Source organism: Seonamhaeicola sp. (assembly GCF_028281565.1).
Lineage (GTDB): Bacteria > Bacteroidota > Bacteroidia > Flavobacteriales > Flavobacteriaceae > Seonamhaeicola.
The window spans coordinates 230,687-288,357 of record NZ_JANQJQ010000043.1 but is presented as its reverse complement, the minus strand read 5'-3'; the positions used below and the strand labels follow the sequence as shown (position 1 = coordinate 288,357).

32 protein-coding genes (2 of these 32 running past the window's edge) are annotated in these 57,671 nt (G+C 36.3%); 4 read left to right on the top strand and 28 right to left on the bottom strand.

All coding sequences use genetic code 11. The features are described 5' to 3' along the window. Positions 1 to 1,129: the start of a TolC family protein gene (locus Q0983_RS18495; RefSeq protein WP_299556400.1), read on the bottom strand. It extends 1,205 nt beyond the left edge of the window; only the first 1,129 of its 2,334 coding nucleotides appear in the window; the start codon lies at positions 1,127 to 1,129; the stop codon falls past the left edge of the window. A 761-nt stretch (positions 1,130 to 1,890) separates the two neighbouring features. After that, entirely contained in the window at positions 1,891 to 3,558 is a 1,668-nt protein-coding gene (locus Q0983_RS18490) for a hypothetical protein (protein ID WP_299556398.1), read from the bottom strand. A gap of 343 nt (positions 3,559 to 3,901) precedes the next feature. Here Q0983_RS18490 and Q0983_RS18485 point away from each other — a divergent pair, with 343 nt between their 5' ends. After that, a complete protein-coding gene (locus Q0983_RS18485) occupies positions 3,902 to 4,096 on the top strand; it encodes a LacI family DNA-binding transcriptional regulator (protein WP_299556396.1) in 195 nt (64 codons plus the stop codon). A 144-nt stretch (positions 4,097 to 4,240) separates the two neighbouring features. Here the strand turns inward: Q0983_RS18485 and Q0983_RS18480 are convergent, their stop codons facing one another. Further along, positions 4,241 to 5,038, bottom strand: a complete 798-nt coding sequence (locus Q0983_RS18480; protein ID WP_299556394.1) for an AraC family transcriptional regulator — start codon at positions 5,036 to 5,038, stop codon at positions 4,241 to 4,243. Between the two features lie 200 nt (positions 5,039 to 5,238). Between Q0983_RS18480 and Q0983_RS18475 the strand changes: the two genes are divergently transcribed. Next, entirely contained in the window at positions 5,239 to 7,152 is a 1,914-nt protein-coding gene (locus Q0983_RS18475; RefSeq protein WP_299556392.1) for a family 20 glycosylhydrolase, read from the top strand. A gap of 632 nt (positions 7,153 to 7,784) precedes the next feature. Here Q0983_RS18475 and Q0983_RS18470 read toward each other — a convergent pair. The 14 genes from Q0983_RS18470 to Q0983_RS18405 form a co-directional block, all read right to left on the bottom strand. Further along, a complete protein-coding gene (locus Q0983_RS18470) occupies positions 7,785 to 8,957 on the bottom strand; it encodes an aldose epimerase family protein (protein WP_299556390.1) in 1,173 nt (390 codons plus the stop codon). 122 nt (positions 8,958 to 9,079) lie between these two features. Beyond that, positions 9,080 to 10,603, bottom strand: a complete 1,524-nt coding sequence (locus Q0983_RS18465) for a sulfatase (RefSeq protein WP_299556388.1) — start codon at positions 10,601 to 10,603, stop codon at positions 9,080 to 9,082. A gap of 9 nt (positions 10,604 to 10,612) precedes the next feature. After that, positions 10,613 to 11,998, bottom strand: coding sequence for a sulfatase (locus tag Q0983_RS18460; RefSeq protein ID WP_299556386.1), 1,386 nt, complete (start codon positions 11,996 to 11,998; stop codon positions 10,613 to 10,615). Positions 11,999 to 12,026: 28 nt separating this feature from the next. Then, the gene (locus Q0983_RS18455; protein ID WP_299556384.1) at positions 12,027 to 13,085 is read right to left on the bottom strand and encodes a family 43 glycosylhydrolase; all 1,059 of its coding nucleotides are present in this window, start codon (positions 13,083 to 13,085) and stop codon (positions 12,027 to 12,029) included. Positions 13,086 to 13,164: 79 nt separating this feature from the next. Next, positions 13,165 to 15,429 carry a family 43 glycosylhydrolase gene (locus tag Q0983_RS18450; RefSeq protein ID WP_299556382.1) on the bottom strand — a complete coding sequence of 755 codons (2,265 nt, stop codon included), beginning with the start codon at positions 15,427 to 15,429 and terminating at the stop codon, positions 13,165 to 13,167. 1 nt (position 15,430) lies between these two features. Beyond that, positions 15,431 to 16,792 carry a sulfatase-like hydrolase/transferase gene (locus tag Q0983_RS18445; RefSeq protein WP_299556380.1) on the bottom strand — a complete coding sequence of 454 codons (1,362 nt, stop codon included), beginning with the start codon at positions 16,790 to 16,792 and terminating at the stop codon, positions 15,431 to 15,433. Between the two features lie 59 nt (positions 16,793 to 16,851). After that, entirely contained in the window at positions 16,852 to 18,003 is a 1,152-nt protein-coding gene (locus Q0983_RS18440) for an enolase C-terminal domain-like protein (protein ID WP_299556378.1), read from the bottom strand. Between the two features lie 156 nt (positions 18,004 to 18,159). Next, positions 18,160 to 20,046, bottom strand: coding sequence for a sugar-binding domain-containing protein (locus Q0983_RS18435; protein ID WP_299556376.1), 1,887 nt, complete (start codon positions 20,044 to 20,046; stop codon positions 18,160 to 18,162). Positions 20,047 to 20,617: 571 nt separating this feature from the next. Further along, on the bottom strand, positions 20,618 to 22,246 hold the full coding sequence (locus Q0983_RS18430; protein WP_299556374.1) for an arylsulfatase: 1,629 nt from the start codon (positions 22,244 to 22,246) through the stop codon (positions 20,618 to 20,620). Between the two features lie 8 nt (positions 22,247 to 22,254). After that, positions 22,255 to 24,279, bottom strand: coding sequence for a beta-L-arabinofuranosidase domain-containing protein (locus Q0983_RS18425; RefSeq protein ID WP_299556372.1), 2,025 nt, complete (start codon positions 24,277 to 24,279; stop codon positions 22,255 to 22,257). 20 nt (positions 24,280 to 24,299) lie between these two features. Beyond that, on the bottom strand, positions 24,300 to 26,717 hold the full coding sequence (locus tag Q0983_RS18420) for a glycoside hydrolase family 127 protein (RefSeq protein WP_299556370.1): 2,418 nt from the start codon (positions 26,715 to 26,717) through the stop codon (positions 24,300 to 24,302). A 263-nt stretch (positions 26,718 to 26,980) separates the two neighbouring features. After that, positions 26,981 to 28,153 (bottom strand): hypothetical protein, encoded by a 1,173-nt coding sequence (locus Q0983_RS18415; RefSeq protein WP_299556368.1) that lies wholly within the window; start codon positions 28,151 to 28,153, stop codon positions 26,981 to 26,983. Between the two features lie 88 nt (positions 28,154 to 28,241). Beyond that, positions 28,242 to 29,714: a RagB/SusD family nutrient uptake outer membrane protein gene (locus tag Q0983_RS18410; RefSeq protein WP_299556366.1), complete on the bottom strand. Its 1,473-nt coding sequence runs from the start codon at positions 29,712 to 29,714 to the stop codon at positions 28,242 to 28,244. A 32-nt stretch (positions 29,715 to 29,746) separates the two neighbouring features. Further along, positions 29,747 to 32,830, bottom strand: a complete 3,084-nt coding sequence (locus tag Q0983_RS18405; RefSeq protein ID WP_299556364.1) for a TonB-dependent receptor — start codon at positions 32,828 to 32,830, stop codon at positions 29,747 to 29,749. A gap of 369 nt (positions 32,831 to 33,199) precedes the next feature. Here Q0983_RS18405 and Q0983_RS18400 point away from each other — a divergent pair, with 369 nt between their 5' ends. After that, entirely contained in the window at positions 33,200 to 37,201 is a 4,002-nt protein-coding gene (locus tag Q0983_RS18400; protein ID WP_299556362.1) for a hybrid sensor histidine kinase/response regulator transcription factor, read from the top strand. A gap of 82 nt (positions 37,202 to 37,283) precedes the next feature. Here Q0983_RS18400 and Q0983_RS18395 read toward each other — a convergent pair whose 3' ends face one another. From Q0983_RS18395 to Q0983_RS18345, 11 genes are all read right to left on the bottom strand, one after another. Next, positions 37,284 to 38,942 carry an arylsulfatase gene (locus Q0983_RS18395; RefSeq protein WP_299556360.1) on the bottom strand — a complete coding sequence of 553 codons (1,659 nt, stop codon included), beginning with the start codon at positions 38,940 to 38,942 and terminating at the stop codon, positions 37,284 to 37,286. A 17-nt stretch (positions 38,943 to 38,959) separates the two neighbouring features. Continuing rightward, positions 38,960 to 40,351, bottom strand: coding sequence for a sulfatase (locus Q0983_RS18390; RefSeq protein ID WP_299556358.1), 1,392 nt, complete (start codon positions 40,349 to 40,351; stop codon positions 38,960 to 38,962). A 141-nt stretch (positions 40,352 to 40,492) separates the two neighbouring features. Beyond that, positions 40,493 to 41,935 carry a sulfatase-like hydrolase/transferase gene (locus Q0983_RS18385; RefSeq protein WP_299556356.1) on the bottom strand — a complete coding sequence of 481 codons (1,443 nt, stop codon included), beginning with the start codon at positions 41,933 to 41,935 and terminating at the stop codon, positions 40,493 to 40,495. A 44-nt stretch (positions 41,936 to 41,979) separates the two neighbouring features. Continuing rightward, positions 41,980 to 43,281 (bottom strand): arylsulfatase, encoded by a 1,302-nt coding sequence (locus Q0983_RS18380; protein WP_299556354.1) that lies wholly within the window; start codon positions 43,279 to 43,281, stop codon positions 41,980 to 41,982. 123 nt (positions 43,282 to 43,404) lie between these two features. Beyond that, entirely contained in the window at positions 43,405 to 45,111 is a 1,707-nt protein-coding gene (locus Q0983_RS18375) for a sulfatase-like hydrolase/transferase (protein WP_299556353.1), read from the bottom strand. Between the two features lie 18 nt (positions 45,112 to 45,129). Continuing rightward, positions 45,130 to 46,788 (bottom strand): arylsulfatase, encoded by a 1,659-nt coding sequence (locus Q0983_RS18370; protein WP_299556351.1) that lies wholly within the window; start codon positions 46,786 to 46,788, stop codon positions 45,130 to 45,132. Between the two features lie 223 nt (positions 46,789 to 47,011). Beyond that, positions 47,012 to 48,466: a RagB/SusD family nutrient uptake outer membrane protein gene (locus tag Q0983_RS18365; RefSeq protein ID WP_299556349.1), complete on the bottom strand. Its 1,455-nt coding sequence runs from the start codon at positions 48,464 to 48,466 to the stop codon at positions 47,012 to 47,014. 12 nt (positions 48,467 to 48,478) lie between these two features. Continuing rightward, on the bottom strand, positions 48,479 to 51,976 hold the full coding sequence (locus Q0983_RS18360) for a TonB-dependent receptor (RefSeq protein WP_299556347.1): 3,498 nt from the start codon (positions 51,974 to 51,976) through the stop codon (positions 48,479 to 48,481). 100 nt (positions 51,977 to 52,076) lie between these two features. Next, complete coding sequence (locus tag Q0983_RS18355) at positions 52,077 to 53,111, bottom strand: FecR family protein (RefSeq protein WP_299556345.1); 1,035 nt, start codon at positions 53,109 to 53,111, stop codon at positions 52,077 to 52,079. A gap of 98 nt (positions 53,112 to 53,209) precedes the next feature. Continuing rightward, positions 53,210 to 53,845: a sigma-70 family RNA polymerase sigma factor gene (locus Q0983_RS18350; RefSeq protein ID WP_299556343.1), complete on the bottom strand. Its 636-nt coding sequence runs from the start codon at positions 53,843 to 53,845 to the stop codon at positions 53,210 to 53,212. 422 nt (positions 53,846 to 54,267) lie between these two features. Further along, positions 54,268 to 55,113 (bottom strand): AraC family transcriptional regulator, encoded by an 846-nt coding sequence (locus Q0983_RS18345; protein WP_299556341.1) that lies wholly within the window; start codon positions 55,111 to 55,113, stop codon positions 54,268 to 54,270. Between the two features lie 292 nt (positions 55,114 to 55,405). Between Q0983_RS18345 and Q0983_RS18340 the strand changes: the two genes are divergently transcribed. After that, positions 55,406 to 57,671: the 5' portion of a hybrid sensor histidine kinase/response regulator transcription factor gene (locus Q0983_RS18340; RefSeq protein WP_299556339.1), read on the top strand. The gene runs 1,793 nt beyond the window's last position; only the first 2,266 of its 4,059 coding nucleotides appear in the window; the start codon lies at positions 55,406 to 55,408; its stop codon lies beyond the right edge, outside the window.

The following is a 57,671-nucleotide window of genomic DNA, read 5'->3' as shown; positions in this document are numbered from 1 at the left end:
TTCCGGTGGTATTGGCACTTAAGTTTGGCAGGTAATTGCTTTTGGCCGATTTTACATCCTGTTCGCTTAATGTCACAGTCATTTGATTTGATTTTAACGTCAGGTTCCTATTAATAACCTCATCAATAACCTGCAAAAGATCATACTTCTGTTTTGCGATAGTGTTTTCCATATTCCCAACAAAATCCGTGTCATTTATAAGACTGTATTTTATTGGAACATTGACTTGTTCCGCAACATTGAAATTTATTGTCAACCTCTGATTGTAATCAATAAAAACCGGCATATCCGCTAAAGGTGTACCATTGATATAGCCTTCAATTGAGAGTGCTATTCGGCGCATAAATTGATCAAAATTCTCATCGGAATGATGTGTTGCCATAATCCCATTTTTAACCTGATCTACACTGAGGCTTGTGAATGAAGGCAACTTTTTCTCTATAAAGGTTGAAGCGAGCTGTTTAACCTCATTCTCTGTGAGAAAAAAACCTCCGGCCATATAAACGGCATCTACGCCATCAAGATTGGAAGTGATATCGGTAACTGTATCAAAAGGAATGAGTTTATAATTTGCCTGCAAGGTTTTAAACGCTTCATCAAACACGTTCTTAAGCGGAAGAAAGTCAGTTAAAGGCTGCTCAATGATAATACCAAGTGTAGAAAAATCAGTTAGCTCATTAAACGTCTTAAAATCGTCTGAAAAAGATTCTGATTCAATAAGATAGGTGAAGTTCTTGATTCCAGAGGTTTCTTTAGAAAGGTCAATGGCATTAAAGTCTTTATTTACTGCCCCAAACAGGATGGTTGGCTTAACATGCTCTTTTTGACTACTTATAATCTCGCTATTTACTACACCAAATGCCAAAATAATATCCACCTCATTATTGAGCAATACATTATAATTTTGCTCTGCTTTTTGCAGGTTGAAATCATTTGTTAATATATTTTTATCCGGGAAGTTAATGTCCGCATCTTCACCAACAACAGCTTTGATCTGGTCTTGTAATTGGAGCAATAAAGGCGTTAACCCTTCTGTTCTCCTATCTAAAAGGATCCCAATATCATATTGTTTTTGAGAATAAACAGAAATTACAGTGAGTAATAATAATATAGTTAGTAGTTTCCTCATTTTTAAATATCTATTCATTGAATGGTGGGCTAACCCGCTTTACTTTAGCGATATTATCAAGTATTTAATCTAAATATATTAATAATTCACTATTTTCAAGGCTTCTGTTCCTGTTTTTGTTAGAACATTGATAAAGTAGAGTCCGGTATCAAACCCATCAGTAATATCAAAAAGAAGGTGTTTGGGACATTAATGGCTGATCCATCAAAATCAGCAATAAAATTAGGGCAATATTTCTGATTTTCATTTTGTTTTTAAGTTCAGGAGCTTATCAAGGCTGATACTCTTTAGTTGCTAAGGCACAGTATTTAATCTTAAAATTATCGGTTATCCAAATGGCACAGCCTTATTTATCAGTCATATCTTGCTATTAATCCCTCATATTAAACTTCGCCGTGCCCATTTGGCATAACCTGTCTAGATATCTACTACTAAGTTTTAGTTTGTCATTTAAGTTGTTATCTCGTTCTTAGTTTATAATCTTTCCATTTTTTATGTCTTATACGGAAGTTTGTCATAAATTAAAGTAGGATTTGTTTTTTCGATTAAGTTTCCTTTGATCTTCTTATTTTGATTATTACTAAAAAGAACACATACTGACATTTACTACATTTAGCTTTGACAGAGCAAAACTACTTATAAGATATAGCGGAATTAAAAAAAAGACATGTACAAAATATGTATAAATCATGTACAGATCATGTACAAATCCCAAAATGATTTCTTTACAATATTGATTTTCAATTAAATAAATTAAAAAGCTATAATCGGATTAAAAATGTATTTAAATCGTCTTTGGGAGAAAGGTTAAGCTTTTTTCTAAGTCGAGATCTACTTTTATATACCGATTCTATTGCTACATTCTGTAACATTGCGATCTCATTATTATCTATATTTAGACGAATTAGAGAACAAAGCTTTGCTTCTGTTTTGGTTAGTGTCGGAAATCTATTGTGCAGTTTTTCATAAAAAGTAGTATTAATGACATCTGCCTTATCTTGAAGATTCACCATATTAGTATCCATAAGTTCTTTTTCTAAAGCCACTCTTTCTAAAGCTTTAAAATCTGCATCCTCTTTTATAATTTCAGATTTTTTCAACTTTTCAATATAAAGTAATAGCTCTTCTCTCCACTTATGAATCCTGGAAAGATTTAATGCAAAATCTGAAATATCCTTTTGTTTATAATTTATTTCTTTTTGCAGTATTTCATTTTCAAGCTTACTTATTTTAATTTGTTCCTTTCTTCTTCGTAAAAGAAAGATGGTCAATGCCAACATTATACCAAAAACGCCGGTAATAATTGATACAATTTTCCAAAACTTAATTGATGCTTCCTGCAAAAGATGCGATTCTTTCACCCTTTGTTTCTCCATCAACTGAACACTGTCAATTGCTTTTTGCCTTTGATAATTATATTTGGCTTCCAATTGAGCAAATTCTTTGATACTCTTTACATTCATATCTTTTATTTGCTGTCGTTTGTAACCCCTATAATAAGAAAAAGCCAGCTTATAATCTCCAAGATCATTATAAGCATTACTTAAAGACAAACAACGATTGGCTATATAGCCTTCAAGCCCTAATTCAATTACCAAATCAAGAGATTTCTTATAATATAAAATGGCTTTTTTAGGTAGTTTCATCTTTCTGTAAATGTAACCTAGATCTTTAAAGCTCATTTCAAGACCAATTTTATCATTATTCTTTTCACATAATTCTATGTTCTTTTCAGAATAAGAAACAGCAGAGGAGTAGCTTTTTTTTCTTAATTCACATGTGACTAATTGAAGTAATGAACGAGATTTACCCATATCGAAATCTATAGAGTCTGCAAAATTCAACGCCTTTTTTGCATATTGTTCACTTTTTTCAAAGTCGTCATAGACACGATAAAATGAACTAAAAGAATTTAAAGCATAAACTTGCTCTTCAGCATTATTATATTGCTTAGACAGTTCTAACCCATCACTATAATACTGAAGTGCCTTAATGCTATCCCTATTATGGAGGTAGAGCCTTCCAAAAGCACGATAAGTAATGGGTAATGTGTAAGTCTCACCTATATCCTCTTTTATTTTTAAGCTTCTTTGAATAGCTTTCAGACTTTCCACATATTCTGTATCCTTTCTATAATAGTCGCTCAGTTTATCTAATATCAGCGCTTTTTTTAATAAAAAATACTTGTTATGCTTCTCCTTTGTAAGAATACTATAATCAATTATTTTCATAGCATCCTCAAAGCTGCGAATAGAGGCTTGAGGTTTTATCCTCAGACTATCTAAACCTAATTTATAAAGTTTTTCTACTTCAAGACTATCCTGTTGTGAATTAGCTGTAACAATACAAAATAAAGTAATAAACGTACAAAGCTTAAACCTGCAAAGGCTTCTTAGCCATCTTACACAAAAAAAATGAGTTGAGATCAAATATTGAAGTTGTTTTTAATTCCATCCAAATATAAAAAAACCAAAGTAGTTAAAGTAAATCCCCACAAAAGAAACAAGGACTGCACTCAAAATAAAAAAGCAAGCTCGTTTATTTTGAACTTGCTTCATTTCAACTTTTCGTTGACTTATTCGTGACCCCGAGAGGTAAAAGTTCAAAATTTGCGTGTGATATTCAGTAGATACTTAGACCTTAAAAAAGTATTTAGTTTTGACTAAAATTAATAACTTGTGAAAAATACGAGTGCGCACACTTCACACATTATAAAATTTAAATTTTTCAGAAAAAAGTTGATTCAATTTAGACTTGAATATTTAAGAACAATTGAAAACAATTAAAGATATAGCTGAAGAGGCCAATGTTTATCCAGAAACCGTTGACAGGGTTTTGTATAACAGACCCGGAGTTTCTCCCAAAACCAAGGAGAAAATTCAAAAATTACTGGCCAAATATGGTTTTGAAAGTAATGCTTTGGCAAGGCCCCTTACTTTCAAAAAGATCAATAAAAGTATGTCATAGCCACACTTATTCCCAGCACCAATAACGATATGGAATTTTGGAATGAACCTAATAGGGATGAGTACAATTATTTTAACACTTGAAGAAATATTATACTAAAAGTTTTTTGTTTAATGATTTTTATTCGTTAACCAGCTTTACAATTCATTTTTTCAGAAATTTACTGGGAGGTTTTCCGAAATATCTTGAGAACTCCCTTGAAAACTCATGCATGCGGGGGTAACCAAGATATTCCGCAACTTGTGATACATTAAGGTTTGCAAAACTTAAAAGTCCTTTAGCTTCTTCCATTCTAATTATCTGCATGCGACTCTGAGGTGTTAACCCCGTTACTTTTTTACAGGATCGAATAACTGTGGCCCTGCTATATCCGGCAATCTCAGAAAGATCACTCAACGATGGTCTAAACATCTTTTGCTCCCGAATACGTCTTTCCAATGCCCACCATAATTCTTCATTTTCTTCATCCTTATCCTGTGACATCCTATAAAGTTCATTAATACCGCTTAAAATATCCATTAAGGCAGCAAAAGTCTTATATGGTCTTGGCTTGGCTTCGTATGAAGAATATCCTTCAAATAATCTTTTAAAAGATAGCTGCATACCACTTGTAGATTGAAAAACCCTGTTTTCAATAGATAACGGAGATAGTTTTGAAGCCTGAAACCCTACAGAATAAAAAGTAACCTCCGTTTCATTTCCAATTGATTCAACTTCTTCGGACTCATAATAATAGATAACATCACCCTCATTAACCTCGTACACCCGGCTATTTATTCGGACGGTATAAGAACCTTTTGTGACTAGGTGTAATAAGTGACCTGGCAATGAATAGCACAGATACTTAAAATTAGAGGGTCTGTGAAATTCCCAAACACCGGTAATACTTTCAACAGGTACCGAAATCCTGTATATCTCAAACTCATAATTAACCTTGCTCATATTTGCTAAGTAATTCCAGTAAAAACATTAACATCTGTCATTATTTGAAACTTTTTGCGAAATTACTGATTTTTTTAGCGAATAAGATTTCAACAAACTTTATCAATTTTACACAATGAAAATGAAATGTTTTGATAGACTCTTTAATCAGGTATATGACCTAAACCAACAAATAACCACTTAATTCAAAAAAGAAGACTATGAATAATCAACCAAAACTTAGATTAGAAAAGCGTTTTATTTTCATAATTCTTTTTTCAACTTTTTCCTTTGCCTTTTCCACAAAAGGATATGGTGAATATTTTTTCTTACCAGCACCACAACAAGTCTCTTATTCCAGCGGGATATTTAAACCAAAGGATGCTAAATTTCTATGGATTGATTCAAAATCTTATCCTGAATTGTTAAAGACAGCTAAAATTGCAGTTAGTTCATTGCAATCTGCTAATTATTCAATTGAAATCACTGCAGCAAAGGGAACTCAAATAGCAGGTTCGATTCTTATTGATAAGGAACAGGTTGAAAAGCCGGATGGTTATAAACTTTCCATCAAACCAAATCAAATTGAAATAGTTGCCAATTCTCCTGCCGGTGCATTTTATGCTGTCCAAACTTTGAAGCAAATCTGCCAGCAAGCTGAACCCAGGAAACTAAAATGCCTGACCGTAAATGACTGGCCGGATTTTCCTAACCGTGGGATTATGACAGATGTGGCCCGCGACAAAGTCCCAACTATGGAATCGTTATATGAACTTGTTGATATGATGGCCAGTTGGAAACTTAATCAATTACAGCTTTATACTGAACACACCTTTGCTTATCGAAATCATAAAACAGTATGGCAAGATGCAAGTCCGATGACCGCCCAGCAAATTTTGGAACTGGATGAATACTGCAGAAAGCGATATATTGAGCTGGTTCCCAATCAAAATTCTTTCGGACATATGGAAAGGTGGCTGAAACATCCGGAATACAAACACCTTGCTGAGGTATCCGGAGGAGGAACAATCTGTCCGGTTGAACCCCGTTCGATTAAATTGCTGGAAGAAATGTATGATGAACTCCTTCCCCATTTTAGCAGTAAACAGGTCAATGTTGGATGTGATGAGACTCAAATTGGTAATGGTAAAAGTAAACAGGCTTGCGAACAAAAAGGAAATAGCAGGGTATATCTCGATTTTTTACACGACATACACAATCTGGTAAGAAAACATGATAAGATAATGCAATTCTGGGGTGATATCATCCTTCATAAGCCCGAACTGATTCAGGAATTACCAGACAACATCACGGCCATGGTCTGGGGATATGAGGCGAATCATCCATTTGATGACCAGTGTCAAAAATTTAAGGAATCAGGTGTGCCATTTTATGTTTGCCCAGGAACTTCATCCTGGAATTCCATATCAGGGAGAACAGATAACGCTATGACAAACCTTTTGAATGCTGCTGAAAATGGAATAAAGCATGGAGCAATCGGATATCTAAATACCAACTGGGGAGATGGCGGCCATTGGCAACCTTTTACTTCATGTTTGCCTGCATATGCTTATGGAGCAGCGGTCAACTGGGCTGTTAAAACAAACAAAAACACAAACATCACTAAGGCATTGGACCTATTTGTATTTGATGACAAAACAGGTATAATGGGAAAAGTAATATATGACCTGGGCAATGTATATAAGCTAACTGGCACACCCAATATACACAATAATTCATTTTTAAATTGGCTATTGCACGACCATAACCTTACATCCAAAAGATATAAGTATCATGATACCGGTTATTTCGAAAATACAATTGGTTTTATTGATGACGTTGTTTCACGAATTGAAAAATCTAAAATGGGCTGCCGTGACAAACAACTTTATATTGATGAAGTAAAACAAGCCGCAGCATTGTTGCGTCATTCCTGTAATTTGGCAATTGCACAACTACAAACAGAAAGCAAACTGACAAAAGATATTTCCAAATCTAAACGTGAAGCATTGGCAGTTGAGCTTGAAAACATTATTAAGGAGCATAAACGGATCTGGCTGAAACGAAACCGTATTGGAGGCCTTTCTGATAGTGCAGCCAGGTTGGAAAATCTGCTTAAGGTATACAATCTGTAAGAATCTTACACGAAACATCTATTTTTTATTACACATTAAGTATAGAAAAAAAACAAAACTTAAAATAGAGCTATTCTTTAATCAAAGCCTTTGTATATAAACCAGTGAAAACATTATAGGACCTGTTCTTTTACCTTTTAAACGCTTAGGACTTTCAAAAAATATTAATGAAATCCGAAATATTTCAGTACTTGTTTCAAAAAAAAATACAGTGTTAAACCAACAAAATATAGGACTCAATCTTAATATGACCAATATATCATAATACACCTTTTTGGATATTCAAATAATTTAATTGGCTCGTTAATCATAGCGGCGGGATTTGAATGTAATCAGGAACCTCTTATATATATTAGCCTATTGAGCTATAAAGTAAATTAGGTGAAGCAATAGTGAAATATCAAATTTTCATTACCATTTAAATATAACCAAAGTAAATTTAATTACTCATTCAAATTTTAGTGAAATATGACGATTAGAACAGAAAGAATATGGGGACCAAAAAAATAAGAAAATATTGTTCAGCAAAACACTTTTTCCAATAATATACTTATACCTTTTATATTGTTAATCATAGAATCTGCATGTGTATAGTTAAATAAAATAGCTTAAAAATTTGAAATTGAAAGCCTCTAATTTTTTTCTAACCCAAATTTATAAATACAAATAGAATAGTACTCTTGACCAGGTTCTAATAATGTTGAAGGGAAATTAGGTTGATTTGGCGAATCCGGAAAGTGTTGCGTCTCCAAACAAAAAGCGCCTCTATAGATATAGGGTCTGCCACTCTTCCCCCTGGTCTTGCCATCCAAAAAATTGCCCCCGTAAAATTGCAGCCCGGGTTCATTAGTATATATTTCCATGATACGTCCGGTGGATGGTTCTTCAACCTTTGCTGCGAAAACCAAACCTGCATCGTTTTTAGGCGCTGCATTTAACACAAAATTATGATCATAACCTGCCCCATTTTTTAACTGTTCATCATCCGCTGTGTTAACATCTGCACCAATAGTTTTAGGTTTTGTAAAATCAAATGGTGTTCCTAATACCGTTGCTATTTCTCCGGTTGGAATCAATGTACTGTCTATAGGCGTATAAGCATCGGCATTTACTGTCAAAATATGGTCGTTTATGGTGCCGTTTCCTTCTCCTTTTAAATTAAAAAACGAATGATGAGTTAGATTTACCACTGTTGGTTTATCGGTAGTGGCCTTGTATTCAATTATCAATTCATTTTCATCAGACAATGTGTATATTACGGTTACATTTAAGTTTCCGGGATACCCTTCTTCCATATCCGGGGATAACCTGCTAAACTCAATTTTATTTTCAGATACCTGCTTTCCATCCCATATTTCATCATTAAACCCTTTGGCCCCACCATGTAAATGATTCACACCATTGTTAGTGACGAGTGTATAGTTGTTTTCGCCTATGCTAAATTTACCTTTAGCAATTCTATTACCATAACGCCCCACGGAACTACCAAAATAATTTTCGTTGGCATTTTTGTATTCGTCCAGCGTGTAAAATCCTAGAACAATATCATCGGGGGTTCCGTTTCTATCCGGCACCAACAACTCAATGAGCCGTTGCCCATAATTTGTGAACGTAATTTGGACACCATGGTCATTCTTTAATTGAAAAAGTTTAATACGCTCGTCGCCTCCACTAAATGTCTCTTCATTTAGTTTTGAAATTTGCTCTTTTTGAACAATATGATTTGTTGAACTTTCAGTTTTATTTTTGCATGCTACTACTAACAGTAACAAAATGGTAACACCGGTGAAGACTGTTTTTTTCATTGTGAAAAGTATTTTGTATTCGAACTCTTTAAAAATATTTATTGGTTGGTTCTTTGAGTATTTCAAATGAACAAATAATTAGTACTTTTGTTTAAAACTATTAAAAAGAACCAAAACTTATTTTATTTCTCTGGTTTTATTTTTGCTTTTGGATGGCTTTTAAGCATTTTTTCCAATGTTGCAACTTTATCAGGATTTTCAACAGCCCAGTTTCGGGTTTCGTGTGGGTCGCTAATATAATCATACAATTCATATAAAACCTCTTTATCCGTATCTTTGGTATGTGTCCAACGTACCATTCGATATTGACTTGTTCGTATAGCCTCTCCCAAGTAACCTTGCTTGATATAGGCATGATAGGCATGGTCCCTTACTCGTTCTTCGCCATTCCTGAGTACGGGCACAAGGCTGGCCCCATCGATGGGTTGAGGCCCTTCAGGTCTATCCAACCCCGCTAATTCGGCCAGGGTGGGGTAAATATCAACGGTTTCTGCTAGCTGCTCAGATTTTGCACCTTTTTTAGCTACTCCGGGAGCCACAAATACAATCGGTATTCTTGTGGCCTGTTCAAAATTAGTATGTTTAGTCCATGTCCCATGATCTCCCAAATGCCAACCGTGATCTCCCCAAAGTACAACTATGGTATTTTCATCCAATCCCAAACGTTCCAGCTCATCAATCACCCTTCCCAGTTGGGCATCCATGTAACTCATACTGGCATAGTAACCGTGGATCAGTTTTCGTTTTAAATCTTCATCATAAAGTCCGTTCTCATCCTCAGGCACCGGAAAAAACTGGGTAATTTCCCCTTTACGCTTTAAAGCGCATGACGGTGCATCTTTGGGATGTGCCTCGTTAACGGGCATTGGAAGTGCCTCCGGATTGTATAAATCCCAATATTTTTTAGGGGCACAAAATGGCAGATGCGGACGTGCAAATCCAACGGCCATAAAAAACGGTTGATCGGGTTGTTTCACCAATTGCCTTAAACGATAAATAGCATGCGATGCCACGCGTCCATCAGCATAAGCGTCATCTAACACATCAGGACTTTCCCATGCTGCACCTCTTGGCATTTCCTTATTTTTTGGCAAGCCCTTTATATACTTTCTGGAATTCTGAAAAAAAGCTTCTTCCCGGGTTAGCTGCCCATTGGTACTCTCAGGAAGGAGATATTCAATAACCTTTTCTTTATGGTGGGGTATGCTCCATGAGGCTTCATCATTCATATTTCCGTGTCCGATATGGTAGACTTTACCCATGGACTCCACATGATAGCCCGAATTCTTAAAATACTGTGGAAGCGTAACTGCATCCGGATAAACATCACGGAATTCTTTTCCAAAATGATAAAACCCCGTACTGGTTGATCTCGCTCCCAGCATTAAATTATAACGCGAAGCCATACAAACGGCCTGATTGCAATAGGCATTGGTAAAGGTCATACCCCTATCTGCCAATCGGTCTATATTCGGACTTTTAGCAACGGGATCTCCATAAACGCCAAGGGTTGGTTTTAAGTCATCAACCAAAAGTAATAGCACATTAGGCTTTTGGTTCTGTGAACATAAATTACCCACCAAACAAATTGCAATTATCAATAATGTAAATACTCTGGCCTTCTTTTGATTTAGTTCAATTTTCATTATTGTATTCTATTTTTTATTTTTTAATTCTTCAATTCTTATTCTGTCTGGTTTTGGTTCCGATAAGGGGTATGGCGTCTTAAAAACAGTTTCTCGATCGCCTTGCTTAAGCATCCATTCGGTAAGCATTTTTTTCATATTGTTAATTTCAGTTTGAAAACGCTTATCGTCAATTAGGTTTCGCTGCTCATTTGGATCATTTTTTAAGTCGTAAAATTCTTCAGCCGGCCGCTGATAGTACTTAGAAATGATGCCTACTGCTTGCTTATCCGATTTGGCAGCCTCATCCCAAGAATCCCAATAAGCTCCTGCCCCATCTTTCCGTAATAAATCTGAATGATTGGTATGATAGTAATCTGGCAACAGGTTTTTTATATACTTGTAGCGTTTTGTACGGACACTTCGGATGGGATATACATTAAATACACCATCCCCGCTATGTGTCGTAAAAATCTCATTTCTAAATGCGTCACTTTTACCTATGAGCGCTTTTGAAAAGGATTCTCCGTCTAATAAGCCCGGAATTTCAGAATTGGTTAAATCAAGTAAAGTAGGAAGTATATCGATCCAGCTAACCATAGCTTTGGTTCGTTTTCCCTCCGGGATTTTCCCTTTCCATTTTACCACTAAGGGTGTTCGGATGCCATCATCATACAAGTTCCATTTCCCAAAAGGCCATTGTCCACCGTGGTCACTCGTTATTAAAGTGATGGTGTTTTCTCCCAAAATTTCTTCCAGAAATGTGAGGTTCTTGCCCATAGTTTCGTCAAAACCAGTTATATCGGAATAATAACGGGCGCGATGTTCTCTTGTTTCCTTAGTGTCTATAAAATAATCTGGGAGGTCTACTTTATCAGGATTGTAAATATTTTCATTGGTCCAGGCCACATGAGGCCTGCGATCACCAATCATGACACAAACAGGTCCATCTACATTAGTTTCAGCAAAAAACTCCTTAACATTTTTATCCAGGTTAACGGGTTGTTTATTGTAGAAATCCCAACCGCATTGGTTATTCATTTTTCCATGGGCCACCTTTCCGAAAGCGTATATTTTATAACCATTTTTTTGGAGTGGCCTGGTCAGCACTTCGATGTTTGGTTTCGGATAGGTATGATTTGCTTCGGCCCCGTTTCTGGCGGGCATTAATCCAGTTAACAGGGCTGCACGACTGGGGGCGCATGCAGGTGAAGCTATAAAAGCATTATCGAATACCATACCGTCCCTTGCCAATTGATCAAGGTTAGGCGTTTTTACCACTTTGGTTCCATTAAAACCTACGTCTTTCCATCCTAGATCATCGGCTAGATAGATTATAATGTTAGGGGGATTTTGCTCCTGGGTATAGCCAAATAAAAACAGCAACAACAAAGAAATAGTTATAAACCTTCTCATGTTTTTATCCACTTTAATTGTTTCACCTTCAATTTAAAATTATTGTTTCATTCCTGTTACATACAAGTTTACCATCTACAACTTCAAGTTCAGCCATCTGTAAAACACTTTTACGATTTTCTAAGGGCTGCTCGAAAATGCGTTGTTTAGTCCCCCCTTTTGCCTTTTCCAAATCGTAACGGCGCCATGGCTCAACATGATAAAAAATAAAAGCACGGTCGTCTTTTACTGCCACACTGCAATGACGGGCCATTGAAGAATCGAGGTTTCTCGTACCGCCCTCTTTTAAAATTGTTCCCTGGAATTTCCAGTTTTCAGAGTCCTCAGAGCTATACACAAAAAACCCATCGTGAGGATCGGTTATCAACCAATACTTATTTTTCCATTGAAAAATATATGGTGCTTCCTCGAAATTTGAACCCGTTGCTTCCGCATTAAAAACGTCGCTTTTCGAGAAGCCTAGTTTTTGCCACGTGGTGAAATCGTTCGTTGACAAATGGTATAGCTCATTCTTTTTGGCCGACAATTCTTTTCCTTTAAACCAAACATGAAACCCGTCATTATTTTTGTAAACCGTGGCATCAATGGTATTTAAATTATCGCTGTGTAAGGCTCCTACTTTTTGCCAACCGTTAATTGGGTTGGTTAAAGGTGTTTTATAATGAATAATCCAACCCTGACCGCCCCAGGCTCCTTTTTCAGGGACGGTATCCGGTTTCCAAGTAACAAACATGTGTAGGGTATCATGTGCCGAAATTATCGCTGGTGCCCAGTAGGTTGAGGTAGCGTCCTTTTTACCTCCAGCGCCATTAAATTTACAGTAACCTTTAAATTCCCAGTTGATCATATCTTTTGAAGTTGCCACTCCAATTGGGGTTTGCAACCAAGTATTTTCTAACATGGATCGGCGGGAGGTATAATAGATATACCATAACTCCTCATGCTCGTTCCAGACTATTTCCGGGTCGCAGGAGCCATGGTAATTTGGGTCAATAAAGAGTGGTGCGGGAATAGCATTCTCCATTCTCCCCTCATTTTTACAGGACACAAACAGTAATAATATCGGTATTAAAAATATGTACTTCATGCTGCTTTCTTAGATCTTAACATACCTATTTGCAATTACAAATCCCGGCAATATTTTTTCAATTGAAATCAAGTCTTTTTTACAATTCAAATTTTTGCGCTTCATCCGGCCCCGGTGTTCCATAAGCCGGATCTTTGGCACGTATAATTAATTCTCCGCTATCCGTAGTATAAACGTCCAGCGGTACAATCGTGGTTCCTCGTTGGTTGATGGAGGCTGCCGTGAATATCAAATTTTTGGTTTCAATGCCTTCTGCTTCAAACGGAGGAACGTTGGCATTGTAAAATGCTGTACACCACCATTTTCCATCTTTGTTTTTAAATGGTGTTCCGTGCCCAAGGAAACGGCCGACAAACTTGCGTTCGCCGTATGGTCCTGTAATTTTATCGGCTACGGCATAGTACAAGTTATAAGTCCCTCGTCTACCAATTCCGGTAGACCACCCGGTTCCAAACAATACATATTTTCCATTAATTTTCTTAATAAGACATCCCTCGTGTCCCATTCTTTTCATTTGTCCGCTTGGGCCAATTTTTATAGGCTTACCTTCAAAACCTGAAAAACCTGATTTTAGCCTGGCAATTTGAGTAGCTCCCCAAACCAACCACCAGCTTCCGTCATAGTCTTTAAACAACGAAGGGTCGTGCTTGTGTCCCAGATTTTCTCCCATAGGGTTCTCCCAAGGTCCGACAGGTTCTAAACCATTTGAAAGTGATAGATTTGATGCACGAACGGGAGTGGGGCTTGTATGTGTTATAGCCCAACGGTCTCCCAACCAGTGTAACTCCGGTGCCCATAAACGCCATTGCCGTTCTTCAACTTCAGCAAAACGTTCCGGTTTTATGTCGTCCCAAATGCCATCTTTTAAGCTATAGGCATTTTCAACCGGCTCCCAATCAATTAAGTCCTTACTCTTCCAAACATACGCTTTCCAGCCTACGCATGAAATATTGTTTAACCCGATATTATAGGGATCCGTCCTGACCAGTTCTTTTTCATTTAATGGTGTTGTACCGGTTAAGTAAAAATCACCGTCAGGGCCAATATTTATAAAGGGGTCCCGAATCCATCCGGTCTTTATAAATAAAGCTTTGTCATGGGACTTAAGCCCCATCTCAATGGTTTCACGGCTATCCACTTCTGCTACCTCAGGTACTTTAGACAAAGTAGTATATGGAACTGCGGTTAACTTTTTAATTAAACGTGTTTCTTCTTTATCATAGGGCGTCCCGTCTTTTCTAAAGACATCATGAAACCAAGGTTCGGGTTCTGCTATGAACTTTTCTTTCCACGATTTCCACGGATAAATGGTTTGGGACTTGCCATCAAACAGTCCCCAATTATAAGCTGCCACCCTGTTTTTATGGAACATTGGTAATATCCCCTGAAAAGTGGAACCGGCAGAACGTGCCATATATTCGGTACACATTATAGGACGATTGTATCTTTTCAATCCCTCAACCATTCTCTCAGTTTCTTCAGGTCCCTGATAACTATGAAACGAAATAATATCTGAATTTTCCAGACTGAATTTTTCAATGGCATCGGGCTCCTCCAGCCAGGTTGCTTTACCCCAAACTCCTACCGTTAGTGGTTGTGACGGCCCAATTTCACGTGCCCAGACAAAAGATTTTTTCAATAATTCCAGAGCACGATCTAGCTTTTCCTTTCGTGGTAAATCCGGTGCTTTACTTCCGCCACCAAAATTTCCGCCATTAGCATTGTCGGGTTCATTAAACATATCCCAAATCAGAATTCGCTCATCATTTTTGTAACGTGAAATTACCGACTGAACATATGTCTTTAATTCATCCTGTTTTGCTGAATCTTCCAAAATTTCACGTCCTGGGGATTGCACCCAACCTGAATTATGAACTCTTGGTGTTGGCTCCGGTTGCTTACCCACTTTGGGATAGGGATTCCAAACCCCATCAAAGAAAACTATCATTGGTTTTATACCATGTTTATCGGCTATTTCGAGAAATCTATCTACTCTGGTCAAGAAACCTTCTTTATCCTGTTTCCAGGCTAAATCGTGTAAAAACACACGCATGGTGTTCATGCCAATTTCTGAGGCATGACGCAGTTCAAAATCTATTTGTTGAGGATCAAAAGTCTCTTCCTGCCACATTTCCAGTTGATTGATTGCCGAAGCAGGCACATAGTTCCCTCCCGCAAGGAAGGGATACTGATCGTACCAATCATTCGCCTGTTCTATTGTCCATTGGCTAGCTGAGGATGGGTTTTCAGTTATAGATTTTTGACTTTTACCATTTTTACAGGCCACTAATCCATATAAAAAGAGCAAAATTATAAAGCCACTTGATACTTTTCTTTTATTCATGTTATCCTTTAATTTTTTCTATTTCTTTTTTCCTCTTGAATTTGGGCATGTATTGAAAGGCCTCCAATTCTGTTTGTTGCCCTTTATCTCCACATGCTGCCATCCATTTTAGAAGTTCCTTCCTAAGTTTCTTTTTTATGGATTCAAACTCTGGTTTGCCTGCTAAATTGGACATGCACCATTTATCGTTTTTAACATCGTACAGTTCTTCTTCGGGACGGAAAGCGTATTTATGAATCAATGCCCTGGCCCGTTCATCCGTTTCTGCCCTGGCTTCCCATGATCTATACCATGCTGTAGCTTTGTCTTTCTTGTTATTTACTGTATTCTTAAATTTAACTTCCGGAGTAAGATTCCAGATATAGCGATAATTCTCATCAACCACCGCCCTTATTCCATAATAATCTGACCCAGAAAATATACCACGTGTAGTTTGCAGGCTGAACGAATACGGTTTCACTTCTTCCTTTTCATTTTTAAAAATCGGAAGTAAACTTTCTCCATCCAACTTTTCAGGAATTTTTCCACCGGCTACATCGATAAAAGTTGGTAATAAATCGCAGTATTCAACAATGGCACTGGATTCTGTCCCTTGCTGAATGACTCCGGGCATACGAGCTATAAGAGCCGACTTCACACCAGCTTCATATAATGTCCATTTTGCAAAAGGAAAATTATTACCCTGCTCACTGGCAAAAACCACCAGGGTATTTTCTGAAAAACCATATTTATCCAATAAATCCATGACTTCTCCAACCTGACCATCCAAATAATTTATTTCAGCCAAATACCTGCAGTAGGCCTTGCGGGTTTCTTTGGTGTCTACATAATGTGGCGGCAGTGTGATTTCATCCGGGTTAAACAAAGAGGCATCGCCTTTATCCCAAGGTGTATGGGGTTCATTAGAGGTAAGCACCAATGCAAATGGTTGCTTGTTTTCCTTTACCTCTTTCAAAAAGGCCTCCACCAGTTCAAAATCCGGGTTCCTATCATTCCCTAAATACTCAAACGGAAATACTTTTTTGGGACCTATATGTGTTTTACCTGAAAGCGCTACCCTGTAGCCCAATGGTTTTAAATATTGAACTATACTTTCGGTTCCCGGGTTTGCATTGGTGTGGTTGGGATACGCCTCTGTTTTTACCGGATATATACCCGTAAAAATATTATGCCTTGTTGGTGAACACATGGGAGCAGCTTGATAACAACGCTCAAATTGCATGCCTTCAGACGCCAATTTGTCTATGTTGGGTGTTTTAGAATCTTTACTTCCATAGCATCCAATATCCCAATGGGTACAGTCATCTGCAAGTATAAAAACTATGTTTGGACGCAGGTTCGAGTTTAAAGGTTTTTGTCCCAAAGTGCAGCCTGTTATAAAAATTGCTAAGATTATTGTAAAAATATTATTCTCCTTCATTATTATTTCTTCAAGATCTTCATTCCAAAACCTGGTGCATCGGAAACTTTAATTTTACCATTTATCATGGGATAATTACCATAATCAATATCTTCGGATAGGCAGGTTACTCCTTCAACCGTGCAAACATTTCCTAATCCTGCAGCAATTTGAGCGGTGTAATTGGTTTTCAAGCGATTGCCCCATGCATGAGGACTTGAAAGCATCTTTATTCTTTTGAGTTCAGGCATTAGTTTTAGCCATTTTGAAAAACCATAACCATAGGTATCGGGTAGGAACACATCCATCAATTGTTGCTTACCCAGCCCTAAGCAGACCTCAAAATCCGGACGGGATTCTCCATCTGCATAAAATGTGTTTTCAAAACCATTTTGCAGCATCCACTGTTTCAGTTTTTTACCGGCTTCGACTTCCTCCCTGAATGGTTCTTCAACCCAATATAAAGGCATATCTCCAATACCTTCAAGAAATTTAATGGTGCCATCCAGTGTATACATATCATTGGAATCGACCAGTACTTCTACTCCCTTGTCTTTAAAGGAATGGTAAATAAGTTTTACTACTTCAATATCCTTAGCAAGACCTTTATCGTGTTCATACCATCTTCCGCTACGACCTATTTTAACCTTTAATTGTTGGTAACCATAATCGACATCCCACTGGCAATTCTCCAAGATAGCATCAATTCCCTTTGTTTCGTTTCCGGGATTGAGTTCATCCAGATAAATCATACCGCTGTAAATAGGTGTTTCATTAGTTCCATTACCTCCAATAAGTTTATAAACAGGCTGGTTTAGAATCACCCCCATTAAATCGTGCAAAGCAAAATCAACACGGTTATCAAGTCCGTCAACAATTCCTATCTCAGGCAAAATTAAATCAGTAACTTTTTTGTTTTTTAGAAGCGGGAACAGGTCGGTGGCCTTGGGATGAGAAAGCCCCCACCCAATTGCTCCCTTGTTAGTATACAAGCGAAGTGCGGTAGATTTTTTTTGCTGCCCGTGAAAATCTATTCTACCGTTTTTGCCTACAAATCGAGGCCAATGGAAATTTAGCTCAACCAACTCACATTTGTCAATTATATGTTTATCAAGTTCCTGAATTTGTTTCGAGCGTGTATCAGAACGCGCCCACAAACCAGGTAAAACTGTCATTCCTGCGAATGCGGCCCCAGTTATTTTCACAAAGTGGTCTCTTTTCATTATTGACTTATTATTGCTTTTAGTTGATAGATTTCACTCTCGCATTCCATATAAATGTTGCTCTTCTATTGTAGACTATTTCACCCATGTTGATTAAGGGATATACTGTTAATCTAACAACCCTGCATTTTTATGAATTTCATAAAGCCTATCCGGTGAAATTTTCATTACTTTTCTATCATAGGTAATCAAACCATTAATTTCGCCCTCAACATCTGTTGTTTGGGTATAAACGCCTGCACTGATCCCTTTTTTCTTCAGTTCTCCCAGAATATTGCAACTCTTTATGTAACGCTCTATATATTCTTCTTTCGTTTTTGGTAAGCCGCCATAACCCCAATTTCTTTTATTGACGTCCCACAGGTGGTTTTTGACCGCCCATCCATGGCCACCAAACTCGCCCACAACCTTTACATAATCGTTATAAAGTGGCACGTCTAGTGGAAAATCGGGATGTGGATATTTGTGTTGATCGGCTATATCGCCTACCTCAAAGAAATTACCTCCACTGGCAATATTGAGCAAGCGCGATGGGTCATAGGATTGCACCCAATTGCCAATTTTCACACTTCGGTGCTGCCCCCAACGTTCATTAAAAGTCGTCCATATTACTACTGAAGGATGATTATAAAGCAAGTCGATCATTGTTTTCAACTCATCCATATATTGATTGTGTGCCCAATCCGGCCAATCCGCTTCAACAAGATCAGCTTCTTCTTGCCACCAATTTTTATTTTTAGGTTTATAGTTGTTAGAAAGTGTTTCCAGTCGCTTCCATTTAGGCCATTCCCTACCTCCTGCCCCTCCAGAGGTTTGGTCTTGCCAAATAAGAAATCCCATACGGTCGGCATGATAATAATAGCGACGAATTTCAGCCTTTTTATGTTTTCGAATCATATTAAAGCCTGCCTTTTTCAAGAAATCCATTTCCCAAACAATGGCTTCATCTGCCGGAGGCAATAGAAAACTTTCAGGCCACCATCCCTGGTCAAGCGGACCCAGGTGGAAGATTTTTTCTCCGTTTAAGGTAAACTGCCAATTGCCAGCCGCATCATACGCTTTGCCTACGGTTCTAAATCCGGCGTATGAACTTACTTTGTCCAAAACTTTTCCTGCTTCCCCAATAAGCTCAATTTTAAGGTCATATAGCACCGGATTTGCCGGCGACCAGAGTTTGACATTTTTTACGCTTAACTGAACATAGTCACTGTTACCTCTTTTTACAGCAACAACTTTATCATTTTCCAACACGGTTACTTTTAATTGGGTTTCCTGACCTACCCCTTCAATTTTAGCTTCAGCTTTTAATTTGCCGTACATATCGGCCAGGATCTTCACGGATTCTATATATGTTTCCGGAACACTTTCCATCCAAACTGTTGCCCAGATGCCAGAAGATGGCGTATACCAAATCCCGCCATTTTTTCTTTTCTGTTTACCACGAAGTTGATAAAGGTCCGGATCATCGGTCCCATCAATAACACGTAGCTTAACTTCATTTTTTCCGTCTTTAACAAGGTCCGTAACATCGAATGAAAAAGGAAGATTGCCACCAATGTGAGAACCCACTAACTGCCCGTTGACCCATACCATGCATTTATAATCAACACCTTCAAAATTGAGTAGTTGACGTTCATGGTCTTTAGGTGTCAATTGAAATGTACGGCGATACCATATGACCTCGTTGGAATCAATCCGACGGCCAACGCCAGACAATGGCGTTTCCAAGGCAAAAGGCACAAGAATATTTTGCTCCCATTGTTCCGGTTTTGCTGCCCGGTTAGAAGTAATTGCATATTCCCAAAGTCCGTTCAAGTTTTTCCATTGTTGACGTACCATCTGTGGTCTGGGATATTCTTGCCAAACATTTTCAGGTGTGACTTTTTCGGCCCAAGTAGTCATTATTTTATCACCGACTGGTTTCCAGCTTTGTGCTGAAACCGTCATGCCAATACCTATTAGCAGAACGGATAGTTTTATTCTTATTGATTTCAATTGCTTATATTTTATTTAGTAAAAGTATACTGTTTAATTAAGTTTGTTTAGTATTTCTGTTCATGATTATAGCATTTCTGTTCAGAAACAAAAAATTATTCTTTCCCATATAATTTGATGACCGCTTGTGACTCCTTTCCGGAGTTTTCCATCCAGAAAGAAATTGTTACCCGCCGTTTATCAGAGTTAAACCAAGCTTCAGGCACCTATTTTTCAAAGTCAAACTTCTTACCTGAGCCTATTTTATCGCATTTAATTGAATGATTTGCTTTTGCACTTGAAGTCCAGCTTAGCCAATCGAAGGTTCCGTAGTCAAAAAGAAAACAACTACAAATAGGATACAAAACCCAAACGGAATAGTGATATCCTTTGTATTCTTCTTCATCTTTTGACCTCCCATATGATGCCTGTTTTATTCAAGGGTCACTTTTGAATATGTGACCCTTGAAATAACTAAAACAAACAACTATTAAACTAAAGCTATTGAATTTTGAATCCTGCTGGGTGGTGTATCATTATACTCGTATTGATTGCATTTGAAGGAATCGGAGCAAAATAATTAATCTTTAGACTAATTATATTCAAGCGGCCACTCTCTAACATCAGCTTTTTTTGCCCAATTAAAATAGGCGTCTTTTAACTCCGAAACTAATTCGGGTTTTTCTTCAATTAGATTATTAAGCTCGGTAGGGTCTTCTTTGAGATTATAGAGTTCCCAAGGCTTTTGACTTACTGCTACCAGTTTCCAATCGCCTTTTCTTACTGCTCTATTACCTATATGTTCCCAAAAGATATAATCATGTTCTTCTACTCGATTTCCCTCAAACAAAGGTGTTAATGTTATTCCTTCCTTTGGTATAATTTTATTACCATTAAACGTTTCCGGATAAGTAGCTTCTCCCAAGTCCTGAAGTGTTGCCATAATATCCACAATATGTCCGCGATAGTCGTTTATTTGGCCTTCCTTAATTTTATTGGGCCAATGTGCTATAAAGGGTGTTGCCGTTCCTCCCTGGTGCACGTAACGCTTGTATAGCCTGAAAGGTACATTACTAACATTTGCCCAAGCTTGCCCCTGGCTTACAGACCAACCACTTTCTTCTTTCCATTCATTATAATTGGCCATTTTATTTTCTTCCCATTTTAAACCAAACATGCCTCTTTCAGCTGAGCATCCGTTATCTGACAAAAAGATAATTAGCGTATTATCGTATTTTCCAATCTCCTTTAAATGTTGTATCAAACGTCCAATATTTTGATCCATTCTGTCAATTTGGGCCGCATACATTGCTCTTCTAAAATCCAGGTTTTCTTTATCTATTTGAGGTAACGAATCCCAATTAACGTTATCTGGTGGAGATAACACTGCATTTTGTGGAATCACACCCAACTTTTTCATACGCACGTGTTTTTCTTCTCTCAGTTTGTCCCAACCTTCCATATATTTACCCCTGTATTTCGCTATATCCTCATCAGGAGCCTCTAAAGGAAAGTGTGGCGCATTGTAAGCCATGTATAAGAAAAAAGGTTTATTATCTTTCCCATTTTTCACTTCTTCATTCAAAAAATGAATACCATAATCGGTAAACACATCGGTAGTATACCAATCTTGCTCTGGATGCAAATCATTCTTGGGATCCGCAGTAGCCGGAATATGAAGTTTACCATCTAAATACACATCACAGCCTTCCAATACTTTCCAATAGCTATCTATATGAATATTTATACCATAAAATCTATCAAAACCCCTGCTTGTAGGCCATTGCGCTTCTTCTTTATGCCCTACGTGCCATTTTCCGGACATCATGGTTTTATAGCCTGCTTCTTTCAGGACCTCCGCCAATGTAACCGTTGTATTGTTCAAATACCCTTGGTAACCTCCTCCAAGATTTTTGCCATATACCATATTGCCTATGCCTGCCTGGTGGGCATAAACCCCTGTTAATAAACTAGCTCTAGTTGGACAGCACCTTCCTGAGTTATAAAAATTAGTAAGGCGAAGACCTCCGTAAGCTAAACTATCCAGGTTTGGTGTGTTAATCTCTCCACCGTAACTTCCTAAATCCGAGTACCCTAAATCATCTGCAAGAATTAAAACGATGTTTGGCCTTTCATCTTCCTGTTTGGGCGTTTGCTTTTGGCTATTGTTACAACCGAAAAAGAAAATGGTAAATAAAACAAAATGGTAAAAACTTTTCATCAATTATTTCAATTATATTTTTTGTGAATATCAACCTCCGGAAATTGAGATATTCTTAGCGTTGTGCAACCATAGGGTATCAATTCTATTTTAACCTCCTTTGTCCCCAATTCTCGATGTGGCCATGGTGATTCCGGTAATTTTCCAGTATTACCATTATATTCTTTCCAGTATGGGATCAACTTGGCTTTAGTATAAATTGAAATTGGCGCATTTTCTAAATTCCAAGGCATATCGGCAAGTTTACCTTGCTTTATTTCTACTTTAAAATCATTCTGTTGCAATGTTCTTTTTGGAATACCATAATTCCAAGCTGATTTTGGATACACTTCATAAAAAGTATCTTTCCATTCATCCTTTTTTATTTCTGCCCATTCTTCTTCTATTTTTAAGGCAAATAAAAGTGGGCCCCGCTCAACGGCAATTGAACGTTCGTACCAGCGGGATATTCTAATTTTCATGGGAAATTGCAAACTCACTTTATCACCTTTTTTCCAGGTTCTTTTTATAGTTACAATTTGATTATCAATTTCAAAATTTACAATTTCTCCATTTACCAAAATTTTTGGGCTTGAACACCATTCCGGGATTCTGAATTCAAAATCGAAAGCCACTTTTCTCCTGGGTTTAATAGTGAACTCTACAACGTCATCAAACGGATAGTTGGTATCCTCCTCAATTTCTACCTTAACCCCATTGGCAACAGTTATGGTTGCACTGGAGGGTGCGTAAACCAAAGCAGCTATACCATTGTTAGCCGTAGCATAAAACAAATTCTGAACTAATTTGGGCCATCCCTGATGCATATTGGACACACAACATGGATAACCGGTAGTAGTTCCAAATAATGTGCTACTTCCATGATATTCACAATCAAAATTACGATACTCATGTGTAACTTTTATTTGATTAGGTTGTTGAAAATATTGCTTGCGCATGAATGCATCATCATGTTGTGTTGGCAATACATTATATGCTATTTTCTCCAAATAATCTGCATAATACGTATCACCCGTAATAGGTAACATACTTTCAAAAGAATACATGATCTCAACTGCTGAACAAAACTCAGAACCCTGGGTTGGATCATTGCCATGCAAAGCTTCATCCCCACCATACATGCCATTGGCAAACCCATGACCTGCTTTCAAGGCTTCCAGCCCATTAATGGGAGCATTTAAATGAATTGAATCTTTACTTTGCTGATAGTAAATTACGGGCTCCTTCAGGCCCTGGGCCACATTCACGCAATGTAATTGCGCATAAGGATTTGACTGAACCAACATATCGCCCGAAAAAACCTTTGTCCAATTATAAGTTTGTTGATGGATTAGTTCTCCCAATTCCAATAAATATTTTTCCCTGGTGATGTTATATAGCCAATACACAATTTGGAGATTGTCGCCTCCTCTACGTCCGGCCCAATAGGTATATTTGTCTAACGGCGTATTTGGCAATTCTCTTAGTTGGTATTTAAAATAGTTGTCCATTAAGGTTAAAACCCTTTTATCCCCGGTGGCCATATAATATTGCTGCAATACTTTTAACATGACCATTTTGGGCCACCAATCTTCGCTTAGTGATTGTTGTGTTCCTTTTATTTTTGGAGTTCCTTCCGAGTTTGGAATAGGGCCAAAATATCCATTTTCCCGTTGGTTTTCAATGCTCCAATTTACCCATTTCTCTACTTTGGCAATAAGTCTTTCATCTTCCAATAAATAAGCTAAAGGTGTTAGACCATCTACCCAATAAGGCCCTCTTTCCCAGCTATCTCCCGTACCTCCAAGCCATCCGTTATTGTCGCCGGCTACTACTTCATAAACATCATCTAAACTGCCGGTTAAACCATCTCGTTGTATCTCTAACATATTTTGCAACCAACCTTTGGCTTTTATGTTGTCCAAAGGCAATGCAGTATAAGGTTGGGCCACAAGGGGTTCTTGATTGGTTATATAGTGACTATTTCTCTGTGAATAAGCTAATGTTAGACAAAACAGAAACAATAAAAATACTGGTAAACTAGCTCTTTTCATTTTTTATGCTTCTTTGATTATTACATTACCTCCCATTCATAAAGCCCAGCCTGAGGACTACCCTGGGTTATTTCCAAACGTAATGCTGATGTTGTGATTCTTTTAAAGCTAATCGTGCTTGGCTTACCATCCGGATTTATAGGATAATTTCGAACTCTGATCTCTTTCCATTTATTCCCCTTTTTATAGTGCAGTTTATAAGATAGTGGTAGTTTAGTTCCAACTTCTTCATTTTTCCAATATACGGTACTTTCTGAAATTGTTGTTGGTTCATCAAAATTCATATCGATCCACTCTGTTGAGTTCTTTAATGGCCAAAAATTAAAATGAGGCACTTCAATAGAGGGCGAGGCTGTTGGTTTGTAAGAGTCATTCACAAGGTACAGTCCTCCTGCTCTCATTTGCTTGGACGTTGTTAAGGTAGCTTGATTTCCCTTTGTTGGTACCGGCTCCGGAAAAACAGCACTTTCTTTGTTCGGGATCCAAACTTGCATTTCACTACCTCCTCTGTTTGCCCAGGCATAGTAAGGTATAGCCTTAAAATCTATAACTTCTCTATGTAGAGTTCCCGAAGTGTTTTTCTTTATATATGTTGCTTTTCCGTTCACGGTAATTACCCCATCAAATAAATCCTTTTCATACTTAAGGCTAAACTTTTGGTCTTCATCAATCATTATATTATTTGCTACCTCACTTCCTAAATCCTTTCCCTCTACACAATAAACCAACGGTCCTAACTGAATGGCCACCCTTCCTTCGTTTTCCAGAATTTTTTTATGTGATTCCACTATACGCAACTCATAAGGAAATTGGACTTCTACCTGATCATTAGTTTGCCACACTCTACTAACCACAGCATAGCCTCTATCTACCTTATAATCAACATTTTCACCATTAACTTTGATTTTTGTCTTTTCTTCTAAAGGTTTCTTAAATGCATACAAGTCTGAAGGAACCGGCCGTTCCGATGCCCAACCCGGTATCCTTATTTTTAAGGAAAAGTCTTTGCTTTCTTCCGTTTTCACATTCAATTTAACATTACCAGACCATGGCAACCCACTAATTTGAGAAACTTCCACATTGGTTTCCCCCAGCATTATATTGGTTTTGCTTGAAACAAATAAATTCACGTATATACCACCTTTGTCGTGGGCATAAATATATCCGGGAACATCTGGTAAGAAACGGGAAATATTTGACGGACAGCAAGATGTATTGAACCATTGGCTTCGTTGAGTTTTCCCTCTTGATTCCAACCTGTTTGGGTAAAAGAACTCATCTCCACTAAGTGACACCCCCGAAAGTACATTGTTATACATAGACCTTTCAAGCACATCTGCATACTTAGCATCTCCATGTGTCAAGAATAATCTCTGATTCCAAAACACATTAGCAATTGCTGCGCATGTTTCATTATAGGCTCTTAAATTTGGCAACTCATAATGATCACCAAAACCTTCATGACCTCCAGCCGCTCCAATACCTCCTATAATGTACAATTTGGTATCTACAATGTCATGCCATAGTTTATCCATAGCTTCAACATAAGCCTTATCATCTGTAAGGGCAGCCATATCTGCCATGCCGGCATACATATAAACCGCTCTTACAGAATGCCCTACAGCTTTGTCCTGGTCAACAACCTTTTTGTGTGTTTGATTGTATGTCCCTAACCCCGGTTTTTCTCCCCTCTTATCCAGAAAGAATTTGGCCAGATCCAGATAACGCTTTTCACCGGTTACTTCATAGAGCTTTACCAATCCAACTTCAATTTCCTGATGCCCCGGAACCTCTTCCAGTTTTCCCCAACCAAAAACCTTATCGACCAAATCAGCATTTTTTATGGCTATATCCAAAAACGTACGCTTTCCCGTTGCCCTATAGTGCGCCACGGCAGCCTCGTACATGTGCCCTACATTGTACAACTCATGAGAACCGTCTTTTTCAACCCCAACCCATCTTGGCAATTTAGCATCTCTATGTTCATCGGAAACCCCTAAAATGGTTTTTACTGTAAACAAATATCCGTCCTCTTCCTGGGCAGCACCTACATAACTAATTAAGGTGTCTAAATATTTTTCTAATTCCGAATCCGGGTGTTGACTTAAGGAGTAAGCAGCCCCTTCCATAACTTTATATACATCGGAGTCATCATACCCCCGCCTGGTATTGAAAGTTCCTTCTTCCAAACCTCCGGCTACTTTAAAATTCTTGATACGCCCGGTCTCTTCACTTCTCTCAAATGCTATCGGGATGGTAACCTCTCTATTAGTTTCCATTCTTTCTTTCCAAAAACGGTCTGTAACTTCTACTTCTGTAAACGGTATGGGTTTTATTGGATAAAAGGATTCTTTTACCTGGGAATAACTTCTTCCTAAACTTACAATAAGTACAAGAAACAATAAGTTAACTTTTGAAAGTGCAAATCTTCTCTTCATAATAAATTTATTATTTAACTAGTCAAAATTCTCTCGTTTAAATCTAAATTACAGAAATGTTCAGGTATTTTTCATTCGTTTTATTCTTTTGATTAAGATAGTATCAACATATAGTAATATTCTTTAATTAGTCATCTTTAATACACTTAGCAATAACAACATAAAAACTTTTCTTACATATATAAACTATATATAATACGGTCAGCCTTATACCGAAAAGACCTATTGACGATAAGCAAATCAGCACAATTAAATAACCCGTTCTATTTTTGCTTTCTTGTTTTCCCTTCTCTTACGATGTCTAAAAAATCCTGAAAATGCAATGGGTTTGACGCTATATCACCATTTGGCTGCAATTTCAATGTAAATTGACAAAATATAGGATTTATAAACCATGTTGGTGAATTAGGGGTCATTGTTTTAGGACAACTCTGTTGTAAAAGCGGATATGTTGCCAGAACAACACCATACTTTTTAAATTTATCGTAATAGATTTTTAAGTTATGCTGCGGGTACCACGCCTGTGTACCAAAAAAATCTTCCCATTCCTGCTGAGACACACCATTTGTATTTGTATGTGTAAAATACTCGTATACTTTAAGATTTGGGTCATAATTATATTTTTTCAAAAATGCTTTTCCAGATTTATTTGCTGCAATAAGGTTATTTAACTTGGTATTGTACAACCTAAATAAGGAAAACTCAGGAACAATGATAGGTTTATCGGGCATAATGTTCCTGACAAACTTAAAAGACTCATCTATTTGTGCTGTGTCAGATATATGCAAATGCACGGCAAGACCCGTAATTTCATCACTTTTTTGGGCAAACTCAATCATTTGTATTACCCCGGGAATTTGTTGTTCTGTTTTCATAAAAAGCCTTGGAAACGACCCTACATACATATCTGGCCTTTCTAAACCAGCTTTTTTAAAGTAAGGATCAACAACATGGGTCATTAATCGTTCAGTAAATCTAATCAGGGGAACAACTCCTTCTTCATTTTCATAAAGGTCTTCTTTAAGCGTTTCTAAATTTGGCTCATTACCTAATTTAAATACTTTAATGTACCTAGCAACCTTGGACAGCATTTTTTCGGCATACTTAAAGTACAATTTCTCTTCATCAGAGTTTGGATCTGGAATCCTTTTGTTTCTTTTTTTAAAATCCCAGCGGTAGCCAAAAGCTACTTTGTAACCATATTCTCCTGCTTCTATTACTTTTTTTAAAGCCGTGTCGTTTTCTATATTAAGTACCCCGTCTACATAATCCAAAATTCTTGGAGTAGTCCTAACCCACTCTACTTCGGCTTTTTCTAAATACCTGAAATCAATAATTTCAGCATTATGATTGAAATTTGCACCTATTTCCTGACTTAACCCAATACAGGAAAAAAAGAAAAGACAGGTGATTTTAATTACCTTTCTGTAATACATATTGTTATTTTATAAAACTAAAGAAGGGAACAAATTTACACTTGCCCCCTTCCTAAAAACTAAATCAACTATTCAACTAAAACTTATTTTAATATCCCGGGTTTTGCTCGAGATTAGGATTGGCATTTACTTCTCCTTCCGGTATAGGCCACAAAACATGATGTGATTGCGCATTACGTCCTCTGGCAACTGCATTGGAAATAAGTGTGCCATGTCTTTTTAAGTCTTCCCAACGTTTACCTTCAGCCACAAATTCCCAACCACGTTCTCGCAATATCAAGTCTCGCAATACCTCTTTACTGGTCGCCTCGGCAGTAGTTAAATCTCCTAAATTGGCCCTGTTTCTCACCATATTTATTAAATCTAAAGCTTCCTGGGTTGGCCCGTTTAACTCATTTAACGCTTCGGCTCTGGATAATAAAATATCAGCATACCTTATGGGGCTCATATCAACACCTGCATTATTAGCAACTTGAGCATTATCAAAAAACTTAAGACATCTACTGTTGTTTGCCTGAGATCTTAAATCAACAAAAGCCCCGGAAGCGTTGTAATAATTTTGAATGATGGCTTGTAATCTTGCATCATTAGGATCATAAGAATCAACAAAAGCATCTTGTAAACGATATTGTGTTGCCCAATTTGCCATACCCGGTACCCACTCGAATTCCGGAATATTATCAGCGCGTCTAAACCCGGGAGGAAATGCTCCATTTTGATATACACTATTATTGCCTCCAACATTAATTCTTGGAAGGCCTATAACAGATTCTTTATTGCCTTCATTTTCAATAAAAAACTGCGCTCTAAAATCCGGAAATAACTCATAATAGTTTAAAGCCATTAATTGTTGTGTAGCTGTTACTACTTTTGCCCACTGCTTGGTATTCAATAAAAACTTAGTTAAAATACCTAAAGCATGTCCTTTTGTTGCTCTACCATACTGAGACTCCTGTCCGGGATTTGGCAAATCTGAAACAACGGCATTTAACTCGGTCTCAATAAATGTTAGCATCTCCTCTTCTGAGGCTCTTGGCAAATTCGCTTCTTGAACACTTAAATCTCCCGTGGTACGTAATGGTACCGTTCCAAAATAATTATACAACCAATAATAGGATGCAGCCCTCAAATATCTCGCTTCTGCCGCAAGTAATGCCTTTGGTCCTGCTTCAATATTAGCACTTTCAATATTATCTAAAACTACATTACAATTTCTTATGGCTCTGTATCTTGGCAACCATAAACTACCGTTAATCCAACCAGTAGAAGGGTCCCATGTATATTCCATAAATAATTGTAGGGTACGATTCTCTCCACCACCGGTATTCCACCCCATATCAGTACTTACCTCAGACATGTTTATTAAATTCTTCCGGAAATTAAGATTATCCTCTCTGTATGCATTACCCAAAACGCCCTCCATTCCTTCAATAGTTTGCAATACATTACCAGCAGCGAATTGTGCAGGTGGCACCAAATCCAGTTCACTATTACAACCAGCAGATGTGATTAGCACTGCTGCTATTGTAAAAACAAATTTGATAAATTTTCTATTTCTCATTTTTTATATTTTATTTAAATTATAACTTCTCATTAAAATTCAAGATTAAGTCCGAATAAATACGTTCTGGCAAAAGGATAGCCATTATAATCTATCCTAATGTTATTATCTCCTTGCGCATTAGCTGCCGGGTCTACTCCCGAATAGTCTGTAATTGTCGCCAAATTTTGTCCTGTAACATACACCATCAGACTGTTAATTCCTTTAATTTTCTGCACGGGTACATTATAAGATAACCGAACCGACTGCAAACGTATAAAAGAAGCATCTTCTACGGTTCTTGTGTTTACCTCAGTTCCACCTTGCGCATTAACAAAAGAAGGATATTCATTTGTTGGGTTATTTGGTGTCCATCTGTTTAAATATGGCTCTGCTGCCTTATTTCTTCTAAAATTAATTGGGTAATACGAATCTACTACGTTATTGTTGAGGGTACTAACGCCTTCAACACCTTCGATGAATATACTCAATCCTAAATCTCCGTATTTAAAATTGTTAGTCCAACCCCAGTTATAATCAGGGAATGGTTTTCCAATAATGGTTCTATCATCTCCATTAATTATACCATCGTCGTTAACATCCCTAAATTTTAAATCACCCGGTTCATTAGCGTTAGATACTACTGAAAAATCATCTCCCGTTTGCCATACACCATCCACAATGTAACCGTAAAATGAATTTAGGGGGTCGCCAACTCTTGTAATAGTAGCGTTTGAAACAAACCCCAGACCTCCGCGAATAATCGATTCTGCTTCGCCGATGTCTAAAACATTATTATTTACCGTGGTGATGTTAAAATTGGTATCCCAACTAAACGTATCGTTGGCAATAATATTGGCGCTTACAGTAAACTCAAAACCATAATTTTCCATGCTACCAATATTCTCGGTTACCGTTGAAAAACCAGTATTTGATGGAACTGGCCTGGCAAGTAGCAAGTCTTCAGTTCTTCTATTATAATAATCCAGGGACCCTGTAATTTTGTTGTTCCAAAGTCCAAAATCTACACCTACATCCAACTGATTTGCAGCTTCCCATTTTAAAGCGGGATTGGGAATTCTTGATGGATTTAATGTAACAAACCTGTCATCGTCAAATTGAACGGTAGCAGCCGTATTAAACGTACTTAAAAATAAATAGTTGGCAATACTAGCATTACCAATACTACCATAACTAGCACGCAATTTTAACTCGGAAATGGTATTACTATCGGCTAAAAAGTCTTCATTTTGCATTTTCCATGCTACCGCTCCTGAAGGGAAATACCCCCATTTGTTGTCTGGTCCGAAACGAGATGAGCCATCAGCTCTTATCGATGCTGTAATTAAGTATTTATCATTTAGCGAATAATTTACTCTACCCAAATAAGAGATGAAAGTAGCTTGTTGTTTACCACTACCCAATCCATTTAATAACGGATCGCCACTACCGATAGCATTTGTTCTTAAATCAGGCAGTGCAAACCCCTGAGCATTTCCATTAAAGGTTTGAGACACAAATTTTTCATAAGTCGCACCAAAAACCGCATTAAGGTTATCGTCTCCAAAATCTTCGTTATAGTTTACTGTCCCTTCTACAAGATAATAGTCTGTCCTACCCGTTAAAATAGAGGCAATACCACCTTGCCCGGCTCCAGTTAAGGTAATTGGGTCCACCCAGGTATCACGTCTGGTATTATTTACGTCTGCCCCTAACTTTCCTTTAACGGATAAGGTTGGTTTAAAAAAATATTCGCCATAAATATTACCGAATGTTCTAAACGAATTTTGTGTTGATTCTTCTCCATCTAAAAGTGCTAATGGGTTATCAATTTGAGGCCCAACAAATGCAGACTGCGTATAATTACCGTTTTCATCAAATGGTAATACTGTAGGGTCATAATTAAGTGCAGAATAAACGGCGCCGGCGCCTTCGTTTAATCCTGTACCGTTTGAGGCATAATCATCATAGATGTATGATGTATTTAAATTAAAGCCAAAGGCATATTTTTTATCGTCCCTAACATCAATATTGATTCTGGCATTATATCGTCTAACTCCAGAGTTTTTTACAACCCCGTCCTGATCAAAATAGTTTATAGAACCAAAATAGGTAGCTTTACCTGCACCTCCGGAAACAGATATGTTATGATTTTGCATAAAGGCATCTCTATATAGTAAGTCCTGCCAATCGGTACCTTCTCCTTGAATTTCCGTAACACGCTGACTTGGACTTCCACCGCCTAAATCGATTATGGCATTAAGTACATCCCTGTACTGAGTTGGTGTTAATACTTCAAGCCTATTAGCTACCGTTTGAAGCCCAATGTAGGAGTCATAATTCACTTTCATTTTTCCCGCTCTACCATTCTTTGTAGTAATTAATACAACACCATTTGAACCCCTTGCTCCATAAATAGCCGTTGAGGAAGCATCTTTTAAAATTTCAATCGATTCAATATCAGATGGATTTAATGCGTTTAGTGGATTACGTGGATTTTGATTACCAACAAAACCCGAACCCGTACCTGTTACCGGCGCTACATTATTTGATGGCACACCATCAATAACATATAGCGGATCATTACCAGCAGTAATAGAACTAGCTCCACGAATGTTAATAGCCATGGCACTTCCAGGCTGCCCACTCTTTTGATAAATCTGCACACCTGCGGCACGCCCCTGTAAGGCTTGTTCTACAGACACATTAGCTCCGGGAGTAAAATCTTCGGCTTTAACAGAGGTCACAGCACCCGTTAAATCACTTTTCTTAACCGTACCGTAACCAATAACCACAACTTCATCAAGTAATTGGGAGTCTTCTGCTAAAACAACGTTAATGCTTGTTCTTCCATTGACATTAATTTCCTGGGTTACAAATCCAATATAGCTAATTTCTAAAATGGCATTTGATTCAACATTGTTTATTGTAAAATTACCATCAAAATCCGTTTGGGCACCATTTGTTGTTCCCTTAACCACAACATTTGCCCCCGGCAAAGGCAGCTTTTCTTTTTCAGAAGTTACCACACCAGAAACGCTAATATTCTGTGCCACCAGCAACGTACTGAAAGTTAAGGATAGTATTAGAATACAGCCCCTAATAGCCCTTGATTGTTTGAGTAAACTTTTTTTCATAATTTTTAGTTTGGTTTGACATTATTTAGTTTTAGAATTTATCCCCTACAAATATGTTTAAAACACCCTGGTAAATATGTCCATTTTAAGAAATGGATTAACATCCACATACTTTTAATTAATTTAGCACCACTTTTATCATCACAAGAATTTATTGACAAAATCACAATAATCTCTTAAAAAAACATATATTTCATCTTTTAAACAGGCATAACACTACGAAATACGTAATAATATTAATATATTGGCAAAGCATCAATCTAGACTTTTGTCTTTCAATGCAGCACAAATGTTTAATTTCAATGATCTATGAGAAAATATATTTTAGATTGACAACTATCTCTTGAATAATTAAAAAACAATATTTAGATGTATAGGTATTTTATCCTTTTTTCTTTGTTACTATTCCAACCTAAACTATGGAGTCAAAAAGTTCAGTTTGAACATTTAAAAGTGCCATTATCCCATAATACTGTTTATGACATTACCAAAGATGAAGATGGACTCATGTGGTTTGCAACCCGGGAAGGATTAAACTCATATGATAGTCACTATTTAAAAACTTATTATTCAACAAATGAAAAAGACTCCACAGGCAACAGCCTAACAAGTAGCGAAATAAGCTGTTTATTACCTGTGAAGACAGGCCTTTATGTAGGGACGTCAAAAGGTTTAAATCATTACATTAAAGAATCTGACAGCTTTGAATCGATAAAACTAAGCACCTCAGAAAGTCCTTTTATTAATTTACTTTATAAAAATAATGTCGGCTCTGTTTTTGTAGGAACTACGCGGGGCCTGTACATTATTGATCAAAACAATATTGCAACAAAGCTCATTAACAATGGTAATATTAGATCGATTTGTAATTATAAAACAAATGTGTATTGGTTAATTAAGAATAATACTTTATTACTAATTAATAATGTAGGTGAAACCGTAAAAATATTTAACCCAAACACAATCGATGCAGAAAATGAAAACTCCTTTCTTCAAACTATTTTTAAGGATAGCAATGGCACAACCTGGTTAGGCACAACTTCCGGCCTATTTTTTTTCAATGAGTCTAAAGAATCATTCATTTCAGTACCACTGAGTTTTAATAGCACCATTGAATCAAAAGTTATAAGAAAAATAGCGGAGGATGGAGACAAAAACTTATGGCTTGGAACAGAATTGGGCATTTACACCTATAATTTAAAGACTAAATCCATATCCCATCATCGGCAATCTTTTAACAAAAGCTTAAACTTGTTATCAGATAAATCAATTTACTCTTTATATTTTGATGATGAAGGCATTATGTGGGTTGGCACCTATTTTGGCGGCATAAATTATACTAAGCCACAAGGTATTGGTTTTCAAAAATTACTGCCAGGGCAAAGAACTATTTCCGGGAAAGCCATAAGTGATATTATTCAAGATAGCACGGGACGAATATGGATTGGAACAGAAGACTCCGGCATTACAATTTTTGACAAAAAAAACTTTTCATTCGGATACTTAAGAGATTTAGACGGTCTTAACAGTAATAATATACACTCATTGCTCCAGGATTCCAACCATAATATTTGGATTGGTACTTTTTTAGGCGGACTAAATAAGTACAACACAAAAACCGAGACCATCACTAATTATACAAATATCAAAGGAGATAGCACATCAATATCCAATAATTTTGTATATGCCTTACTCGAGGATCGCAATCAAAATTTATGGATTGGCACCCAAAATGGGCTAAATATTTATAACCCCGGTAAAAACACATTTTCCAGATTTAAAGCAAATACTTTCACTAACAAATTTGTTTATGATTTAATTGAAGACCACAAAAACAATATATGGATCTGCACCAGATATAATGGCATTTTTAAATACAACACTTTAAAAGACACCTTACAACATTATACTTTCGATGCCACTAATCAATTTGTAAGTGCTTATCAGGACAAAAAAAGCAATATTTGGTTCGGTTCTTTAGAAGGAGGCGTTTTAAAATACAACTACGAAAACGAGGTTTTTGCATTTATTACCCAAAAAGATGGGCTACCAAACAACAACGTATATGGAGCAATTGAAGATAAAAATGGTATAATGTGGCTAACTTCAAACAAGGGTTTGTCTCGCTATAATGACAACACAGGTGAAATAATGAATTTTAACGGCAATAATGGCTTATCTACCAATCAGTTCAATTTCAAATCATTATTTCAGGATACGGATGGCTGGTTATATTTTGGCTCAACTTATGGTTTAAATTATTTTCACCCGGATAGTCTTAATATACACGTTAAAAGTCCAAAAATCATGTTTACAGATTTTAAACTATTTAACAAAGAAATCCCCGTTTCAGACAACGGTATTCTAAAACAAAACATTGACCGAACAAAGGAAATAACTTTAGATTATTCCCAAAATGTAATGACCATTGGATTTACTTCTTTAAATTATCAATCTAATATCAGTACTAATTTTGAGTATCTTTTAGAAGGCTTTGAAACCAATTGGAACCGTGTAGGCAACCAAAGAAGTGCCACCTACACAAACTTATCTCCGGGCCAATATACATTTAAAGTAAGAACCTATCCCGTTGCAAAGGGATCAAACGAAAAACAAATTGTGTTAAATATCAACCCTCCTTTTTGGCAAAGTAATTGGGCCATTTTAATTTATTTTATTCTTTTAATATCGGCTGTAATAGCTTATTCTAAGTTTATAAAGTTTGTCCACAAGCAAAAATTAGCAGTTCAGCTACAAATAGTTGAAAAAGAAAAAATAAAAGAAGTAAACTTACACAAGCTAAATTTTTTCACTTTCATAACTCACGAATTAAAAACACCTCTGACAATTATATTAGCTTCAATAGAGAATTATTTTCAACAACGTATTTCACCAAACCCTCCTGAAGAATTAATTTCCATTAAGAAAAACGCCAGAAAACTCCACCAACTTATCATGCAATTAATGGAGTTCAGAAAAACTGAAACTTCCCATGCCAAACTTGAGTTGAAAAACGGAGATATTATGTTGTTTTTAAAAGACACATTCAATGCCTTCATTCCTCTTTTTGAAAACAAAAGCATTGAGCACGAATTTAAACACAACTTCAGGCAATACAAGTGTTATTTTGACCCAAATAAACTGGAAATGATTTTTACCAATATACTGTCTAATGCAATAAAATATACTGACGAGAATGGCAAGGTTCAGGTCCATATTGAAATTGCTAACAAACTGGACCTTCAACAAAGAGCCATATTAAAAATTACGGTAAAAGACTCAGGAAAAGGCATGACAGATAAAGAAATTGAGAACGTATTTACTCCCTTTTATAAAGCCAAAAAACAAGATTTCGGAACAGAGGGATCCGGACTAGGTTTGGCACTTGTAAAAAGCCTGGTAACTTTTCTGGAAGGTTCTATAGCGGTTAAAAGCAATAACGGATCTGAGTTTATTGTTCAAATACCTCTTATCCTCAAGAATCACTCAAAAGAGACTATTGAAAAAATTAACGGCAATCGAAACATTGACATTAAACCAGATTTACTATTGAATAATGAGCAATTTGTCTACTCCGAAGATATTCAAGGTCCAATAAAAGAATTGAGCCTATTAATTGTAGAGGATAATAAGGAACTTATTAAATTTTTGAGCAAACATTTTTCAAATAAATTTAAAGTAATTTCTGCAAAAGACGGTTTAGATGCACTATCCAAATTAGAGCGTTATTATCCGGATTTAATAATATCGGATATTAAAATGCCTAATATGAATGGCATTGTCTTGTGCAAAAAAGTAAAATCAAACACATCTACCGCCCATATACCATTTATACTTTTAACCGCGCGAACTGAAGAAACGCAAAAAATAGAAGGATTAAGTGTGGGGGCAGACGCATACATATCTAAGCCATTCAATTTGAATGAATTGGACTTTTTAGTCAATAATTTATTATCTAGTAATAAAAGTTTTAAAAGTAGATTTTCTAATCTAAATTTTGGAAACCAACAAGACATACCAACAAACAATAGTGACATTGAGTTTATCAAAAAAATAACCACGTTAGTAGAATCTAACTATCAAGACCCGAGTTTTAACATACAAAATCTAGCAAAAAAAGCAGGTATAAGCCGTTCGTTACTTCATATTAAAATGAAAAAAATTATGAAAACAAACGCTTCGGATTTTATAAAGAAAGTACGACTTAACAAAGCCATTGAGCTAATGAATCAGGGGAAGCAAATTTCGGAAGTAGCCTTTAAAGTTGGTTATAACGACCCCAATTACTTTAGTAGAGTTTTCAAAAAGGAATACAGCGTATCACCGACAAATTATTTAGAAAGCAAAGAGAATCATTTAACTGAAAATTAATAATGGAGCTCTTTAAGGCATCATTAGTAGGTTTTATAAATTGATAAGACTAAATTGGCTCGTATTACAACACATTTATCAATTATTTCTTTTTTTTTGCTGATTTTCTTTTTTCCGCTTTTATTTTAAGTACTTCGTGATACGGCAGTACATTTATGGTACTAGCCCAATTATTGTACATAGCAATCATTTCATTTGTCTTTTCAGGCATTTCAACAGCAAGATTATTCGTTTCGGTTCTATCAGATTCGAGGTCGAATAATTCCCAATTGTCATCTCTGTTTCTTTCCCAATCCTTTACAAGCTTAAAATTTCCCAGTCGTACAGCAGCATTACCCTGATGTTCAAAAAAAATTGGTTCAGTGTGAATTTGTTTTGATCCATCTAAAAACAAAGGCTTAAGACTTTTACCGGCGTGGGAAGTAATCCTGTTCCCATTAAATTCTTTTGGATATTCGGCATTAGCGATGTCAAGACACGTAGCCATTATATCAGGTAAAAAACCATACTTATTAATAACAGAACCTTTTTTATTTTTTGGAATACCATTGGGCCAATGCACAATAAACGGTGTACCTATCCCCCCTTCGTGAACCCAATGTTTATACATTCTATAGGGTGTGTTTGAAGCATTGGCCCAAGCTTTCCCATAAGACAGATAATACCCTTCTTTCGTTTCTAAAAGTTCCGGTTTTCCCCAACCCAGCATACCTCCTTCTGCACAAGCACCGTTATCGTTTAAGAACATGATAATCGTATTATCGTAAAGTCCTTTCACTTTTAAATGATCTACTAAACGCCCGATGTTCTGATCCATCCTATCAATCATCGCTGCATAAATGGCCATACGCAAATCCATTTCTTTTTTCTTTACATCTGAAAGTGAATCCCATGCAACGATGCCATCTCCTTCAGACAAACCCCAGGAGGCATCTATTAGCCCCATAGTTTTCATTCGTTCATATCGCCTGGCGCGCAACTTTTCCCAACCTTCCATATACTTGCCTCTGTATTTATCAATATCCTCTTTGGGAGCTTGCAAAGGCCAATGTGGTGCATTATAGGCTAAATATAAAAAGAACGGTTGGGTTTTATCTTTGGCTCGAGCCTTATCAATGTACTCAATAGCTTTATTTGTAAACGCATCCGTTGTATAATAATTTTCATCAGTAATGGTAATGCCTTCATTCCCTTCGGTGATACCCCTGGGGTGTTCGGGTTTAAAAAAGTTTCCTGCTCCGGCAATATATCCATAGTATTGATCAAAACCACGCTGCACGGGCCATTGGTTTTTGTCATTATACCCTAAATGCCACTTCCCTGTCATTAAAGTAGCATAACCTGCCCTTTTTAGTACTTCTGCAATAGTAACAGTATTATGGTTAAGCTTTCCTGTATATTCCGGAACTCCCAAATCTTCTGCCGTTGGGGCCCCTGGAGGGTTGGTCATAAGTCCAATACCTGCTTGCTGAGGGTAACACCCAGTCATTAATGAGGCTCTTGTTGGGCAACATCTTGCGGTGTTATAAAACTGCGTGAATTTTAAACCACCTTGTGCTAATTCGGTTAGGTTAGGTGTACTGATTTCGCCTCCGTATGGCGCAATATCCGAATATCCCATATCGTCAGACATGATCAAAATGATATTAGGGCGCTCATTAATTATCGTATCAGATTTTTTTTCTTGTTCACAAGAAAATAAGCTCAAAATTAGAGCAACTAATAATATGTTATTTGGCATCTTTATATTTTTTTATGTTAAGTTTTGTCTTTGATTTTTTTCTCCTTTAGTACTTGGTCATGAGATTTCCAATTTCTTTCTCCCATTTGCCTATTTAAGGCATCCATTTCAGTAGCTAATCCTTTATCCCCTTGTTGTTTCATCCAGTTATCCAACTCATCAGATAGTTTTTCTTTTACGCTTGTCATTTCCGGATCTCCTATTAAATTATGTTTTTGGTAGGGATCTTTCTCTATGTCATACAGTTCTTCAAAAGGTCTTTTTTTATATTTCTTAACCCAATCTAATTCCTCTTCAGATGCCGTATTTGCCAACCATGTTTTGTAAATTTTATACTTGACAGTAACCATGTTATAAAAATTGGCTTCATATTTCAAGTTTCGGATGTACAAATATTTTTTAGACCTAACAGAACGAACTGGATACGCTTCAGAACCGTTATAGATACCTCTTGTGGTTTGAATACCATAAGTATATTTTCTGTGATCGTTTGATTTGCCCAATAACGCTGACAAAAAGCTTTTTCCGTCAAACTCTGTTTTACCGTTAGCATCAGTAATTCCCGTATTAATTTTATCAGGATTTTTACCAACGGCTTCGAGTAAAGTTGGAATAATATCAACATACTGCGTAGCGGCACCATTTCTTGTTGCCGGCTTGATATGTTTTGGCCATTTTGCGATAAATGCCGTTTTTAAACCCATATCATAACACGTCCATTTCCCAAACGGATAAGAATACCCCTGCTCACTTGTAAAAATAGAGATGGTATTTTCTTCTTTACCAGCTTGTTTTACATAATCTAAAGTTTTACCTAAAAGGCTGTCCATATAAGTAATTTCAGCGTAGTATTGCGTTAATCCTTCTCTTGTTTCAGAATGGTCTATCATGTATTCAGGAATGGTTAACTTATCTGGATTGTACCTGGATTTATCTCCTCTATTCCAAGGTGTATGTGGTTGATTTTGAGCAATTATTAAAAAGAAAGGTTGATTTGAATTAACAATAGGCTCTACTTTCTCTAATTGTATATCCGCTCCGTTTTCTCCGCTATCGTGCTGTCTGCCTCCTAAATATTCAATAGGAAATGATTCATCAGGACCATAATGTTGTTTCCCTATTAACACAACTCGATAGCCTAAATCCTTAAAATAATGTGCAAAACTTTTTACACCGTCATAAACTCCGGAATGATTGGGAAATGCACCACTTCTTGCAGGATAAAGTCCTGTCATCAGTTGTTGCCTGGTTGGAGCACACATTGCTGTTGAGGTAAACATATTATCAAAACATATGCCCTCGTTAGCCAATTTTTGAATGTGTGGCGTATACACATCTCTATTACCATATGGTGAGCAATCGCTAAAAGTCATATCGTCACCTAAAAAAAGAACAATGTTTGGTTTCATTTTATTTTGATAGAGTTCTCCATCAGTTTTAGGCTTACACGCACTTAACATAAAGACAAATGAGCATAAACCCCATACTACAACCCTTAATACATATTTAATCATTATAATGAACGTTATTACTTTTTGTGACAATCGAAATTACGGTAGATTTTTACTATAGATACTTTTCTCAATTTGATGAGGATAGTTCTCATACCAATTAATCAATTCCTTTTTGAGTTCTTCTACTTTCTCAGTATTGGTGGCAACCAAATTATTGTTTTCACCTTCATCCTCTACCACGTTGAACAATTGCAGATCACTCCCATCAATATTCATTAATAATTTGTAATCCCCTTTTCTAATTACTAAATCCGGATTATCTATTCCATGATAGCCAGGCCTATCCGGTGGACGAATCCAAAACAACGATTTATCTCTTATTGGCTCTTTAATTCCTAAAACGGCATCTGTCATATTAACACCATCATATTCTACTCCAGGTTGTAAATTTGCACCGGCAATATCCATAAAAACAAGTGGTAAATCTACGGCAGCAACAACCGTTTTGTTGTTGATTTTTCCTTGTGGAATTTTTCCGGGCCACCAGGCAATAAAAGGTTCTTTAATGCCACCTTCATAAGTCCATACCTTAGCACCACGCAGGGGTAATGCATCATTAACCTTTTCATCAGGTCCATTATCACTTGACAAAACAATCAAGGTATTAGATGCCAATTTGGGGTTGTTTTTAATGTAGCTAAACAAACGTCCCATCTGTGAATCCATTTCCTGAATAACCCCTAAAAATCTTGCTTTGGTACTTAAATCGCCTCTTAATGCTTTGGGTGGCTCTAAGGGGGTATGGATATCATCTGGCCAAAGGTTAATATAAAAAGGCTTTCCTTCATTTTCAGCATTATCCATGGCTTTTATCGTTCTATCTACAAACACTTTTGTAAAGTTTTCCCTTTTTTCCCAATGCACTTCACCTCTTCCCAAAGCAGCCGATTGTTTTTCTAATCCTCTAGTTCCTCCAGGAAAATCAAAAGTTTCATAAGTAGCTAAATACCTTTCACCAAGTCCTTCAAATTGGGTAACTGATTCGTCAAAACCATATTCTGTAATTAACGGGGCATCGGCAATATCCCTTCCTCCCCCCATATGCCATTTACCAATATGAGCGGTGTAATACCCTGCCTGTTTTAATTGCCTTGCAACAGATGGTGCCTTAGTATCTAAATAATCCTTTATGCCCCTATTTCGGTTTCTTTTGCTATCAGCAATATAAGATGTTATTCCCCACCTTGAAGGAAATTGTCCTGTAGTTACAGCTACTCTTGATGGTGAACAAATAGGTGAATTAACATAAAACTGTTTAACTCTCAGGCCTTCTCGGGCTAGCTTATCTATATTAGGTGTAATGACTTCTTCGTTTCCATAAATACCCAAGTCACCATAGCCCATATCATCAATAAAGACAAATAAAATATTTGGTTTGGGTATTTCTTCTTCTTTATCTTTTTTAATTTCAAAGCCACCTTTACAACCCAAGAAAAAAGTTAATACAAGTAACATTGTAATTGAAGCTTGTCTTTTCATCTATTTTTTAGTTTATCTTAAAAACAAAGGTTTGAAATTAAACGTTATCGGGGCATTTTCCACTCTCTTGGGGGCAGCCATTCTTTTGGCTCTCTTTTATATTCACCCTTTTCTATGGTTTTAAAAGAATCTGCTACTGCTAGTAAATCCTGATATACTTCCGGATACTCTTCTTCTACATTATTTGTCTCACTAATATCCTCACTAATCTTGAATAACTCACCCCTTACTAATTTAAAAGTATCGTTCACCACAGCTTTATTACCTAAATATAAATTGCGCTTGGGTAGTTTTTCACCTTCTAATCTTGATTTTACTGAAATTCCATCCATTTCATGTTCCGGCTTTTTGATAACCATGTCAGCCAAAGTGGGGAACACATCAATATAGCTTACAACCTGGTTTACTTCTTGAAACTTATTCTTAACACCAATACCTTTTAACATAGACACTACGCGCACGCCGCCTTCCCATTCGGTATGTTTCTGCCCACGTAACGGTTTGTTGTTGCCACCAAAATATTCTACACCACCATTATCGCTAAAAAACCAGATTATGGTATTATCATACAAGCCTTCTTTTTTTAAATAATCAACAATGTTTCCAATGGAATAATCCAATGAACTTACCATAGCCGAAAAGGTCTGCCTTAAATTGTTCCCTCTACCTTGTTTTCCATAAATTTCCTTTTCCCTTTCCTGTCCGGCCATTCCACCAACCGGAAAATCTTCATGATCTGCTTGTGGATCGTATCCGTATTTAAGCAATTCTTCTTGTTTTGCCTGCATTGGTGAGTGCGGTGCATTAAAAGCTACATAAGCGAAAAAAGGAGACCTGGTTTTTACACTGTCTATATACCTTATAACTTCTTTTTCTACCAAATCCGTTGAATACCCCTTATCATATGATGTATTGAAGTTTTTATGCCAATCGAGCTCGGCATTTCGTTTATGTGTAAAATAATCTATAGCTCCATTGTAATGGCCGTAAAAATAATTGAACCCCTGGTTTAACGGATGAAATTTTATGCTGGAATGCCCCAAATGCCATTTACCAAAAGCAGCTCTATTATTGTAACCATAGTTTGCCAAATACTCTGGAAATGTTATTTCTTCCGGAGGAAGCCCATTTTTTGTTGGAGGTGAAATCACCCCATAACGCATACCGAAACGGTTTGGGTATTTGCCCGTCATGAAACCAGCTCTTGTTGGGGAACATTTGGGAGTTACGTAAAAACGGTTGAACACATAAGAATCTGTAGCCAACTCATCTATGTTTGGGGTACTTATGTCGCTTCCATGAAAACTCACATCGTTCCAACCTAAATCATCCCCTACGATTACCATAATATTGGGCTTAGACAAGAAGGGCTTAACAGTGTCCTGTTCTTGGTTATTTTTACAACAAAAAACAGAAACAACAACAAAGAATAGCAGATATTTATAAGGAAGGCTTCTCATTTTTCCTGCTTAATGTAGCTCATTCATATTCGTCCCCATATTTATTCCCTCCAGATCGTCCTGAGCTATATTCTTTAAAACTTCTATTGCCGATTGACCAACGACCCCAGGTTTCTTTTCGTCAATTTTAGTGAGACGTTTATAAGCTCTTACATAACTATTCCAAAGTCTTGTTGTACTTTCTTCATTACCTAACACGTCCATGGTCCAATACAACGGGTTACCACCAACCTCCAGTTCAGGACTTTGTTCCCTTCGCCAGTTAACTAACATGTTTTGCAATTTTTGAATAACGCTTTTATTACTTTCAATATTTGCCACATTATAATGGCACATAGGATCTTTATTTAAATCATAAAGTTCAATTTGTTTTGAAATATGACTAAAGCCTATCAACCAATCATCGGCCATTAAAGACGTAACCAGTGCACTTTCAATCACTGTAAAATCATGTATTTTTTCATTTTTGGAGTTTAGCATACTCACAAAACTTTTACCGGCAGCCTTTGGGTGAATTTCACCTCCTGCAAGTTCCAATAACGTTGGATAAATATCTACATGAGATGTAAACCCTTCTCTGATTCCCGCTTCAATATACTCCGGAGCCCAAACTACCATAGGCACTAAAGATTGTGTTGGAAAAGGCGAACCTTTGTGCATCATCTCATTATCAAAAAGTGCACTACCATGGTCTGAAGTAAAAATAACAATAGTGTTCTTTAGTAAATTCTGCTCTTTTAGTTGCTGAAGAACCCGGTTAATTTGCTCATCAACAAAACTTAAACTGGCATAATGCCCTATTCTCAAGTCCCTTCTGAAGGCTTCTTTAGCTTCCGGGCTTTGAATTGTATCATAAATATTCATCAAATTGCCTCCGTAACCATACCGGTGTCTGGTATAATCAATAGGTTTGTTTTTGAGTTCGCCTTCAACAAAATGGCCTGTGGGCACTTCCACATCTTTATACAAATCAAAATAACGTTTTGGGGGGTTCCACGGGTTATGTGGTCCTGTAAAAGACACCCACATAAACCAAGGTTTATCCTGAGTCAAAGCACCGTTTTTTATGGTTTCAACCGATTTTTCGCCAACGAAGTAATCGGGATGTAAAATCTCATCAACGTGCCATGGGTAAAATGCTTGCCCGGAGGGTAAATCTGTACCAATATCTTTCTCTCTAATCGCTTTTCTGCTAGTCCCGTTTTTAACCAAATAAGCCTCATAATCATCATCTCTGTAATCACGATCTTTTCCCTCTAAACTAATACGAATGTCAAAATTGTAATCTGCCTTAAAAGGATGAAAATGCATCTTACCAATACCTGCTGTTGTATAGCCAGCAGCTTGTAATTCACGCATTAAAAAGGGCCATTCCGGTTTTTTTATGGAAAGCCCTTGATTATCCCAAAGTCCATGGTCATGAGCATATAAACTTGTAGCTATGGATGCTCTTGCCGGACTGCATACTGGCGTAATGCAATTATGTTTACTAAAAACTGCTCCTTCTTTTCCCAGTTTTTCTATAGCGGGGGCTTTCAAAAAACTGGCTCCCATGGCCGGCAAGTCTACTCCTCGTGTATAATCTGTAGTAATAAAAACAATGTTTGGCTTTTCAAATATTTTTGCTTTTTCCGTTGTTTTCTCTTTACAAGATTGAAGGACAAGAAACACCAGACTGCATAATAAGCAAAACTTATTGTCTATATTTATTTTCATTAAGTCTCGTTTAATGGTTTACAAGCCTACCCGCTCTGAATAATCATCCCACATTGCAGCAAATTTTTCTACTTTTTCAGGATATTCTTTTGCGAGGTCTTTTGTTTCACAGCGGTCTTCTTTTAAATTGTACAACTCCCATTCTATCTCATAAGGCATATTCTTTCCCCAAACAGCTTTCCAATCACCTTCTACAACCGCTTTTGCTCCAAAATGCGAAAAATAAATGGGCCTTTTATCCAGAGGTTCATGCTTAAAAGTGTTTACAAGACTTACACCTTCCATGGGCTGAATAGCATTATCTTTAAAAGTTTCCGGGTACGTAGCTCCGGTAATATCACACAATGTTGGCATGATATCTATAAGGTGTGTACGTTCTCTCACCCAACTACCGGCTTTTTCATCAATTTCATTGGGCCAGTGCACTATAAAAGGGGATGCAACACCACCCTCATGGGTAAAGTGCTTGTATAGTTTTAAAGGGGTGTTACACATATTTGCCCAAGCACTTCCGTATGATGAATAGGTACCTCTTTGCCCCACAACATTTAAACTATCACCTTTGTGAACTGTAGTTATTCCTTTTCTTGAAGGACCATCAAACCCAAAGGGCCCCCATTCGTAACAGGCACCATTGTCGCTGGTTATCATAATTATAGTATTCTCAAACTGCCCCGTTTTTTTAAGATAATCTACTATTTGCCCTACGCCTTTATCCACATGTTCCACCATAGCGGCAAAGGTTGCCATTCTTCTGGCTAAATCACGTTGCCTATCTATATCCAAGGTTTCCCAAGCAGGGTTTTGCTCTCCGGAAAATCCATTAGCAACAATGTCTCTATCTACAGGTACAGTTGCACGACCTGTTAATGTCCAACGACTTTCACGTTCAATAAGTCCAACATTTTTTAAATTTTCATAGCGCTCTTCTCTTAATCTATCCCAACCTTTCATGTAGGTATCAAAATACTTATCAACTGATTCTTTTGGTGCCTGTACGGGAAAATGTGGCGATGAATGGCTTAAGAATAAAAACCATGGTTCTTCTTTTTTATCCCGAGCTTGATTTAAAAACTCCAGAGCGTATTCGTTAAACACATCGGTGGCATAGAACGCACCTTCCGGTTTATCTATTTCTTTAGCTTTCTCCTCCGGTTTTCGTATATAGGCATTGGGGTCCCATTGATCTTGTGCATATCCCATATCATAACCGTAAAACTCATCAAAACCACGTTTTACCGGGTCTGTTTTTTCGTGCATATGCCATTTACCAACATAATAAGTTCCATACCCTTGAGATTTTAAAACTTCACCCAGGGTAACACAATCGTCTCTTAAATGCCCTAAATAAGCCGGTCCCTGATTTTTTCTTGGCTTATTGGTAGTGAAATTGGCAATACCCGCTTGTGGAGGATAGAGCCCCGTCATTAAAGCCGCTCTACTCGGACAGCAGCGTGCCGAATTGTATATGGACTCATATCGTATCCCGTTGATGCCCAGATTATCTATATTTGGAGTATTTATCTCACCTCCATAACACCCCAGGTCTGAATACCCAAGATCATCCAACAAAACAAAAAGAACATTGGGTTTTTTATTTAAAGTCTCTTGCTTTTCCTTGCAGCCTGACAAAATGATTAGTAAGCATATAAATATGGAGCTCTTTAAAAATTTCATAAATATTAATTTATTATGTTAATCAAGTAATAATCTGAATTGAAAATAAATCTTAGTTAATAGATAGTCTAGCACAAATGACCTATAGTCTAGTAATATTGTTGAAAGACATTACTCATCATTTTATCGACCTTAAAATAATGCCCAAAACCGCAAAAAAAGCAGTTTTGGAGCATTATTAAACTTAAACTAAATTAAAAACTAACTACTAACATTTTATTCTTTAAAGAATACCATCAATAGGATTCTGTTCCGAAATACCTCCAAAATTGATTTCATCGTCCGGAATTTGAATTATAAACCTGTACGATCTTGCAGGAATCACGATAGGGTCTGCTGCATCACCACCTTCACCAACACCCAGTTTAACCAAATCTCTTTGTTGTCTTAACAGATCGAAAAATATCAAACCTTCAGAGTACATTTCCTTACGTTTTTCTATCCAAATCTCCTCCAGTAAATCTGATTGAACAGTAGTAGTGGTTGGAACCTCTACTAATCTTGAATTTTGAATGTCATTCAGCAGGGCTAAAGCAGGCCCTGTACTTCCTTGTTGTGCTAAAGCTTCAGCTTCAATTAAATACATTTCAGCTGCCCGCATAACAATTATATCACCTAAATAATCAACTCCATCATCCCGGAATTTGTCTGAAGCCCAACCTGAATTAATTGCTCCGGCATCGACATAAAAAAATTGGTTTCTAACATCACTGGAATCGAACATATTTACAAAGCTTTCGTTTACCCTAAGCGTATTATCTGCAAAGAAAGTACCTGCAGGCCTATGATTATTTAATCCCCATCTGGCAAACAAATTTGTAGTTCTTATATTATCATTTTCTGTTTGTGGAAATCCCCAAATCCATTCATTATTGGAAACTGAGAAACCGTTAGCATAATGTGCAGTACTTAATGAGTATCCAGCCCGAGCAGCACTGGCATGAGCTACCGCTTCACTCCAGTTCTCCATAGTCAAATATACCTGCGCGAGTATACCGTTAACAACATCCGTATTAATATACTCCATGCTAGGTCTGTCGTAACCGGAAAGCTCTGAAAGCGCTCCATTTAAATCGGACAAAATTTGTGTATATACCTCTTCAACTGTATTTCTGTCTTTTTGCGGCCTTTCGGCAGAAGCTCGGTCCAGGTATATTGGCACACCCGGTTCATTTCCGGCAATACTATAGGTTTGTTGGTAATATCTGACTAAATGAAAATAAGCATACCCTCGAATAGCCATTGCCTGCCCTTTAATAGAGGAAGCTAAATCAGGTTGTTCGGTAAAGTTGTCTACATTTAATAGAATTATATTACAGTTGTTTATTAACGTATAATAATGCTCCCAAAAACGACTTGAAAAAGTACTTCCGGATTCTGTTCTTACAGTCTCAAAAATACTGCCGGTGTAAAAAGCATTTCCAATATTTCTGACCCATAAATCAGGGGTGGCGGTTAAATTATACCCTTGCATTCCTGTAATCCCTGTATTAATACCGTTGGTTGCCGTAAGCATATATTTATAAACGCCGTTTAAAACCACTTGCAGCCCTGAAAGATTTTTAAACAATTGTTCTTCAGACACTTGAACCGTTGGTTGCGTATCAAGATAATCTTCGCAAGAATAACTTAAAGAAGCTATTGCTAAAATTGTTATTATATATTTAAATTTCTTCATCTTTAATTTTTTTTAAAATTGAACGTTAATTCCTGCGGAAAAAGTTTTTCTGATACCCCAGTTATAATCACTTGTTCCATCAAATCCAGCTATTTCAGGATCTGTTCCCCTGTCATTTCCATTACCCCAGGTAACTAAATTATCACCTTGGAAGAATAATCTGAAACTTTGAATATTTAAAGCCTTGTTGAAAGATTTAGGAAATGTATAGCCAATATTCAGGTTTCTTAACCTTACAAAATCATTGTTGAACAACCATTGAGAAGAGCCTCTTCTGTTATTTACATTATTAACCGACGGTCTTGGTATATCAGTAAACCTGTTTTCCGGGGTCCAGTGATTATCTCTATAATAATCAATCAATCCAAATGCATTTCTCATGGCCGTATTCTCACGCCATGCGCTATCGTACATTAAACCTCCAAAGCTATAGTAAAACATAACTGATAAATCAAACCCCCTGTATTTAAAGATATTGGTAACACTACCAAATACGTCAGGTATTGAGGTCCCCTGATAGGCAAAGTTTTCTTGTCTATTAACTTCTCCCCAGTTATTTGAAATTCTTTGTCCGGTAATATTTCCTTCAGAATCAAATTCATTGACAAACCAGGTATTATCACCGGTATCCGGATCTACGCCAGCCCAGGTGGGTAGCCAAAAATCAAATCTCGATTGTCCCTCAGACCATTTAAACACGCCTGTAAGTACATCACCGTCCGGTAGTTCTTTAATTTCATTTTTAAAGTGTGTCGCATTGGCGTTAATATCCCATTTAAAGTCATTATTATTAATGATATTGTAACCAAGTTCAATCTCAAAACCTTTATTTTGTATTTTTCCAATGTTTTGGGTAACATTACTTATTCCAAACGATGGTGGTAACGGTCTGTTAAATATTAATCCGTCAGAGGTCGTAGTAAAATATTCTATATTACCTCTTAAACGATCAAATAATTGGAATTCAATACCTGTGTTTAATTGTATATTCTTTTCCCAAATAAGCTCTTCAGTTGGTAATCTCGATTCTATAGCTCCGGAATTTTCATAAAAATTAAATCCTGTATTGTACAAAGCCTGATAAGCATAAAGCGCATCCCCATCATTTCCTGTAGTACCATAACTGGCTTTAAGCTTTAAATTATTTACAAAGTTACTGTTATTTAAAAAATCTTCTTCAGACAATCTCCATGCACCTCCCGCTGACCAGAAATAGCCCCAGCGATTTTGCGGAGCAAACTTTGATGAACCATCCGCTCTAAAACTACCATTTAAGTATATTTTATTTTTATAATCATAAGTAAGACGGGAAAAACCACTTACTAACCTATAGTCATTTTCATTAGACCCCGAAGTGGGTTCAGCCGAAGTAGCGTCTATCTCAAATAATCCTGGTACCGCAAAAACAGTCCCTCGCCCAGATAAATTTGCATTATTTCTGTTAAAAACCTCATGCCCTAAAAGCAAATTAAAATTATGATCTCCGAAAGATTTTCCATAGTTTAAAATATTATTCAGGGTATATGCAAAACGAGAGCTACTTGATTTGAATGCAAAACCATCCACCTCTAAAATACCGGAAACCGGTGCGCCATACTGATGTCTTTCAAAAATTCTGAAATCAGCTATAAAACTGGTTTTAAAGTTTAAACCTTCAACAATGTCAACCCCTAGCGCTAATTTGTTAATAAATTGGTTAACACTATTGATGTCAAACCGGTACGCATCAGGCTCTTTGGGGGCATTCACATAATCAAATGGATTATTTCCTCCAAAAAATCGACGACCTGAATAAGATTGTCCCCCACCTTTCTGTAATGCCAAATTACCAAACACATCTGTAAAAAACTCTCCTGTTTCGTGGTTAAACTCATAAGGATGAATAGCTTGTGGTATGGTTCTTATTACTCTTGTAAATTCCCCGGGATTATCTTGATTGGTTTGCACGTAAAACATATTAGCTTCTAAAGTAAAACGGTCACCAAGCTTCGTGGTGGCGTTAAGTCTTGAAGACCAACGCTCAAAATTTTGATTAAAATACTGTCCTTTGTCATTTAAATATGAGGTTGCAAAAAACAAACTTGTTTTTTCTGTTCCGGTACTGACATCAAGGGAATACTCTTGTCTTAATTTAGGTTGAAAAACATCATACCAATCATAACTATAAATTTCTTCTGCTTCCGGTTTTATTTTACCGTCCAATCCCACTGGCTCATCCAGGTTCCAATTACTTCTATATTGTCTGGTAACACCCAACCAATTTGTATGTGGACGTGCAATATAAAACCTATCGGTAACCGCAGCTGAAGCATTGGTTCGTGCAGTAGTGTCGTCCTGACCTCTATTGATATTATCGTAATAAAACCCTTCCCAAACAGCTTCATACTGGTCTCCTGCATCAAGTTTATTCGGTAATTTAACCGCAAAATCTGAGGTCCCTAAAGTTTGTCTAAAGTTAATTTGTGTTTTACCTGGCCTACCGGTTTTAGTAGTAATTAAAATGACTCCTCCGGATGCCCTTGATCCATAAAGTGACGTTGACGATGCATCTTTCAAAACCGAAATACTTTCTATCTCAGAGGGCGCAATACTACTTAAGCTTCCCTCAAACGGGCTTCCATTGAGAATAATTAACGGTTGTGTATTCCCAAATGACGTAAAACCTCTGATGTTAATAGCTGCATCAGCTCCGGGACGACCAGCTTGAGAAATTACCTGAACACCAGGGCTTAAGCCCTGTAAAGCTTGACTTAAATTTGAAGTTGCAGACTCCTGAATCTGCTCGGTTTCAATAAATGACGCCGAACCTGTAAAGGCCTCTCGCTTGGTTGTTCCATAAGCCACAACCACAATTTCATCCAATTTTGATACGTCTTCTTCAAGCACTATATCAATGTTTGTTTGGTTTCCAACAGGTATTTCTTTTGAAGAAAACCCTAAAGATGAAACCACTAAAACATCTGTTTCGCCAGCTGTAATAGTAAAATTACCATCAAAATCAGTAGCGACCCCTCTTTGGGTTCCTTTAATAAGTACAGTGGCACCAATGATTGGGACACCATCTTTATCTTTTATTGACCCCGTTATAGTTTGCTGATCCAAAGCTTTATCTGGTGCTTCAGGAACTTTTGAAACAGTTACTTTTTTATCTACTATAATTTGATTATCTATTATTTTAAAGTATAAATCTGTTCCTCTAAACGCCTTATCTAATATTTTCTTAACTAGCGTATTTTCTTTTTTTATTGTAATTCTCTTGTTGTTATTAATCACAATATCCTTGTAAAGAATCACAAAATCGCTTTTACTTTGAATTTCGTTAAAAAACTCTTCAAACGTTGCATTTTTGAGGTCAATATTAATCTTGGTTTGAGCATCAGAATTGTTTGCATACAAACTAGATAAACCTAAACATATGAGTAAAGCAAATACCTTCATACATTCTATTAATAAGCCATTCAACCTGTTAAAAAACTTAAAAGACCGATTGGCATTAATCTTTTTATTCATAATTTCGTGTTTTTAATGTTACTAATTGATCGAGTAATGTTAATTTCCGCCAGAGGATGTTGGCGCATCTTCTGGCTTTTTTTGCAGAGTTTATTTTACATCATTGGCTGTTTTTTTTAGTTAGTATTTCTATTTTATTGTTAGTTATTTTATAGTCAAAATTTGCTATTTCCTTTAGCACATCCATAACCTCTACTAAATCCTTTTTTATATCAAGAGTTCCAGAATATGTTAGGTTATTGTTTTGATACGCCTCCATATGTATAGGTGTATTATAGTGTCTTGAAATTCTCTTCATTATATACTTCAAATCATTCTTTTTAAACATTAGTAGTCCATCTCTCCATGACATATGGGGTTTTAAATCTGCTTGCTCCGTTACAATAGTATTTTGTTCTTTTTTGTATACGGCTAGAGTGCCTGGAATAATTTTTTGGGTTTTGGGGTTTTCCCCATAACTAATTTCTACGCTACCATTGACTAAAGCCGTATTAATGTAATTATCATCAGGATAACTGCTCACATTAAAAGTTGTTCCCAATACTTTAATGATATGATTATGATTTCCAACCACATAAAACGGGCTTTCTTTTTGGTGAGATACTTCAAAAATGGCCTCACCCTCTAAAAACACTTCTCGCCTATTGTTTATAAAGCGGGTTGGGTATGTAAATTTGGTACCAGCATTAAGCCAAACTTTACTTCTATCAACCATTGTAAGCTGGGCCGTTCTCCCGTAAGGCACTAAAACAGTATTATATCCAACCGCTCCTTCATTATCACTTAGTTGCAAGTTTTTGTACGAATTATTTATTTTTAAGGTTTGCCCATTATTTGAATACACAATAGATGCATTTTCAGATTTAACCTCAACCTCTTCATTATTGCTTAAAATGAGTTTTATTTCTGAAGAGGTATTAACACCGGAATGATCATTAGCCGTGTTTTTAATTACGGCATTATTTTCCTGTTTTTCAATGCTGTAAAACCACAAGCTAAATCCAAATACAATAAATGAAGCTACACTACTGTATAAAATAGCCTTAGATCTAATTCTATTTTTTCTATACTTACGAGCAGAATTCATTATCCTGTTATTCAACTCATTCTTGCTCTCTTCATCTAAAAACTCCATTAGTTACGTTGGTATTATTTTATTAAAAATAAAAAGCCCTATACTTAAATAAGTACAGGGCCATTGGTTTATAGACAAAAAAAATTAAAAATTTACGTTCATAAATATGCTAACTCTTTTCTTAATTTTTTGATGGACCTGTAAATTAGGGTCCTTGCTGTACCAATGGTAATATCCATAATTTCAGCAATATCTTCGTAAGATTTATTCTTTCTAAAGCGCAATGATATACACTGTATTTGAGTTTTGGTTAAACCGTTTAATGCAGCTGATAAATTGGATGCCATTTGAGCTTCAGTCTCTTGCTCTATAATTAACCTTTCAACAGAGGGTGCAAAGTCTCGTTCAACATTAGAATCCTGGTATTCTCTTTCAGGAAAAACATATACTTTACTTTTATGTTTTCTGTTTAGTTTCCTTTTAAAAGACTTAAATAAATAGCTCCTTACGTTTACTTCTTTTGAAATGTTTTTTCGATACTTATAAATATCTAAAAACAGGTCATGGATATTATCCATTATGGCTTCCTTATCATACGTATATCTTAATCCGTATCTATACAAATCATCCACATATAAATTATACAATGCGCTTAAAGCATCAAGATTTCCGGATTTTACTTTTTTCCAAATATTAGTTTCTGATAAATGACTAGACAAAATGATTGAGTAATTAGTTTGAGTTTTTTGATTAAAATAATAATGATCTTTGCTTATCCACCTTAAAATCATCATTATCTTAAATGTAGTAAATCTTCTTAATAAAACCGTTTGAAAGTATCAACTAGGTTAATATAGTACCAATATTTCCTAAAATAATACAAAACATAGTTCTTAATGAAGCCCTATTCTTACTGCAAAATCATTCTTGTAACACTAGATAATAACTTTGACATAAACATGTTTTATTTCATCTAAGTAAAACAATATTTCATTATCATAAATCACGAAGTATATCCCTTACTAATAAGGTTTTACAAAATTTTTAGTTAAAAAAATATGGTCTATTAATTGAAGTATAAACTGGAATAATTTATGGTATAGCAACTTTAAATCACACCTTTAGAAATTGTGCAACATAAACCATGAACAACCTTTTTCCAGAATTTTAAATAGCCATTTTAGATTGCGATCAATTAGATGTTTCTTTAGACCTTTTAAAAACTATTCAAATATTGTGTAGGGGATACACCTTTAAACCCTTTAAATTTTCTGTTAAAATGGGATATCGAGTTAAATCCAACTAATGAAGAAATTTGAGCAATGGAAAGTTCATTCTTCTTTTTAAGCAATTGGCAGGCATGTTCTATTCTTAATTCCAACAAAAAGGAAAAAAAAGTCTTGTTTGTTCTTGTCTTGAAATAACTGCAAAATGCATTCGGAGTCATGCAAGCTATTTCCGCTACCCTATTCAAAGTAATATCAGTACTAAAATTATTTAATACAAAATCCAGAACCTTTTGCATTCTTTGACCTTGTTCGTTAGAAATGTTTCGTTGCTCTACAAAGCTTGTTAAACTTATTTTTTCTGCATGGCAAATCTTATCTATCAATTCCAGGAAAACCACGAATCTGGACAGGTTATTTAACCTTGTGAAACTCTTCATAACAGTACCAATTCCATTCTGAAAATTGATAATTTTAAATCCTTCTTTTAAATGCGAAAATAAAGATTCTATCTTCCGCTCTTCTAAATCTGTTTTTCTAAAAAAATCTTCTCCAAATGTTTCTGCATTGAAGAAAACAGATATTCTATGGGACCTGTTGTTTGATTCCAGCTCCTGAAAAATGTGAGGACAATTACTACCTATAACTATAAAGTCTCCTTCTGAATATGCATGCACCGTATCCCAGATCACCAATTTCCCTGAACCTTTTTCTATGTATGTCATTTGGATTTCTTCATGCTTATGCAGCTTATTATAAAATGACCCAGAAAAATCCTCTTGAACTGTTAAACTTTCCGTTTTCGACTTTGGAATTTCAAACAAATAGACCTTCATGATTAATTAGTTATTGTTTTAGGAATTAAACGCGACGCAAGATAAACTCTAGTTTATACCATTTAATCAAATACGTTCACTCTTAATTTCAACAAACCCAATTCTTTTAAAAACTATAATCAAGAAACTAGAACGTTACTCTCACTTATACATTTGTACAATGTTAACCACTAAAAAACACCAAAACATGTATTTTTGTCAAATTTGTTTGTAATTTTGTTTAAAAACCGAAAAACAAAACAACAATCAACACTATTGCAAACCTTCCAAATATCTGTAATCACAAATTAACATGATCCGACTTTTAAAATATCAAGGGCGTAGAGTAAATTGGTTTATTTTGTTTTTATGCTACTTTGCTACAGTTCCAAGCAATTCTCAGGAAAGAGAATTTCATAAACTTACAATCAAACAGGGGTTATCTCATAACTCTGTTTCGGACATAGATCAAGATTCTGAAGATTTTTTATGGATTGCTACCGGAGAAGGTATTGACAAATACGATTCTTATAAAATAAAGACATATCAAAATACAAGTATAGACATTAATTGCACCCAGATAACCTCGGTATTGAACAGAGGAAAAGATTTATTTATTGGCTCCAATAGTGGTGTATACAAATACAATGCTTTTATAGACGAATTTACAAAAATAAGTAAAGATCGAGATAGCGTTGGTTTTGTTAATGACATATTTCATTCAAGTGATAATAGAACTTTTATTTGTAGTAGGAACGGGTTATTTCTTTTGAATGACGATGATACTATACAGCCAATTATCACAGACGTCAATGCCAGAACTATGTGTAATTTCAAATCTAATGTTTATTTTTTGGCCCTGGAGGACCGCTTAATTCTTATTAATGACATAGGTGAGATAATAAAAGAATTTAATTACCCTAACAGACTTAATTCCCCAAGTTTAAGTGGTTATTATGTGAGACCTAAACTTTTAAGGGATAGCGACGGGTTGGTTTGGCTGGGCTCTTTAAAAGGTCTTTTTATATTTAATCCAAAGTCAGAAACCTTTGAACACATTCCATTCTCAAAACAATCAAATCAGTTAGAAAGCAATGTTATAAGATCGATATCGGAAGACAAAGAAAATAACATTTGGGTTGGAACAGAAAATGGTTTGTTTGTGTATAACAAAAAGTACCAAAACAGTATTCATTATGGACAATCTTTTTATGAGACCATAAACAGCTTATCAGACAAATCCATACATAGCCTGTTCTTGAGCAAGGAAAATATTATGTGGATTGGCACTTATTTCGGAGGGCTTAATTATTCAAAGTTAAATAACAATGGATTTTATAAAATGATTCCGAATGAGCTTACCAAATCTTTAGGTGGCAAAGCTATAAGTCAAATGATACAGACAAGAAACAAAGATATATGGATTGCAACAGAAGATGGGGGAATAACCGTTTACAACAAAGAAAAAAAGTCTTTTAAACACATCAGGCAGGAACCGCAAAAAGCAAATACCATAAGCAGTAACAATATACACGCTCTCATGGAGGATCACAAAGGCGATATTTGGATCGGCACTTTTTTAGGCGGTCTTAACAAATACGACCATAAAACCGGCAGAGTCACTGTCTTTAAAAACAAATTGCACAATAGCTCGACAATATCCAACGACCACATCTATTCTATTCTCCAATTAAATAAAGACTCCATATTGGTTGGCACTCAATACGGGCTTAATGTTTATAGCTTTCTGACGAAGAAGTTCGCTCTTTATAAACCTGAAGTTTTTAAAGACCAATTCATTTACGATATTCTGCAAAGCAAAAATAAAGACCTGTGGATTTGCACCTCCAGTTCGGGAATTTACAGGATAAAAAATAATGGCAACGAAATAGATCATTACCACGAAGACAGTAAAATTAATGGCATTCCCGGCAACGAAATAACAGGTGCTTATGAAGACTCTAACGGACATTTGTGGTTTTGCACTTATAGCCAAGGATTATTAAAATGGCATAGCCAGCATGAAAAATTTAAGTCCTTTACAAAAAAAGACGGACTACCAAACAACAGTGTTTATGGCATTCTTGAAGATTCCGGAAATGGCTATTTCATATCAACCAATTCAGGATTGTGTTTCTACGATCCATTAAAAAATTCCTTTAAAACCTATACTATTTCTGACGGGTTATCTACGAATCAATTTAATTACAAATCTTATTTAAAGGATAGTGATGGCTATATGTATTTTGGTTCTGTAAAAGGGCTAACCTATTTTCATCCGGACAGTTTAAATTTTAATGTACCCCCTGCAAAAATTCACTTTACAAACCTTAAATTATTTAACAAAAACGTTGATATTGGTAAAGATTCTCCTTTAAAGATTAGTTTTAATAAAACAGACACTTTAGTTCTAAAGCACAATGAAAATGCCATAACCATTGAGTATGCGCAGCTTAACTATCATTCAAGAGGAAGCTATTCCTATTTTCTGGAAGGTTATGAAAATGATTGGAATAATGTTGGGCAATCCCTTTCTGCTACCTATACAAACCTTTCCCCCGGCGATTATATATTTCATA

Excerpts from the sequence above, each read along its gene's own strand:
- Q0983_RS18400 (WP_299556362.1), top strand. The coding sequence starts at position 33,200 with ATGTATAGGTATTTTATCCTTTTTTCTTTGTTACTATTCCAACCTAAA.
- Q0983_RS18450 (WP_299556382.1), bottom strand. The coding sequence starts at position 15,429 with ATGAATAAAAGAAAAGTATCAAGTGGCTTTATAATTTTGCTCTTTTTA.
- Q0983_RS18460 (WP_299556386.1), bottom strand. The coding sequence starts at position 11,998 with ATGAGAAGGTTTATAACTATTTCTTTGTTGTTGCTGTTTTTATTTGGC.
- Q0983_RS18440 (WP_299556378.1), bottom strand. The coding sequence starts at position 18,003 with ATGACAGTTTTACCTGGTTTGTGGGCGCGTTCTGATACACGCTCGAAA.
- Q0983_RS18475 (WP_299556392.1), top strand. The coding sequence starts at position 5,239 with ATGAATAATCAACCAAAACTTAGATTAGAAAAGCGTTTTATTTTCATA.
- Q0983_RS18455 (WP_299556384.1), bottom strand. The coding sequence starts at position 13,085 with ATGAAGTACATATTTTTAATACCGATATTATTACTGTTTGTGTCCTGT.
- Q0983_RS18350 (WP_299556343.1), bottom strand. The coding sequence starts at position 53,845 with ATGATGATTTTAAGGTGGATAAGCAAAGATCATTATTATTTTAATCAA.
- Q0983_RS18345 (WP_299556341.1), bottom strand. The coding sequence starts at position 55,113 with ATGAAGGTCTATTTGTTTGAAATTCCAAAGTCGAAAACGGAAAGTTTA.
- Q0983_RS18375 (WP_299556353.1), bottom strand. The coding sequence starts at position 45,111 with ATGAAAATAAATATAGACAATAAGTTTTGCTTATTATGCAGTCTGGTG.
- Q0983_RS18430 (WP_299556374.1), bottom strand. The coding sequence starts at position 22,246 with ATGAAAAGTTTTTACCATTTTGTTTTATTTACCATTTTCTTTTTCGGT.
- Q0983_RS18355 (WP_299556345.1), bottom strand. The coding sequence starts at position 53,111 with ATGGAGTTTTTAGATGAAGAGAGCAAGAATGAGTTGAATAACAGGATA.
- Q0983_RS18365 (WP_299556349.1), bottom strand. The coding sequence starts at position 48,466 with ATGAAGAAATTTAAATATATAATAACAATTTTAGCAATAGCTTCTTTA.
- Q0983_RS18390 (WP_299556358.1), bottom strand. The coding sequence starts at position 40,351 with ATGAAACCAAACATTGTTCTTTTTTTAGGTGACGATATGACTTTTAGC.
- Q0983_RS18480 (WP_299556394.1), bottom strand. The coding sequence starts at position 5,038 with ATGAGCAAGGTTAATTATGAGTTTGAGATATACAGGATTTCGGTACCT.
- Q0983_RS18470 (WP_299556390.1), bottom strand. The coding sequence starts at position 8,957 with ATGAAAAAAACAGTCTTCACCGGTGTTACCATTTTGTTACTGTTAGTA.
- Q0983_RS18425 (WP_299556372.1), bottom strand. The coding sequence starts at position 24,279 with ATGAAAAGAGCTAGTTTACCAGTATTTTTATTGTTTCTGTTTTGTCTA.
- Q0983_RS18360 (WP_299556347.1), bottom strand. The coding sequence starts at position 51,976 with ATGAATAAAAAGATTAATGCCAATCGGTCTTTTAAGTTTTTTAACAGG.
- Q0983_RS18465 (WP_299556388.1), bottom strand. The coding sequence starts at position 10,603 with ATGAAAATTGAACTAAATCAAAAGAAGGCCAGAGTATTTACATTATTG.
- Q0983_RS18415 (WP_299556368.1), bottom strand. The coding sequence starts at position 28,153 with ATGTATTACAGAAAGGTAATTAAAATCACCTGTCTTTTCTTTTTTTCC.
- Q0983_RS18420 (WP_299556370.1), bottom strand. The coding sequence starts at position 26,717 with ATGAAGAGAAGATTTGCACTTTCAAAAGTTAACTTATTGTTTCTTGTA.
- Q0983_RS18385 (WP_299556356.1), bottom strand. The coding sequence starts at position 41,935 with ATGAAAAGACAAGCTTCAATTACAATGTTACTTGTATTAACTTTTTTC.
- Q0983_RS18370 (WP_299556351.1), bottom strand. The coding sequence starts at position 46,788 with ATGAAATTTTTAAAGAGCTCCATATTTATATGCTTACTAATCATTTTG.
- Q0983_RS18405 (WP_299556364.1), bottom strand. The coding sequence starts at position 32,830 with ATGAAAAAAAGTTTACTCAAACAATCAAGGGCTATTAGGGGCTGTATT.
- Q0983_RS18380 (WP_299556354.1), bottom strand. The coding sequence starts at position 43,281 with ATGGTAATCGTAGGGGATGATTTAGGTTGGAACGATGTGAGTTTTCAT.
- Q0983_RS18395 (WP_299556360.1), bottom strand. The coding sequence starts at position 38,942 with ATGCCAAATAACATATTATTAGTTGCTCTAATTTTGAGCTTATTTTCT.
- Q0983_RS18410 (WP_299556366.1), bottom strand. The coding sequence starts at position 29,714 with ATGAGAAATAGAAAATTTATCAAATTTGTTTTTACAATAGCAGCAGTG.